The organism is Caldalkalibacillus mannanilyticus JCM 10596, assembly GCF_000615945.1.
Taxonomy (GTDB): Bacteria; Bacillota; Bacilli; order Caldalkalibacillales; family JCM-10596; genus Bacillus_AT; species Bacillus_AT mannanilyticus.
Genome location: NZ_BAMO01000037.1, coordinates 1 through 53,931, shown reverse-complemented (window position 1 = coordinate 53,931; position 53,931 = coordinate 1). Strand labels below are relative to the sequence as shown.

At 41.9% G+C, this 53,931-nt stretch carries 45 protein-coding genes, 4 pseudogenes and 1 riboswitch; of the genes and pseudogenes, 15 read left to right on the top strand and 34 right to left on the bottom strand.

Annotation, left to right across the window (positions count from 1 at the left end; translation table 11 throughout):
• Positions 1–79 precede the first annotated feature (79 nt).
• The gene (locus JCM10596_RS18275; RefSeq protein ID WP_025028369.1) at positions 80–589 is read right to left on the bottom strand and encodes a Crp/Fnr family transcriptional regulator; all 510 of its coding nucleotides are present in this window, start codon (positions 587–589) and stop codon (positions 80–82) included.
• Positions 590–740: 151 nt separating this feature from the next.
• Between JCM10596_RS18275 and ric the strand changes: the two genes are divergently transcribed.
• The 8 genes from ric (at position 741) to JCM10596_RS31490 (ending at position 7,121) form a co-directional block, all read left to right on the top strand.
• The gene (gene ric / locus JCM10596_RS18270; protein ID WP_025028368.1) at positions 741–1,457 is read left to right on the top strand and encodes an iron-sulfur cluster repair di-iron protein; all 717 of its coding nucleotides are present in this window, start codon (positions 741–743) and stop codon (positions 1,455–1,457) included.
• A complete protein-coding gene (locus JCM10596_RS18265; RefSeq protein ID WP_025028367.1) occupies positions 1,447–2,745 on the top strand; it encodes a hypothetical protein in 1,299 nt (432 codons plus the stop codon). Before ric ends, JCM10596_RS18265 begins: the two co-directional genes overlap by 11 nt.
• A gap of 49 nt (positions 2,746–2,794) precedes the next feature.
• Positions 2,795–3,100, top strand: a complete 306-nt coding sequence (locus JCM10596_RS18260) for a metal-sulfur cluster assembly factor (protein ID WP_025028366.1) — start codon at positions 2,795–2,797, stop codon at positions 3,098–3,100.
• Positions 3,101–3,154: 54 nt separating this feature from the next.
• A complete protein-coding gene (locus JCM10596_RS28895; RefSeq protein ID WP_025028365.1) occupies positions 3,155–3,736 on the top strand; it encodes a DUF2249 domain-containing protein in 582 nt (193 codons plus the stop codon).
• A 136-nt stretch (positions 3,737–3,872) separates the two neighbouring features.
• Complete coding sequence (locus JCM10596_RS18250; RefSeq protein ID WP_025028364.1) at positions 3,873–4,649, top strand: thiazole synthase; 777 nt, start codon at positions 3,873–3,875, stop codon at positions 4,647–4,649.
• Positions 4,650–4,672: 23 nt separating this feature from the next.
• A complete protein-coding gene (gene thiH / locus JCM10596_RS18245; RefSeq protein WP_025028363.1) occupies positions 4,673–5,809 on the top strand; it encodes a 2-iminoacetate synthase ThiH in 1,137 nt (378 codons plus the stop codon).
• A 5-nt stretch (positions 5,810–5,814) separates the two neighbouring features.
• The gene (locus JCM10596_RS26355) at positions 5,815–6,765 is read left to right on the top strand and encodes a radical SAM protein (RefSeq protein ID WP_369345668.1); all 951 of its coding nucleotides are present in this window, start codon (positions 5,815–5,817) and stop codon (positions 6,763–6,765) included.
• Positions 6,744–7,121 carry an SPASM domain-containing protein gene (locus JCM10596_RS31490; RefSeq protein ID WP_369345667.1) on the top strand — a complete coding sequence of 126 codons (378 nt, stop codon included), beginning with the start codon at positions 6,744–6,746 and terminating at the stop codon, positions 7,119–7,121. Before JCM10596_RS26355 ends, JCM10596_RS31490 begins: the two co-directional genes overlap by 22 nt.
• 185 nt (positions 7,122–7,306) lie before the next feature.
• On the opposite strand, the gene JCM10596_RS18235 is transcribed toward JCM10596_RS31490, so the two are convergent.
• The 7 genes and pseudogenes from JCM10596_RS18235 to nagZ all read right to left on the bottom strand — a co-directional run bounded on the left by JCM10596_RS18235 (position 7,307) and on the right by nagZ (position 15,750).
• The gene (locus JCM10596_RS18235; RefSeq protein WP_025028362.1) at positions 7,307–7,834 is read right to left on the bottom strand and encodes an Imm42 family immunity protein; all 528 of its coding nucleotides are present in this window, start codon (positions 7,832–7,834) and stop codon (positions 7,307–7,309) included.
• A gap of 133 nt (positions 7,835–7,967) precedes the next feature.
• On the bottom strand, positions 7,968–8,237 hold the full coding sequence (locus JCM10596_RS18230) for a hypothetical protein (RefSeq protein WP_148302642.1): 270 nt from the start codon (positions 8,235–8,237) through the stop codon (positions 7,968–7,970).
• A gap of 6 nt (positions 8,238–8,243) precedes the next feature.
• Positions 8,244–8,669, bottom strand: coding sequence for a hypothetical protein (locus JCM10596_RS18225; protein WP_148302641.1), 426 nt, complete (start codon positions 8,667–8,669; stop codon positions 8,244–8,246).
• A 12-nt stretch (positions 8,670–8,681) separates the two neighbouring features.
• Positions 8,682–8,906, bottom strand: a complete 225-nt coding sequence (locus JCM10596_RS18220; RefSeq protein WP_025028359.1) for a hypothetical protein — start codon at positions 8,904–8,906, stop codon at positions 8,682–8,684.
• Positions 8,907–9,132: 226 nt separating this feature from the next.
• A pseudogene (uvrA, locus tag JCM10596_RS26350) lies at positions 9,133–11,995 on the bottom strand (excinuclease ABC subunit UvrA).
• A gap of 5 nt (positions 11,996–12,000) precedes the next feature.
• A complete protein-coding gene (gene uvrB / locus JCM10596_RS18210; RefSeq protein ID WP_025028358.1) occupies positions 12,001–13,980 on the bottom strand; it encodes an excinuclease ABC subunit UvrB in 1,980 nt (659 codons plus the stop codon).
• Positions 13,981–14,172: 192 nt separating this feature from the next.
• Complete coding sequence (gene nagZ, locus JCM10596_RS18205) at positions 14,173–15,750, bottom strand: beta-N-acetylhexosaminidase (RefSeq protein WP_234410555.1); 1,578 nt, start codon at positions 15,748–15,750, stop codon at positions 14,173–14,175.
• Positions 15,751–15,963: 213 nt separating this feature from the next.
• Between nagZ and JCM10596_RS18200 the strand changes: the two genes are divergently transcribed.
• Complete coding sequence (locus JCM10596_RS18200) at positions 15,964–17,121, top strand: iron-containing alcohol dehydrogenase (protein ID WP_025028356.1); 1,158 nt, start codon at positions 15,964–15,966, stop codon at positions 17,119–17,121.
• Between the two features lie 186 nt (positions 17,122–17,307).
• On the opposite strand, the gene JCM10596_RS28175 is transcribed toward JCM10596_RS18200, so the two are convergent.
• The 6 genes from JCM10596_RS28175 to ftsE form a co-directional block, all read right to left on the bottom strand.
• Positions 17,308–17,763 (bottom strand): PDZ domain-containing protein, encoded by a 456-nt coding sequence (locus tag JCM10596_RS28175; RefSeq protein ID WP_051541375.1) that lies wholly within the window; start codon positions 17,761–17,763, stop codon positions 17,308–17,310.
• A gap of 8 nt (positions 17,764–17,771) precedes the next feature.
• Positions 17,772–18,611 carry a hypothetical protein gene (locus JCM10596_RS26345; RefSeq protein WP_051541374.1) on the bottom strand — a complete coding sequence of 280 codons (840 nt, stop codon included), beginning with the start codon at positions 18,609–18,611 and terminating at the stop codon, positions 17,772–17,774.
• A gap of 66 nt (positions 18,612–18,677) precedes the next feature.
• Positions 18,678–20,153 (bottom strand): S41 family peptidase, encoded by a 1,476-nt coding sequence (locus JCM10596_RS18190; protein ID WP_025028355.1) that lies wholly within the window; start codon positions 20,151–20,153, stop codon positions 18,678–18,680.
• Between the two features lie 157 nt (positions 20,154–20,310).
• Entirely contained in the window at positions 20,311–21,522 is a 1,212-nt protein-coding gene (locus JCM10596_RS18185; protein ID WP_025028354.1) for a murein hydrolase activator EnvC family protein, read from the bottom strand.
• 36 nt (positions 21,523–21,558) lie between these two features.
• Positions 21,559–22,455 carry a permease-like cell division protein FtsX gene (ftsX, locus tag JCM10596_RS18180; protein WP_025028353.1) on the bottom strand — a complete coding sequence of 299 codons (897 nt, stop codon included), beginning with the start codon at positions 22,453–22,455 and terminating at the stop codon, positions 21,559–21,561.
• Positions 22,445–23,131, bottom strand: coding sequence for a cell division ATP-binding protein FtsE (ftsE, locus tag JCM10596_RS18175; RefSeq protein ID WP_025028352.1), 687 nt, complete (start codon positions 23,129–23,131; stop codon positions 22,445–22,447). Before ftsE ends, ftsX begins: the two co-directional genes overlap by 11 nt.
• 289 nt (positions 23,132–23,420) lie before the next feature.
• Positions 23,421–23,535, top strand: a riboswitch (SAM riboswitch).
• 128 nt (positions 23,536–23,663) lie between these two features.
• Here ftsE and JCM10596_RS18170 point away from each other — a divergent pair.
• The 5 genes and pseudogenes from JCM10596_RS18170 (at position 23,664) to JCM10596_RS28170 (ending at position 33,444) form a co-directional block, all read left to right on the top strand.
• Positions 23,664–24,776 (top strand): methionine biosynthesis PLP-dependent protein, encoded by a 1,113-nt coding sequence (locus tag JCM10596_RS18170; protein WP_025028351.1) that lies wholly within the window; start codon positions 23,664–23,666, stop codon positions 24,774–24,776.
• Between the two features lie 2 nt (positions 24,777–24,778).
• The gene (gene metC, locus JCM10596_RS18165) at positions 24,779–25,954 is read left to right on the top strand and encodes a cystathionine beta-lyase (protein ID WP_025028350.1); all 1,176 of its coding nucleotides are present in this window, start codon (positions 24,779–24,781) and stop codon (positions 25,952–25,954) included.
• A 19-nt stretch (positions 25,955–25,973) separates the two neighbouring features.
• Positions 25,974–27,832: pseudogene (locus tag JCM10596_RS26340) on the top strand (bifunctional homocysteine S-methyltransferase/methylenetetrahydrofolate reductase).
• Positions 27,813–31,262, top strand: coding sequence for a methionine synthase (metH, locus tag JCM10596_RS18155; RefSeq protein WP_025028349.1), 3,450 nt, complete (start codon positions 27,813–27,815; stop codon positions 31,260–31,262). The pseudogene JCM10596_RS26340 and the gene metH overlap by 20 nt, the downstream one beginning before the upstream one ends.
• 235 nt (positions 31,263–31,497) lie before the next feature.
• Positions 31,498–33,444 carry a serine hydrolase domain-containing protein gene (locus JCM10596_RS28170; protein WP_159102374.1) on the top strand — a complete coding sequence of 649 codons (1,947 nt, stop codon included), beginning with the start codon at positions 31,498–31,500 and terminating at the stop codon, positions 33,442–33,444.
• 53 nt (positions 33,445–33,497) lie between these two features.
• Here JCM10596_RS28170 and JCM10596_RS26330 read toward each other — a convergent pair.
• The 3 genes and pseudogenes from JCM10596_RS26330 to secA all read right to left on the bottom strand — a co-directional run bounded on the left by JCM10596_RS26330 (position 33,498) and on the right by secA (position 38,002).
• Positions 33,498–34,363, bottom strand: a pseudogene (locus JCM10596_RS26330) (YitT family protein).
• Positions 34,364–34,381: 18 nt separating this feature from the next.
• Positions 34,382–35,489 (bottom strand): peptide chain release factor 2 gene (gene prfB / locus JCM10596_RS26325; protein WP_148302640.1). Its coding sequence is split into 2 segments (ribosomal slippage): positions 34,382–35,416 and positions 35,418–35,489, totalling 1,107 coding nucleotides; the frame shifts between segments, so codons are not numbered across the junction.
• Positions 35,490–38,002: pseudogene (secA, locus tag JCM10596_RS26320) on the bottom strand (preprotein translocase subunit SecA). It lies immediately after the preceding gene.
• 195 nt (positions 38,003–38,197) lie between these two features.
• Between secA and JCM10596_RS18130 the strand changes: the two are divergent.
• Positions 38,198–39,286: an HD domain-containing phosphohydrolase gene (locus JCM10596_RS18130; RefSeq protein ID WP_025028347.1), complete on the top strand. Its 1,089-nt coding sequence runs from the start codon at positions 38,198–38,200 to the stop codon at positions 39,284–39,286.
• 92 nt (positions 39,287–39,378) lie between these two features.
• Here JCM10596_RS18130 and hpf read toward each other — a convergent pair whose 3' ends face one another.
• The 17 genes from hpf to JCM10596_RS18050 all read right to left on the bottom strand — a co-directional run bounded on the left by hpf (position 39,379) and on the right by JCM10596_RS18050 (position 53,668).
• The gene (gene hpf / locus JCM10596_RS18125) at positions 39,379–39,921 is read right to left on the bottom strand and encodes a ribosome hibernation-promoting factor, HPF/YfiA family (RefSeq protein WP_025028346.1); all 543 of its coding nucleotides are present in this window, start codon (positions 39,919–39,921) and stop codon (positions 39,379–39,381) included.
• A 341-nt stretch (positions 39,922–40,262) separates the two neighbouring features.
• Positions 40,263–40,658, bottom strand: coding sequence for a flagellar export chaperone FliS (fliS, locus tag JCM10596_RS18120; protein WP_025028345.1), 396 nt, complete (start codon positions 40,656–40,658; stop codon positions 40,263–40,265).
• A gap of 64 nt (positions 40,659–40,722) precedes the next feature.
• Entirely contained in the window at positions 40,723–41,112 is a 390-nt protein-coding gene (locus JCM10596_RS18115; protein WP_025028344.1) for a hypothetical protein, read from the bottom strand.
• A 2-nt stretch (positions 41,113–41,114) separates the two neighbouring features.
• Positions 41,115–42,608, bottom strand: a complete 1,494-nt coding sequence (locus JCM10596_RS18110; protein ID WP_025028343.1) for a flagellar hook-associated protein 2 — start codon at positions 42,606–42,608, stop codon at positions 41,115–41,117.
• A 21-nt stretch (positions 42,609–42,629) separates the two neighbouring features.
• Positions 42,630–42,971 carry a flagellar protein FlaG gene (locus tag JCM10596_RS18105; protein WP_025028342.1) on the bottom strand — a complete coding sequence of 114 codons (342 nt, stop codon included), beginning with the start codon at positions 42,969–42,971 and terminating at the stop codon, positions 42,630–42,632.
• A gap of 177 nt (positions 42,972–43,148) precedes the next feature.
• Entirely contained in the window at positions 43,149–43,976 is an 828-nt protein-coding gene (locus tag JCM10596_RS18100; RefSeq protein WP_025028341.1) for an SDR family oxidoreductase, read from the bottom strand.
• 51 nt (positions 43,977–44,027) lie between these two features.
• A complete protein-coding gene (locus JCM10596_RS18095) occupies positions 44,028–44,954 on the bottom strand; it encodes a Gfo/Idh/MocA family protein (RefSeq protein WP_025028340.1) in 927 nt (308 codons plus the stop codon).
• The gene (locus JCM10596_RS30900; protein ID WP_267879714.1) at positions 44,948–45,067 is read right to left on the bottom strand and encodes an SDR family oxidoreductase; all 120 of its coding nucleotides are present in this window, start codon (positions 45,065–45,067) and stop codon (positions 44,948–44,950) included. The genes JCM10596_RS18095 and JCM10596_RS30900 overlap by 7 nt, the downstream gene beginning before the upstream one ends.
• Positions 45,064–45,744: an SDR family NAD(P)-dependent oxidoreductase gene (locus tag JCM10596_RS26315; RefSeq protein ID WP_267879713.1), complete on the bottom strand. Its 681-nt coding sequence runs from the start codon at positions 45,742–45,744 to the stop codon at positions 45,064–45,066. Before JCM10596_RS26315 ends, JCM10596_RS30900 begins: the two co-directional genes overlap by 4 nt.
• Positions 45,728–46,450, bottom strand: a complete 723-nt coding sequence (locus JCM10596_RS18085) for an acylneuraminate cytidylyltransferase family protein (RefSeq protein WP_025028339.1) — start codon at positions 46,448–46,450, stop codon at positions 45,728–45,730. The genes JCM10596_RS26315 and JCM10596_RS18085 overlap by 17 nt, the downstream gene beginning before the upstream one ends.
• 17 nt (positions 46,451–46,467) lie before the next feature.
• Complete coding sequence (locus JCM10596_RS18080; RefSeq protein WP_025028338.1) at positions 46,468–47,517, bottom strand: nucleotidyltransferase family protein; 1,050 nt, start codon at positions 47,515–47,517, stop codon at positions 46,468–46,470.
• A gap of 2 nt (positions 47,518–47,519) precedes the next feature.
• Positions 47,520–48,152: an acetyltransferase gene (locus tag JCM10596_RS18075; RefSeq protein ID WP_025028337.1), complete on the bottom strand. Its 633-nt coding sequence runs from the start codon at positions 48,150–48,152 to the stop codon at positions 47,520–47,522.
• Positions 48,146–49,228 (bottom strand): N-acetylneuraminate synthase, encoded by a 1,083-nt coding sequence (gene neuB / locus JCM10596_RS18070; RefSeq protein WP_148302639.1) that lies wholly within the window; start codon positions 49,226–49,228, stop codon positions 48,146–48,148. Before neuB ends, JCM10596_RS18075 begins: the two co-directional genes overlap by 7 nt.
• A gap of 34 nt (positions 49,229–49,262) precedes the next feature.
• Positions 49,263–50,429, bottom strand: a complete 1,167-nt coding sequence (gene neuC, locus JCM10596_RS18065) for a UDP-N-acetylglucosamine 2-epimerase (RefSeq protein ID WP_025028335.1) — start codon at positions 50,427–50,429, stop codon at positions 49,263–49,265.
• A complete protein-coding gene (locus JCM10596_RS18060; protein ID WP_025028334.1) occupies positions 50,426–51,436 on the bottom strand; it encodes an NAD-dependent 4,6-dehydratase LegB in 1,011 nt (336 codons plus the stop codon). The genes neuC and JCM10596_RS18060 overlap by 4 nt, the downstream gene beginning before the upstream one ends.
• Positions 51,437–51,446: 10 nt before the next feature.
• On the bottom strand, positions 51,447–53,150 hold the full coding sequence (locus tag JCM10596_RS18055) for a motility associated factor glycosyltransferase family protein (protein WP_025028333.1): 1,704 nt from the start codon (positions 53,148–53,150) through the stop codon (positions 51,447–51,449).
• Complete coding sequence (locus tag JCM10596_RS18050) at positions 53,150–53,668, bottom strand: DUF8042 domain-containing protein (protein ID WP_025028332.1); 519 nt, start codon at positions 53,666–53,668, stop codon at positions 53,150–53,152. The genes JCM10596_RS18055 and JCM10596_RS18050 overlap by 1 nt, the downstream gene beginning before the upstream one ends.
• Positions 53,669–53,931 lie beyond the last annotated feature (263 nt).

Sequence of the window (53,931 nt, the reverse complement as noted above, 5' to 3'; positions counted from 1 at the left end):
CAACTTTTTTATCCTCCTATTACAGTTTATGCTTCTTCTTTAGAATCTTCCTTTGGAGTTCTTCGTTACTTGAGGCTGATCACTTTCCATCCCCTCGCAACTTCTTCAACAAACGATTAACCGTTTCCCTGCGAAGTCCAATAAATTGACCAATCTCCTCCTGATTAAGCACATCCTCCAGAAATAGATCTGGAAAATAGCGCTTAAACCATTTTTCCGCTAATTCAAACCGTTCCACTGGTTTTACAGTTGTTAACTGATCAATTCGTTGCTGCATCATACGAAGTTTTTCCTGTAAAACCAATGCAATTTCTTTTAAGCGTTCTGGATTGCTCTCCAGTTCATGGTACCAAATATCACTAGGAATCATTTCCACCTTGCATGGTATGACCACAATCGCTGTTCCAAAATATTCATTGCGATTCATCAAGGAATGATGCGGAAAGATTTCTCCCGGTAATATGAGATTGACCAATGTCGTGGTGCCATCCTCTTTAATCCGTATGATCTTGATCAACCCTTCTTTCAGTTGGTATAAGGCTCCTGTTTCACCCTGATGAAATAAAACATCTCCCCGATTTAACTTCATAACCAACGACTCCTTATCTTCTTATCTTCTTATCTTCTTATCTTCTCCCAAGTATAAATGAAAATAATTCTCAACAATGTGATTATGGTCACTGTGGATAGTACAGGATTGGTTTACATTTAAAGCAAGCTCAAACACAAAAGGAGGATACATCATGCAAGTATTTGATCATACATCTAAAGTTGGAGATATTGTTACTCAATTCCCTCAAGCAAGTGACTTATTCAAAGCATATCGCATTGATTTTTGTTGTGGAGGTAACCGTCCGCTCGGCGAAGTGATCAGTGAAAAAAATCTAAATGAAGAAGAAATATTAAAGCAATTAAATGAAGGCTACGAACAAAAGATTAGCGAAGGACAAAAGCAGCATAACTGGACACAAGCTCCTTATTCTGAGATCATTCGTCACATTATTCATAAACATCATGCCTATCTCTATCAGGAGCTTCCTCAGCTAAGTCCGTATGTAACCAAGGTATTTCGTGTCCATGGAATAAGTCATCCTGAATTGGTTGAGATTCATCGACTCTTCCATGAGCTAAAAACAGAATTAGAGCAGCATTCCATGAAGGAAGAGGAAGTTGTCTTTCCACTAATTCTAGCTTATGAGCACAATCCTGGTGCTGAATCACTACAAAATTTAAAAAATGGAATTGATGAATTACAGAACGAGCACGATCATGCGGGAGATATTCTCAAGCGCATGCGTGAGGTAACAGAAGATTATAAGCTACCTGAGGGTGCCTGCATGACCTACCAAATGACTTTCAAACGTCTACAGGAAATCGAGTCAGACTTGTTTGAACATATTCATCTAGAGAATAACATTTTATTCAAACGAGTGCTAGCCGACATTCATGAACAGTAATCTTACTCACAGTTTAGGTGTAAGCTTTTCTCCAACAACCTCCCAAGCTCCTGGAGTCAAGCTTCCCTTCCTGTTTATTCTAGCTGGGGTGAGCATGTATTTGCTCACTCAGCTTTTCCTTCTTATTTATGGAAGTCAATTGGTAGAAGGGCTTTATCGCACCCCCGCTATTTGGGCTATTGCTCACTTGCTGATCATCGGTTGGGCGACCATGGTATCCATGGGAGCGATGTATCAAATGGTTCCTGTAGCTTTTCAAATTAAAATTTTCTCTGAACGCTTAGGATTTATTCAGTTTGGAGTCATGCTTATAGGAATTGTTGGAATCACAGTCGGTTTCTTTACCTTCTCCAAGCTATGGTTAACGATAGCTGGACCTATCCTAGTCTTAGGTTTCCTTCTTTTTTTACTAAATATGTTTTTATCTCTACGCCAGATTCAGAACTGGAACATCATGACGGCGATGGTCTCTCTATCCCTAGCTTGTCTAGCCTTAACCATCCTTCTTGGACTCTTATTAATGTGGCAGCTGGTTTGGGGAGGTTTGCTTTCGCAGTATCATCTTGCCCTACTCTACTCCCATATCACCTTAGGTCTTGTTGGTTGGTTTAGCCTCTTGATTTTTGGATTTTCGTACAAAATGGTTCCTATGTTTGCTCTGGCACATGGCTACTCTATGGAGTTGGGTGTACCTGTCTTGCTCACATTCTTAAGTGGCATGTTGGGGATCACGACGGCTTATTTTATTTCCTCACCTGTTTTATTACTATGCGGGGCTTTATTACTCCATCTCGCCTTTCTGCTCTTTGCCTACCATATCTGGATCATTATGCGTAAAAGAATGAAAAGATATCCTGATCTAGGATTTAAGTATGCACTAGCTGCCATCCTAGCTGTTGTCCTTGCTTCTTTGCTTTTTATCATCATTCTGGGTAAATATGCTACCTATGGAACCCTCGTCACCACAGAGATGATTGCCTTGGTTTATTTCTTTTTATTAGGCTGGGTCTCCTTAAGTATTCTGGGCTACCTATTTAAAATTGTTCCCTTTTTATGGTGGACAGCTAAATATAGCAAGGAAATTGGCAGATCAGATGTCCCTACGCTAAAAGATATGATCAATGAGCGCGCAGGCTCTTGGTTTTTCCCAGGATTTATTCTTGCCACTCTGCTTGTCGCCGCTGGCATATGGTTCCAATCTGCCGTCCTTTTTCAAACAGGTCAAGGATTGCACACCCTGGGAGCTATTTTCTATTCTTGGCTTATTTTCTCCGTGTTCTATAAATAACCTAGAAAAAATAACACTCTGCTTACATGATTGGAGGGAGGCAAGTCACATGAACAAAAACCTGGAACAAAAAATCATTCAGCAATTAAAGCAAGTCCTAGATCCCGAATTAGGCATCAATGTCTATGATCTAGGGTTAATTTATAGCATTTCCAAGCAGGACGACGCGGTCACCATTAAAATGACGTTAACCACTCCCGGTTGCCCACTACACGATAGCATCACTTCAGGTGTACAACACGCCGTTGCTAAACTAGAGGAAGTCCATGAAGTGAAGATTGATCTGGTGTGGACTCCAGCTTGGAATCCAACGCTCATGTCCCCCATCGCCAAAACTCTGTTGGGGTGGGGTTAATCCCTTGGAATCATACCTAGCGCATAACAAACCTAACACAAGGAGGTGGTCCACGTGCAGAAAAGCAAAATCGTGGAGTTAGATGTACGTGAAGCCTTAAAAAAAAAAGAAGATCCTTTCAAAAAAATTATGGATGCTGTAGCAACCTTGGAGGAAGGAGATCAGTTCATTTTACATGCCATCTTCAAACCTCGTCCCCTGCTATTTGTCCTTGGATCGAAGGGGTTTACTCATGAGATCGAGAAGCGAGCCGAGGATCATTGGGTGGTTACCTTCAGCAAAAAGAAACGAAAGTTTTCATTTTCCAAGCTATTTCAATCCAAGAAGAAAGAGCTTCCCGAGACTCCGCCTGTCTATCATATGGCTGATGAGCAGGATGACATTAGCCAATCGTTAGAGAAAGATCTCGTGCAGGAAGGGAAGGTCTATCACCTAGATAATCGTGGATTAGAACCCCCTAAGCCAATGATGCGAACCCTTCTTCAGCTTTCACGAATGAAATCAGGTGAACAGTTAAAGATCATCAACGAACGAGTGCCTGTTTATTTATTCGAAGAGCTTCAACAGCTTGGCTATGATTACAGCTATGATCAAAAAGAAGAAAACATCGTTCATATTACCATTACCAAGAGGTAGGAGTTGGCTCCTGCTTCTTTTTTTTGTGATCTATCTCATAGCACAGTTCGGTTGACTCCCCTATAATCTTGATGAAACAAGAGTCGAATCTGCACAGATGATGTGACAAAAAACATAGATATAGGAGGGAAAAGAGATGAATGATCTTTTACGCATAGATAACAAGCAGTTAACAAGCCGCTTGTTTTTAGGCAGTGGAAAATTTACAAGCTATGCTCAAATGACCAATGCCATTATCTCTTCTGGCACTCAAGTAGTGACTGTAGCGTTACGCAGAGTCGATTTACAGAGCCAAGCAGATAACATTTTAAGCCATATTCCTGAGGATATTATTCTACTTCCTAACACCTCGGGAGCAAGAAACAGTGAGGAAGCCATACGCATTGCCAGAATGGCTCGTGCCTGCGGGATGGGGGATTGGATCAAAATCGAAGTGATTGCAGATCAAAAGTACCTCCTACCAGACAACGCTGAAACCATTAAGGCAACAGAAGCCTTGGTTAAGGAAGGATTTGTCGTCTTGCCTTACATGAACCCTGACTTAATGGTAGCCAAGCATTTAGAGGAGGTTGGGGCGGCGGCTGTGATGCCTCTCGGTGCTCCTATTGGTACCAACCGTGGATTAGAAACCCTTGAAATGATAAAAATCATGATCGAAGAAGCTAATGTCCCCATTATTGTCGATGCAGGGATCGGTAAGCCTTCTCAGGCTGCACAAGCTATGGAGCTAGGTGCAGCTGCTGTCTTGGTTAATACAGCCATTGCCACCGCAGATAGTCCTATCCTTATGGCAAAAGCTTTTGCCCATGCCGTTCAAGCAGGAAGAAAGGGCTATATAGCAGGGCTTGGACCTATCTCATCTTCTGCACATGCCTCTTCTCCTCTAACCGGCTTCTTGACAGAAACTTCTTGAGTGAAGATGAAAGGAGATCATTCATGACATTTTATTCGATCTATGAACGCTTAAAAACGATAGATTTTGAAGCGTTTTTTGCATCTACAACCACAGCCCAAGTGCAGAGAGTACTAGAAAAGGAGGTTTTAGAGGAAACAGATTTTCTTCTTCTTCTATCTCCAGCTGCTGAACCTCTGCTAGAGGAAATGGCTCGTAAAGCCCAGCGCTTAACTGTACAGCATTTTGGACGAGTTATTCTACTCTATACACCACTCTATGTTGCAGACTATTGTGTAAATCACTGCGTCTATTGCAGCTTTAGCGTGATTCATCCCTTTGAACGCCAAAAGCTAACCATGGCACAAATTGAACAAGAAGCCATCAAGCTGCGTGAAACGGGGATTCAGCATGTCTTGATCTTGACGGGGGAATCTCCACAGCATACACCTGTTTCTTATCTGATCCAATGTGTGGAGGTATTAAAAAACTATTTCCCCTCCATTTCCATTGAGGTACAGCCCTTAGAAACAAATGAATACAAACAGCTTGTTGACAGTGGAGTCGATGGGCTTGTGGTCTACCAAGAGGTGTACAACGAAGAAACCTATAAATCTCTACACCTCAAAGGACCGAAACGCCTCTATCTCTATCGGTTGGATACGGCTGAACGTGCCTGTCAGGCAGGGATGCGCCAGGTCAACATTGGAGCATTGCTAGGCTTAGATGATTGGCGGAAGGAAGCTTTTTTCTCAGGAATGCACGCGCATTATTTACAGCACAACTATTTTGGAACAGATATCTGTCTCTCCCTGCCGCGTATTCGCCCTAATTTGGGTTGCTTTAACCCGCATTCAGAAGTACAAGACAAGCATCTGGTACAAATTCTGTTGGCTACTCGACTCTTTCTGCCACGAGTGGGAATTTCTTTATCTACCCGAGAACGAGCAGAGCTACGTGATCAACTGATTCCTCTAGGAGTCACACGGATGTCATCTGGTTCATCTACTACTGTCGGAGGCTATGCTTCCTCTAATGATACAGCCCATTCTCAGTTCCAGACATCTGATGAACGTTCAACACAAGAAGTCTATCATCAAATTATAGCCCAGGGATACCAACCTATCTTCAAGGACTGGGGAAGCCCTCTGGATGTTACTCTTAGACATGAAAGGAAGTAGACAGGATGTCAAATCATTGGGTTCCCTCCCGCTATACCTTTAGTGCAAAATTATTAGATAAAGGTAGAATCCTCTATAATTCATATACGGGTGCGATCAGCCTTGCTTCCCCTGAAGAAGAAGAAAAGGTTCAATTTATTTTAGCAGCTGGAATCGATCATGACGGGCGATGTGATCTAGCAAAAGATATGTGTGAATCCGGATTCCTTGTTCCGTCTGGGACAAAAGAATTTGAGAGAGCAGAGGAGTTACACCAAGCGCTCAAAGCAGAAAAATCCTCCCATCTCGTCCTCCTAACCACAGAGGCCTGTAATTTCCGCTGTAGCTATTGCTATCAGACATTTGCCCAAGGCATGATGACCGAAGAAACGATACAGGGGCTAAAAGCGCATGTTGCTCAGTCCGTCCAGCACTTGGAGCATTTGTCGATCAGCTGGTTCGGAGGAGAACCTCTTCTCGCTTATGAATCCATTATCGAGCTATCCGATTCCTTCTTAAAAAGCTGTGCCGAAAACCATGTAAGCTACTCAGCAGATATGTCCACCAATGGCTATTTTCTGACCAAAGAAAGATGTAAAGAGCTACTAAAACGCAATGTTCGGCGCTATATGATCACACTGGATGGAGTAGGAGAAGTGCATGATCGAAGAAGAACGTTAGTTGGCGGAAGCGGCACCTACGAAAAAATTATTCATCAGCTAAAAGAAATCCAAGAGCTTGATGATTCCTTTGTGATTGATCTTCGAGTGAATTTTGATGAAGAAAATGTAGAAGACATCCCAGAACTCTTAAGAACACTTGCCGACTTGTTCGGAGATGATCCTCGTTTTCAGCTCCTACTCCGACCCGTTGGACGTTGGGGAGGAACCAAGGATCAGCATATCCCAGTCTGTGACAGAACAGCATCAGATAAGCATCTCTGGAGCTTAACCGAATGCGGTGTACAACAAGGCTGAAGCTAAGTGATACCATTGCCGACACACTCATGCCTTCTGGAGCCGTGTGCTATGCAGCGAAGCCCAACTCATTTATCGTGGGGGCTGACGGACAACTCTATAAATGCTCCGTGGCATTTGAGGAGGAAATGAATCAGGTAGGAAAGCTCCAGCACGATGGGACAATGGAGCTTGATCTGGACAAAATGGCTCTCTGGACAATCGGTGGAGAAGAGCAAGATGTTGGTTGTCAGAACTGTTATTTTCGCCCCGCCTGTCAGGGGAATCACTGTCCCTTATATCGTATGCGTACCAAAAAACGTCCCTGTCCGCATGAAAAAAGGAAACTGAAACAGGTGTTGAATCTGTTGTGCTAGGAGCTAACTGAATGAAAGCGAGGTGATATCTATGAAGAAGATTCGTCAAGGTGTATCCCCTACTCAAGCACTTAAAAAAGGGACACTGTTAAAGTCTGTGCCTGGGAATTTGAAGTAGGAATACAAAGAAAAGAAACCATGAAAGGCGGTTTATTGCCAATCTCGGTTTCTTTTTTGTTTCTTGACTACTTTCGTGTTATTGAGGTTTCCTTTTCGTACAACTCATCAAGTAATTTAAAAGCCTTTGATATCACACTATCAAACTTTCCGGATTCAATACTAACTTCATGTAAAAATTCATTTTCAGTTGAACCTAGTTTTTGAATAATAAAACGTGATTTATTTTCATATTCAATAAGGAATATTTTCCACTCATTAAAAATATCTATAGGTAATCCTATATCAAAACGAGCCCAGGATTCATCAATTGCTAAACTATCATATTTTGGGTCACCACTATATAAACCTCCATTTAAACGATTAAATAGCTCTAGAAGTGATAATTTAAACAAAATTTCGTGATTTCGATTTCCGTTGTCTCTAATAAGTTGTTGTAATAAAAACAATATATCACGTAAGGATGTTCCCAGATCATAGTCACCAACACGTTTTCCATCAATCCAATAACAAAATCTACCGAATAACCACTCCCCTCCATACTCTTTATTAAGCTCATATTCAATTCCAAATTCCGATTTATTCCCTATTAACATGATGCTTCCCCTTTATTAATATTTAATTCCAAGTTGCTTTCGAACATCATTCGGTAATTTCTCTATGCTTATTTCTCCTGCAAAATGCACTCCTCCAGCGTTATCACTAAAATATTGATATATTTTACCATCCTTATTTACACCATACCAAGTCCCCATTCCACCACGAAGGATGATACGGACTATTTTTCAAAGTTGGTGATGGAGTAGAACTTCCCTTTCCAGTCAACTTCTTCACTTTAGAAATTTTTGCAGGATTAAACAAATCTGCTCCATAATAACCAATCATCTCTGCTTTTCGATCTGCATCAGCACAATCAAATATGACACCAACCATAAGTAAATGATTGGTGTCGAAGATTTTTCCTTTTTTCCGCTGTCTACTTGACTGGGGGCAATTCACTTAAATCTAGGTGCAGTATATTTTGAATGCCAGCTTTAATCTATTTGCAACATTAAATTCTTGCACATAAACTTCAAAATAAGTTGTGTCAAAAGCACGAATTTCTATAAGTGCTTCTTCATGTTGAAGTCCCTTATCTTCTTCTGTTTTCGGAAGTTTTTCCATATCCCATTGGATATTATCATGTTTGGTCGCAATAAAAACACAAGATAAAAATTGCTCAACTTTTTTTGACGCATTGATCAAATCTTCAGTACAATCAAATCTACTAATGGGGGATTTGAAAATTTCCTCTGAATGATTATAATAGTCCACATCAAACACATACCAATACAATGTCCTTGATTCCGTATTAATTACTGAAAGAATATCTGCCATTTGCTCTCCTAGACATGAAAACTCCTGAGACTCTTTTGTTTTTACAATCTTCAATATATCCATATATCACCTCGAGATCGGTCCTCCACGTTTTTTCGTTCCACCTGTTGAATTATTTTCATAATAATGGTCATGGGGATTTGTATGGTCTTTCCTGCCATGATCAGTCCAGTCCGTATCCTTGATATAATCACCATTTTCTCCCCACTCTCTTGTCTGACGATAGTTTCCTTTTCGTCCTTCTTTTTCTTCGATCTGCATCAGCAAAATCAAATTATGTATCGAGTCCATCTAATTTTATGCGATTGAACCTACATCACTATCCCTACTTAACCCAAATGGGTTCTCATATAGTATAGCCCATTGCTATCAGTCATGACATCCTATCCCACATTACATTGAAAAAGGTGTTTAGAGTTATTATATGAATTCTTCTGATATCTTTAAGTTTTTCTAGTCGATTAGTAGCATAGAAAAAAGCCCCAACCCACAAAGGTCAGAGCTTTATTCCTTATTCCTATCCCGTCTGAACAGAATATTTCTCTTCCATTCTCTTACGATCTCTTTCCAGAACAGGCTTAAGGAAATATCCTGTATAGGATTCCTCTACCTGACAAATCTCTTCAGGAGTTCCTGTAGCGATAATAGTTCCTCCTCTTACTCCTCCTTCAGGTCCTAGGTCGAGAACATAATCGGCTGTCTTGATCACGTCAAGGTTATGCTCAATCACTAGGACACTGTCGCCATTTTCGACAAGCCTTTGGAGAACTTCGAGCAAGCGATCAATGTCAGCAATGTGTAAGCCTGTTGTCGGTTCATCCAGAATATATAAGGTTCTTCCCGTACTGCGACGATGTAATTCGGAGGCAAGCTTGACACGCTGAGCTTCTCCTCCAGATAAGGTCGTTGCGGGCTGACCTAGACGCATGTAGCCTAAGCCTACATCGACAAGCGTATCAATTTTTCGCTTGATTTTGGGGATGTTCTTGAAGAACTCAGAGGCATCCTCAATAGTCATGTCCAGAATGTCTGAGATATTTTTCCCCTTGTACTTCACATCCAGCGTTTCACGATTATATCTTTTTCCTTTACACACTTCACAAGGAACATAGACGTCTGGAAGGAAGTGCATCTCGATTTTAATAATTCCATCTCCACGGCAGGCTTCGCAACGCCCGCCTTTGACGTTAAAGCTAAAGCGCCCTTTCTTGTAGCCTCTCATCTTGGCTTCATTGGTGGCAGCAAATACATCACGAATGTCGTCAAAGACCCCAGTATAGGTTGCTGGATTGGAGCGTGGTGTACGTCCAATCGGAGACTGGTCAATATTAACCACCTTATCCAGATGTTCGGTCCCTGTGATCGTCTTATGCTGACCTGGCTTTGCCTTGGAACGGTAGTATTCTTTCATTAAGCTTTTTAATAAAATCTCGTTAATTAAAGTACTTTTACCCGATCCAGATACACCGGTCACACAGGTGAACACTCCAAGAGGAATCTTGGCATTGACGTTTTTCAGGTTATTTTCCTTAGCCCCTTTGACCTCCAGCCATTTGCCATTCGGCTGACGACGTTCGGCAGGAAGGGAGATAAATTTTTCACCACTAAGGTATTGCCCTGTGATAGAAGCATTGTTCTTCATTACTTCGGCAGGCGTTCCTTCAGCAATGATGGTTCCTCCATTCACACCCGCTCCCGGACCAATATCAATGATGTAGTCCGAAGCAAGCATGGTGTCCTCATCATGCTCCACGACGATCAAGGTATTCCCTAGGTTTCTCATATGCTCAAGTGTTTGAATCAGTCGGGCATTATCTCGCTGATGTAGACCAATGGAAGGCTCATCCAAGATGTAGAGAACGCCCATCAAGCGTGAACCTATTTGAGTAGCCAGACGAATCCGTTGAGCTTCTCCCCCGCTAAGGGTTCCTGCCGCTCTTTGCAGGGTGAGATAATCTAGTCCCACATTGACTAAGAAGCCGAGGCGCTCCTCAATTTCTCGAAGGATCAGATGGGCAATCATTTTCTCTTTTTCATTTAATTCAAGAGTGGAGAAGAACTCCTTCGCTTCTCCCACTGAAAGTCTTGTAATATAGGAGATGTTTTTCTCATGAACAGTTACAGAGAGAGATTCCTTCTTCAAGCGATCTCCTTTACAAGTAGGGCAGGACTTCTGACTCATATAGGCTTCTAGCTGTTCCCGAACATAATCTGAACCTGTTTCCTTGTATCTTCGTTCAACCTGATTCACCACTCCCTCGAAGCTCACCTGTCTCTCACGAACCTGTCCAAATTCATTCTCATAACGGAAAAAGAATTTTTCCCCTTTGCTGCCATACAAAAGAATCTCTTGATGCTCTTTCGAGAGTTGTTCAAAAGGAACTTCTTGTTCGATCCCGTAGTGGTCACAGATGGCTTGCAGAAGCTGACCATAATAATTGGAGGAAGACCCCTCCACGTGGTAATGGCATCCTCCTTTAAGCTCTTCGAAACATCAGGAATGACAAGGTCGGAATCTACCTCCAGCTTATTTCCTAATCCATCACAGGTAGGACAAGCTCCAAATGGACTGTTAAAGGAAAACATACGAGGCTCTAGTTCATCAATACTAAATCCACATTCTGGGCAAGCAAGGTTGGAGCTGAAGAGGAGCTCTTCTTCTCCTATTACATCTACTAGAACCTTCCCATCAGAAATCTTTAATGCTGTTTCAATTGAATCTGCTAGGCGAGAATGGATATCCTCTTTGATCACAATTCGATCGATCACTACTTCAATAGAATGTTTTTTGTTTTTCTCCAGAGAGATGTCCTCAGACAAATCTCTCACTTCCCCATCCACACGAACACGAACAAAGCCCTGCTTACGGATCTCATCCAAGACCTTGACATGCTCGCCCTTGCGCCCTTGGATGACAGGAGCTAGAATTTGCAGCTTTGTTTTTTCAGGGTACTCCATAATTCGGTCCACCATTTGTTCCACTGTCTGTGAAGTAATTTCAATTCCATGCTCAGGACAATGAGGACGACCAATACGGGCAAATAACAATCGCAGGTAATCATAGATTTCCGTCACCGTTCCGACTGTCGAGCGTGGATTACGACTCGTGGTTTTTTGATCAATCGAAATGGCTGGAGATAATCCGTCAATCGAATCTACATCAGGTTTATCCATTTGACCTAGGAATTGTCTGGCATACGCGAGAGGGATTCCACATAACGGCGTTGTCCCTCGGCATAGATCGTATCGAAGGCTAAGGATGATTTCCCTGATCCAGATAATCCTGTTAAGACAACCAGCTTATTTCTAGGTATCGTCACATCAATATTTTTTAGATTATGAGCCCTAGCTCCTTTAATCACAATATTCTCCATACTCACATTACTCATCCTTCCGCTTTCAACTCTAATATGAGGTCTCGCAACTCAGCCGCTCTTTCAAATTGAAGATTCTTCGCTGCATCCTTCATCTCTTTTTCTAGTCTTTCAATCATTCCGGCACGATCCTTCTTCGACATTTTGCTAAGATTAGGAACCGCTTCATACTCTGCCGGTGATTCCGCTACCTTCGTCGCTTCGATTACGTTATAGACAGGCTTCACAATGGTTTGCGGGGTAATTCCATGCTCTTTATTGTAGGCCATTTGTGTTTCTCTACGGCGCTGTGTTTCATCCAGCGCTATTTGCATGGAGTTTGTGATGCGATCGGCATACATAATCACATGTCCATTGGCATTTCTAGCCGCACGTCCAATGGTTTGGATCAGAGAGCGTTCCGAACGTAGGAACCCTTCCTTATCCGCATCTAGAATAGTGACAAGAGACACTTCAGGAATATCTAATCCTTCTCTTAACAGGTTAATTCCGATCAGGACATCAAAAACACCTAGTCGCAATTCCCGAATTATATGGAGTCGTTCAAGGGTTTTGATTTCCGAATGAAGGTATCTGACTTTGATTCCTATTTCCTTCAGATAATCAGTTAGATCTTCACTCATCTTTTTCGTTAGAGTGGTTACTAAGACTCTTTCATTAACCGCCACTCTCTCTTGAATTTCTCCTATTAAATCATCTATTTGCCCTTTGATCGGTCGAACATCAATCACTGGATCAATTAACCCTGTTGGTCGAATAATTTGCTCAATGACCTTCGGATTTTTCTCTAATTCATAAGGACCAGGGGTCGCAGAAACATAAATAATCTGCTTAATATGCTTCTCAAATTCTTCAAAGCGCAGAGGGCGGTTATCTGCGGCTGACGGCAGACGGAAGCCATGTTCAATTAGAATTTGCTTTCTGGCTTGGTCCCCATTATACATCCCTCTAATTTGGGGAATGGTTACATGTGACTCATCGATGACGATCATGAAATCCTCGGGAAAATAATCAAGTAGGGTATACGGCGTAGAGCCTGCTGGGCGATTGGTCAGGTGTCTAGAGTAGTTTTCAATCCCTGAGCAGAAACCCATCTCCTGCATCATCTCTAGATCATAACGAGTACGCTGTTCTAGGCGCTGTGCCTCCAACAGCTTGCCATTCTCTCGCTGTTCTTGCAGCCGTAGCTCTAGTTCTGCTTCTATGCTTTGAATCGCAATCTTCATCTTTTCTTCTCTGGTTACGAAGTGAGAGGCTGGAAAGATGGCTACATGCTCACGTTCACCCAAAATCTCACCTGTGAGGACATCAATCTCTGTCATCCTTTCGATCTCATCACCAAAAAACTCGACTCGAATCGCTTGCTCATCCTTAGAAGCTGGAAAAATCTCAACCACATCTCCACGTACTCGAAAGGTTCCGCGATGGAAGTTAATATCGTTTCTTTCGTACTGAATGTCGATTAGTTTCCTCAAGACATCATCTCGGCTTCGCTCTACTCCTGTTCTGAGCGAAAGAACCAGCTCCCGATACTCTTCGGGAGATCCTAAACCATAGATACAAGAAACACTGGCAACGATGATCACATCTCTACGCTCAAATAAGGAGCTTGTTGCCGAGTGGCGCAGCTTGTCAATTTCATCATTAATGCTGGCATCTTTTTCGATATATGTATCTGAATGGGCGATGTAGGCTTCTGGCTGATAGTAATCATAATAGCTGACAAAATATTCAACCGCATTATGGGGAAATAGCTCCTTCAACTCACTATGTAGCTGAGCCGCTAGGGTTTTGTTATGGGCAATGACGAGCGTGGGGCGGTTGACCTTAGAAATGACTTGAGCCATCGTAAACGTTTTTCCCGTTCCCGTAGCTCCTAGTAAGGTTTGGTGCTTCACATTGGCTTGAAGCCCTTGAATGATTTGTTCAATCGCCCTTGGCTGGTCCCCCTGTGGAGAATATTTCGATACTAATTGAAAGGATTGTTCCATAATGAAAACTCCTATCTTCATGAACTTTAACTAGCTTCCTCTATCCTGAACTGTCTGTGTACTTATCATACTGTAGATTATAGCACAGAAAAGGAGCAAAATGACAACTTTTAACGAATATATGTTCTATCTTTTTTTATTAGCTAGACCTTTGCTCCTCTCTTCTTCTCTTCTCAACTATCCTTATTCCACTCAGAGCGGGAGCGTAAACGGAAGAGTGCCTCTCGCTTCTGCTTCTCCTACTAAGACTTTGGCTAAGGAATGCAAAGCAAGAGGTCTGCTCTCATAGGTCGTCAGATAGGTTTGTACCTGAGGGAAATGAAGAAGATCGGTTGGATTGCGTAATGCAACCACGATCAATGAATCTCCTTTTCGTGTAGAAAGCTCCTTAATCAGTTGGATCTGTTCAGGGTAGTCTCCTGCATTAAAGCTTGTTAGGATAATCTGCTCATACGACTCACACTCAGCAAGAATGGTTTGAATCCCCTCTTCACTCGGAGAGAGCGAAACGATTCTTTCTCTTACCTTCGCTTGAAGAGAAGCTAATACCTGAGCCAGCCGCTCCTGCGGATGAACCATCTCATCTACCTCTGTTGTCACCTCCTGCTGGACCCAAATCACAAGCGTTTCTTGATTTCTAGTAAGCGGAAGCGAACCCTTTCCTTTCACCAGCGTGATACTTTGTTCGCTCAGCCTCTGGGCAATCACCAGCGCTTCTCTCGTCTGAAGAAGTGCCTCACATTCTGCCCAAGCTGGGGTGATCTGCCCCATGCTTCTTCTTTCCTTCAAAGCGAAAATCCGCCTGACAGATTGATCGATTCTTTCTTCAGCTATTCTCCCATTTTGCACTGCCTGAACAAGCGCTTCGATCGCTCCTTTTTGCCGATCAGCACGATGACTGTAGAGCAGGAGATCAACACCTGCCTCAACCGCTCGAATAGCAGCTTCATCTGACCCATAGTAGCTGGCAATAGCTTTCATCTCTAGACAATCGGTAATAATGACTCCATCATATTGAAGCTCATTTCTCAGTAATCTTCCAATCGCTTGAGGTGATAGAGTAGCAGGAAGCTCTGGTTCTAATGCAGGGAAAACAATATGAGCTGTCATCACCGCATCCACTCCTTGCTGAATCACCTGACGGAAAGGGAGAAGCTCTACTTCTAGCAAATGCTGCACATCATGAGCTATAGTAGGTAAATCGAGATGTGAATCAATCTGCGTATCTCCATGTCCAGGAAAATGCTTAATTGTAGCTGCAACCCCTGACTCCTGATAGCCCTTTACTGCCGCACAGCCCATTTCTCCCACTAGCTTCGGATCTTCTCCATACGCCCGAACACCAATCACTGGATTTAAGGGATTATTAAATAGATCCAAGCAAGGGGCAAAATTCAGATTGATCCCTAGACAGCGCAGCTCTTGACCTGTGATTTTTGCCGCTTCATACACTCCTCTTCGATCTCCCGTTGCTCCAAGTGCCATATTCCCAGGCATTAAGGTGATATTATCTATGATTCTCGAAACCACTCCTCCCTCTTGATCAATGGAAATAAATAAGGGAGGCATCTTATTTTCCCTTGCTGTTTGCTGTAGTTGACGGGAAAGGGAATGGATTTGTTCCGTCCGCTCTATATTTCTACTAAAATAAATGACACCGCCTATATAATTCTCTGTGATAAATTGAATGATTTCCTGTGATGGACTTGTTCCTTCGAAGCCGCAAATCAGCATTTGTCCTATTTTTTGCCGTAAACTAAGCTCTTCCATCTTCATTCTCCTATTAACACCTCCAACAATAATGTCCCTATTTTAACCGCTCCTTCACCCATATAAACTTGTTGCTCATAAAATGCTCTTATTTCTATTTGCTAAAAGCATTTGATACAATGATAGGAGATTCACCTCTCTTCGCTTGTGTTCCTTTTTCACCTTATCTTTACTTCAAAACTTCTAATTGACTTCATAAAGGAGGAAAATACCATGCTTACATTTAACTACTACAATCCAACTGAAATTTTATTTGGCAAGGGACAGCTTGAACAGCTTTCTAAAAAAGTATCTGAGTTTGGTAAAAAGGTTTTATTAGTCTATGGTGGAGGAAGTATTAAGCGCTTTGGCTTATACGATGAGGTGCTGCGTAAGCTTGATGAGGCAGGTGCCGATGTATTTGAATTGGGAGGCGTGGAGCCTAATCCAAGGTTAAGCACAGTACATAAAGGAATAGATATTTGTCAACGTGAAGGCATCGACCTGATCCTGGCAGTAGGGGGAGGCAGTGTTGTCGACGCGGCTAAAGCCATGGCTGTAGGTGCTAAGTATGAGGGGGATGTCTGGGATTTCTATGACCGAAAAGCCGTCGCTAAGGACGCTCTCCCGCTTGGCGTTATTCTGACTCTTTCAGCGACTGGATCAGAGATGAATAGAGGAAGTGTTGTGACTCATTGGGAGCTTCAAGAAAAAAGAGGGGCTAGTACGACCTTCCCTTCCTTTTCGATCTTAGACCCAACCTATACCTTTACGGTTCCGCAGGATCAGACTATTTATGGCATTGTGGATATGATGTCCCATGTTTTTGAGCAATATTTTAGTCATACCTCTGATGTTCCTCTGCAAAGCAGATTTTGTGAATCGGTACTGAAAACCATCATTGAAAACGCCCCTCTGGCTCTCGAAAATCCTGAGAACTATGAGGCACGTGCCAACCTGATGTATTGCGGCACGATGGCATTAAATGGACAAATCTCTCATGGCATGTTAGGGGATTGGGCAAGTCATGGAATCGAGCATGCGGTAAGTGCAATCTATGATATTCCCCATGCTGGTGGACTCGCCATCCTCTTCCCCAATTGGATGAAATATGTCTTCACAGAAAACCTTGAACGCTTTGCTCAATTTGCTGTAGAAGTCTGGGGAATTGAAGCTGCTAACAAAACAACGGAAGAGCTTGCACTAGCAGGAATTGAAGCGACTCGAAGCTTCTTTACCAAGATTGGGGCTCCTGAACGCTTAGCTGATTACCAGATTGGTGAGGAACACCTAATGACGATCGCAGAAAAAGCAACGGTATTCGGACCGATCGGAAACTTCAAAAAACTAAGCACAGAAGATGTCTATCATATCTTAAAAATGAGCGTATAGTTTTCAAGAAAAACGGCGCTAAAAAACTCGGCTTTTGCCGAGTCCTTTTTGTTTTGGTGTTTTTATGAAGCTTACTCCCTCCAACTGACGGCAGGGGAATACCTATCCTCCATTCCAACGCTCATCGCTTAACTTCCATTTCGGACAGGTATTCCCCTGCCTAGCTTGTCCTTTTAACCTTTTAGATCATAGCGCTTTACTTTGATCCTGATTAAGCTCTTGATGATTTTTATTTTTCCGAATCAGCCTCTGACGTAGAAGCTGAAGAAGATTCTGCCTCTTCTGTGCCATATAATAAGGGATTTCATCATCTGGTGCAAGGATCACGCCTAGCTGATGATGGTCCGTTTCATACAGTGAGCTTTTAGCAAATTTAAGATGACCCTCTAAATTAATAACCTCCAGCTTACAAAAAGCCAGATTACATGTTAATGCCTGATACAGCTCTTTTCTCTCCTTGACAGCCATTCCATTGACCTTAACAATCACTTCTCCTGCCCGTAGCCCCATCTTTTCAGCAGGGCTATAAGGGATCACTGCCAATATTTTCACTCCATCTCTAGGATGCACATAATACGGTGGGTGCTTCCCTTCTTTCCATCTGCTGTATACGGCTAGAGCTTCATGACCTCCAATCGCCACAAGAAGAGTTAATACACTAAGCTAGGTGCATATTGAGTAGCAACTGCCATTCCCAGTAATAGAAGACTATAGGCAGCTAAGCCTTGTGCCATAAATTTCGCCTTCTGTTCTGGTCTGGATGAAGTGACCTGTTCTGAAAAAACCAACACGGCTGGCACAAGAAGCAGAGAATACACAGCAGTAGAGGAAGTCGTAAAGAACGGCCACCCTTGGTACAATACGGGAAGTGTAGCTTGTCCACCTTCAACCAGTACAAAGACCGGTACAAGCCAAAAATGCTGTAGCTGATAACCGCCGACAAGCTTTCCTCTTTTCCCCTCCAGATAAATAGGTGTACCTCGTTTGCTTCCTGCTAGGAAAATAAGGAGGGCTTCGATCAGATGAAGAAGCGCAACAAAAGCAAAAAGAGAAGGTAAAGAAATGCTATTGAGCTGACCCCAAACCTCACTTAGCCAGACAATGTCAGCCCCCTGTGGAAACCAACGGGCAACTAAGACAGCTCCTCCAAGGATGGCTCCAGAATAGGCAAAACATAAATAACGCACATGAAAAAGCATCAGGACGAAAGCAATTCCCCATAAATAGAGCAAAGGAACTGTAGAAAAGACCACACCCGAGCCCAAGATAAGGATGGAAACGAGTAGTCCTCCCAAAAGTCCATAAAAGACAGAGTGAAGTATGCCCTCTGCCACTGTATGCAGACGTGCGCTAAAGAGCTTACGTTCTAGATCAATCTGCCTTTGCCATTGAAGCGCAATGATGCCCAGCATGACATAAGGAAAAGGGGACAGAAAAAAGGATGGAATAGCATGAATCAACGCTTCTAGCCATTGTAGCAAACCATTCATCACTTCTGTCCCCTTTCCATTTCACCTTCTATTTTTAAACGATTCGATTCAAACTCCCTGCTATTATTATCGGATTTCCTTGACTAAAACTTCAAGTGCTTTTTGAAGCTGTAAATCATTTTGAGGATTTTTGATGACCTCAATAAGTTGCTCCTGTAAAAGAGAAGCTGTCTTTTCATCAACCTGTCCTGTTGCTTTCAGATTGTTTTTTGCTTGGAAGGATTTCACAGCCACTTCTGTTTCAGGGCTATAGAAGCCATCCCCTCGACCTGGATCATAGCCTAGCCCGCGTAAAATCACTTGCAGGTTCTTCACCTGTTCACTGTTCATATCTCGTGTTAATGGCTGCTCTGCTTGGATTGGTACAGCCTTAAAGTAATCTGGCTGCTCCACTTCGATATCTGGCTGAACCCCTTTTTGATGAATCCAATTTTCTTTCGGTGTTAACCATTTGGCTATGGTAATCTTTATTTCACTTGAATCCTTTAATTCGACAGTGCTTTGGACAGTTCCTTTACCAAAGGTGGTTTTTCCGACGACTTTATAATTTCCTGCCTCCTGCAAGGCAGCAGCAAGAATTTCTGAGGCACTTGCGCTTCCATTGTCGACAAGAATGGTAATGGGATATTCTTTCTTCCCTTTAAAAGTAGATCGGTACACTGCCTTCTGTCCTGTACGGCTTTGAATCTCTGTAATAATGCTTTCATTTGGAACAATTAATTTCCCAATCTCTCTTACTGCGTCTAGGTACCCTCCTGGATTCCCTCTCACATCAATAACCAGGCCAGCCATTCCTGCCTTTTCTAAGCTGGTTAAGGCAGTCGCAAAATCCTGAGCTGTACTCGCAGCAAAAGAAGTAATTTGAATTTTTCCGAAGGTTTTTCCATTGACCTTCATTGTCTCACTATAGACGGTTTCTAGTGGAATCTCATCACGGATGACGGTGATCGTGATCGGGTCTGTAACTCCTGGTCTAGCAATTTCTAGTACCGCTTCTGTATTCTTTGGTCCTCTAATTTTTAAGACCGCTTTATACAAGTCCAGCCCTTCAATGTTTTCTCCATTGACGCTAAGGATCTGGTCATTAGGACGTAAGCCTGCCTTTTCTGCTGGTGCATTGCGAATAGGAGCAACGATCGTCACACGCCCGTTCTGAATCATGACTTCCGCTCCGATCCCTTCAAAAGAAGATTGCAAGGAGGATTTAAACTGCTCGGCAGCTTCGGGGTCCATATACACAGAATAAGGATCCTCCAAGGTATTCAGCATTCCTTCGATGGCTCCTTCTAATAGCTTTTCTTCATCAACTTCTAAGACGTAGTTTTCACTGATCACTTTATAAGCCTCAGCGATTTTATTAAATTTTTCCTCTACGTTTCCAGTCGATTTTTTGCCATCTGATTTCGTGATGTCCTCTGCCTGACTAAGCTGTGGAAGGCCTTCTTGGTTGGGATTCATTCCTATGACGATATAGGTTGCTATACTGCTTAGGATAATAGATAGACCGACTAATAAAAAGACCGTTCTAGCTTGAAATTTCACATCTCCACCACCTTATCTATGATTGCGTCAAGAAGGCTTCTCACAAGGAGAAGATACTTGATTCTGCCTGTGTGAAGCCTCCTGTTTAGTTTATGTGAAGCCTGTACATACTATGATTCTTTTTTGTACTTCCTAGAGCCTGTCCTCTTATTGTACACTACTTTTTCAAATATTTCATCGGATCTACCTGAGTACCATTCTCATGAACTTCAAAGTGCAGGTGAGGTCCGGTAGAACGACCTGTCGATCCTACCTCGGCAATCTTATCTCCCTTGGCTACCTTGTCCCCTACTTTGACCTTAATTCCGCCATTTCGAATATGGGCATAGAGCGTTCTAATATTATCTCCATGCTCAATGATCACTGTATTTCCGTAACCTCTTAAATACTCAGCAACAATCACGATTCCACCAGATGCCGCGACAATTTTTGTCCCTTCTGGTGCTCCGATATCCGTTCCACGATGACCTTTTCTCGCACCCGTAAAAGGATCAGAACGAAAGCCGAAATTTGAGGTGATGCGCTTGCTATCCGGTACTGGCCATAGGAATTTCCCATCGAATTGTAAGTTTTCAATTTCCTTGTTTTTGGCAGCGATTTGATTGGCGAATTGGATGGCTAATTGAGCCTCTTCTTCCTCCTGTGCCGCTAAATCCTCTTGTACCTTATTGATTTCAGCAATTCGCAGGCTTTTCTTCTTTTCTTGCTCTCTCAGATTCTCTTGCATTTGGTTTAACTCGACAAGCTGTCCTTCGAGCTTGACCAAAAGCTCTTCAATTTGCAATTTTTTCTCTTCTATCACTTCTTTGTTCGCCACATATTGATTAATGATCTTTTGGTCTTGTTGCCTGACCAAGGTTAGAAACTCAATTCGATTTAATAGATCACTAAAATTGGTTGCTCCAAATAGAACATCTAAATAATTCGTAGCATCACCAAATTCATACATAGAACGAACTCTCGTCTTTAAAAGATCGTCCTGTACATCTATTTTTTCCTCGGCTTCTTTTAGTTCTAAGGCTGCCTGATAGGCTCGCTCCTCTGTTTCGCTTACCTCATTTTCCTTCTTGGTCACCTTTAACTCTGTTTCAGTAAGCTGTAAATCAATGGTTTCAATTTCTTGATATAGCTTAGACTCTTCGTTCTCGAGCCGTTGCTTCTCTTGATTGATCTTTTGAATATTTTGCTTCGCTTCTTGCTGCTTTTTCTTCAGCTCTGCAATTTGACTCTCTAGTTGCTTTACCTTGGTTGAATTGGCAGACCCTTTTGAAGCTTCTCCCCAATTGATAAATAGACTGCCTGTAACAAGAATAGCAACAAGCAAGCTACTATATATCGTTTTTCTGATAGACAAGACTCTCCTTTGCATCGGCTTCCCTCTCAATCTATTAGATTCCAAACTTGATTAGATTCGTAAAAATCGGCGAACAGACATCAAACTTCCCCATACGCCAATAAAGGCACCTATTCCAAGCAATAACGCACTCAATTGATAGGCCAAAGGCAGGATGGGAAGTAATTCGAAGAAGTTCAGGCTTAAATACTCTCCTACCGCTTCTAGCAGTTTATGGTAGCCTGCAATAAGCACAACGATAGGAATTAAGGCTCCGATCACTCCTAATAAAAGCCCCTCAATAATAAAAGGCCAGCGGATAAACCAATTCTTAGCTCCTACTAATCTCATAATTTCAATTTCTCTTCTTCTGGCCACGATGGTGATTTTGATCGTGTTAGAGATTAAAAGCATCGCTGTGAAGGCTAATCCAACAACGAAAATTAAGCCTAAGTTTCGTACAGCATTGGTCACCGTAAATAGTTTTTCTACTACACTAGCGCCATAATTCACTTTATAAACATGGGCAAACGTCGTTATTTTTTCGGCTACTTTGGGTGTATCTTGTGGGGTGGAGGTACGTACAATAAAGATATCGGGTAAAGGGTTATTCTCTCCCTTAAAGTCCTGAAAATGCCTACCTTGTTCTCCCATGCTGTCAATAAAACGTTCAATTCCATCTTCTTTCGCGACAAATTCAATGCTTTCTAGCTCTCGAATTTCTTGAAGCTTACGCTCTACCTGCTTGATTTCAGCTTCTGCAGCAGTCAGCTCTAGGAATACTGTAATTTCCACCTGGTTTTCTAATTCCCCAGCAATAAAATTAATGTTTTGTGCCAATAATAAGAATACACCTAGGATCATCAGAGTAATGGTTACCGAGAGAACTGAAGCAAATGTCATCCACGTATTACGGCGTAAATTTTTGACTCCTTCACGCATATGTCGGACAAGAGTTCTAATTTTCATATCCGTAATCTCCTCTAAGCTGATCTCGAACAATGAGTCCGCCTTCAATGGCAATGACTCGCTTCTTCATGCCATTTACAATATCTCTATTATGAGTCGCCATTACAATCGTCGTTCCTGAGTAATTAATATCTTCAAAAAGCTTCATAATATCCCACGAGGTGTCTGGATCTAAATTCCCTGTAGGCTCGTCCGCAATGAGGAGACCTGGGTTATTAACCAAGGCACGAGCAACGGCTACTCTCTGCTGCTCCCCACCTGAAAGTTCAACAGGCTTAAACCTCGCCTTATGCTTTAATTTAACTAAATCCAACACTTCCATCACTCTTTTTTTAATTTCTTTTCGAGGACGTTCAATCACTTCCATAGCGAAAGCAACATTCTCATAGACAGTCAAGGTGGGTAAAAGTTTAAAATCCTGGAAAACAACTCCCAGGGATCTTCGCAGTTTTGGTGTATGCCTATTTTTCAAATGAGTGACATTCGTCCCATTAATAAAAATCTCACCTTTTGTTGGCTTTTCTTCTCTATACATTAATTTAATAAAAGTGGATTTTCCTGCTCCACTTGGACCCACTACATAAACGAACTCACTTTTATTTATTTGTACGGATATCCCGTTTAAGGCATGGACACCATTTGGGTATGTCTTCCAAACATCTTGCATTTCAATCATTTTGATCACATCCAGTTTTGAATTGTTGTCAGCGTTTCGTGATTTTCAGAAATGCACTAGAAATGCATTATTTCCAATGTAAACACTTCGACACAATCGAATAAATTCCTCTTACAAATGACGAAAATCAACACTTTTTATTATACTTTAAAAACAGAGTAAAAAATTTAACAAATGTTGACATTTTATTAAATCATACTATTTTTATGCGTTTTTCTCAAATTTCTACTTGCCAAAATCTCTTTTTTCATGTAAGTTAATTATTAAATATTTAAAAAAATGAATTATTTTCTTATCCAGAGAGGTGGAGGGACTGGCCCTGTGAAACCTCAGCAACCAGCCAAACAAGCGTGATTGGTCAGGTGCTAATTCCTGCAAGTTGTACTCAACTTGATCGATAAGAAGAAGCTAACTTAATTTCTAGCCTTCTTCTTATGGAAGAGGGCTTTTCTTATAGATTCGACACCTTGACACAGCCCATCAGGAAAGCTCTCGCCTCAAGATTTTTTGATGAAATGGAGGACATTAAAACATGTCAAAAAAGAAGGTAGAAACCACTTTAGTTCAAATTGGAAACCGCAGCGAAGAAACAACTGGAACTGTTAACCCACCCGTTTATTTCTCCACAGCCTTTCGCCATGCAGGAATTGGGCAAAGCACAGGATTTGATTATACAAGAACAGGCAATCCAACAAGAGCCATTCTAGAAAAAGCCATTGCTGATCTTGAAGCAGGAGATCAGGGCTATGCCTGTGCCTCTGGCATGGCGGCTATCCAAACACTGATGGGCTTGTTTAAACAAGGGGATGAATTATTGGTTTCTCAAGATTTATATGGAGGAACATATCGTTTGTTTGAACAGGGCTGGACCCATTGGGGCATCTCAGCCTCTTATGCAGACAGCCGTGATATCGAAGCATTTGAAGCCAAAATTACAGATAAAACAAAAGCCTTGTTTATCGAAACTCCGACCAACCCTTTAATGCAGGAAACGGATATCAAAGCCATCAGTCAGCTTGCTCAGAAGCACCACCTACTTCTCATTGTTGATAACACCTTCTATACCCCTTTTATCCAACGACCGATTGAGGATGGAGCAGATATTGTCATCCATAGTGCAACCAAATACTTAGGTGGACACAATGATGTCTTAGCTGGGCTTATTGTAGCCAAAGGAGAAGAGCTGTGCGCCAAACTGGCTATGTATCATAATGCGATTGGTGCTACACTTGGTCCTCTTGACAGCTGGCTCCTGATTCGCGGAATGAAGACCTTGGCTCTGCGCATGCGCCAGCACGAAGCAAATGCCAAGCGCTTAGTGGAGTACTTAGAGCAACACGATTGTGTCACGGATGTACTCTATCCAGGTCGAGGTGGAATGCTCTCCTTCCGTCTACAAAAATCAGAGTGGATTAATCCCTTCTTACAGCAGCTGCAAATGATTAGCTTTGCAGAAAGCCTTGGCGGAGTAGAAAGCTTCATTACTTATCCCGCTACACAGACTCACATGGATATCCCCGAAGAGATTCGAACAGCTTACGGTGTCTGTAATCGCCTCCTTCGATTTTCTGTAGGAGTAGAACACGAGGACGATATTATTGCCGATATTGAGCAAGCCTTACAAAAAGCGAAGGAGAGTGTTTAGAAATGAAGAATGATCAACTCAGCCTTCAAACAAAGCTGTTGCACAACAAGCATAAATTTGATTCTCTGACCGGAGCTGTCAGTGTTCCCATTCAGCATGCCTCGACCTATCATCAGCCTAGTGTAGATGAGTTTGGACCCTATGAATACAGCCGAGGGAGTAACCCGACACGCGACGCCTTAGATGAAGCGATCGCCGAGCTGGAAGGAGGCTGTCGAGGGTTTTCCTTTGGTTCTGGAATGGCGGCAATCTCCACCTGCTTCATGCTTCTGTCTAAAGGGGATCATGTGGTCATTACTGATGATGTCTACGGAGGAACCTACCGCGTCATTACTCAAGTATTAAATCGCTACGGGATTGAACATACCTTTGTCGATATGACCAATTTGACAGAAGTAGAGAAAGCGATCCGACCAGAAACCAAAGTTGTCTATCTAGAAACCCCCTCTAATCCATTAATGAAAGTTACGGATATTGCTGCTGTAGCCAAGATCGCCAAGAAGCATGGCTGTCTCACTTATGTCGACAACACGTTCATGACTCCTGTGTTACAAAGACCTTTGGAATTAGGAGCAGATGTTGTTTTGCATAGTGCGACTAAATTTATCGGGGGGCACAGTGATGTGGTAGCAGGGCTTGCTGTGGTCAAGGATGAAGCTCTGGCAAAAGAAATTGCCTTTCTGCACAATGCCTTCGGTGCCATTCTTGGTGTACAGGATGCTTGGCTGATCCTGAGAGGCTTGAAGACCCTTCATGTCCGTCTAAAACAGTCTTCAGAAGCCGCTCTAGCCATTGCTCAAAGCCTTTTGGAGATACCTGCTGTAGAAGAGGTCTATTATCCAGGACTTCCTAGTCACTCGGGATATGCTATTCACCAAGCGCAAGCATCAGGCGCAGGAGCTGTTTTATCTTTCCGCTTAAAAGACCGTGATGCAGTTCGAAGCTTTGTCGAGCATGTGCAAATCCCTGTATTTGCTGTTAGCTTAGGCGCAGTGGAATCCATTCTTTCCTACCCGGCAACCATGTCACATGGCTCGATGCCACCTGAGGAAAGAGCAAAAAGAGGGATTCATGATGGTCTCCTCCGCTTTTCCGTTGGTTTAGAAGACCCGCAAGATATTATTCAGGATTTTACCCAAGCCTTTGCCAAGGGAAGCACCTTAGATAAGGTAAAATGACACAGAAGGAAGTGAACCAATGCCATTCTTAGATGATTTAAAACAGAAAATCCTTGTTGCTGATGGTGCCATTGGCACCCTTCTCTATTCTTACGGAATTGGGCACTGCTTTGAAGAGCTTAATATCTCGCATCCAGATCAAGTGGAACAGGTCCACCGTGCCTATCTTCAGGCAGGAGCACAGGTTCTCCAAACCAACACTTACGGAGCCAACTATGAGAAGCTATTACGCTATGGTTTAGAAGATCAAGTGAAAGAAATAAATAGACGTGCTGTTCAGATCGTTAAAAGTGTCGTTCAAGATGAAGCTTATATTTTGGGAACCATTGGGGGCATTCGCGGAGTCAAGAAAAAGGCAACCTCACTCAGTGACATTAAAGCTTACTTTATGGAGCAAGTAGACGCCTTATTAACGGAGGGCGTAGATGGAATTCTCTTAGAAACCTATTATGATTTAGAAGAATTAAAAACGGTTCTTAGCCTCGCCCGCAGCATCACTCCTCTGCCCATTGTCGCTCAGGTTTCCTTGCATGAAATAGGGATTCTACAGGACGGGATTCCCATTGCCCAAGCCTTTCAAGAGCTAGAAGAGCTGGGAGCCAATGTCGTAGGCTTAAATTGTCGTCAGGGTCCCTACCATATGATTCGTTCTTTTGAAGAAGCTCCCTTACCGTCCAAAGCCCTTTTGTCTGCTTATCCCAATGCCAGCCTACCTGATTTAGTTGATGGAAAGCTTACGTATTCCTCTTCCCCAGCTTATTTTGAAGAGAGTGCCCTCGCATTACGTGAGCAGGGAGTACGCTTAATCGGTGGTTGCTGCGGTACGACACCTGAGCATATCAAAGGAATTGCCCAAGCGGTTCGCGGGCTTGAGCCTGTAACGGAAAAAGAAACGAAAACACACCAGCAGCGAATCGAGGTTCACTATGCAGACAACAAACGGGAACAGCATCTACATGAAATTGTTCAGCAACGCCCCTCCATTATTGTGGAGTTAGATCCTCCTAAACAATTGAGTACAGAGAAATTTTTTGCAGGAGCCTTAGCCTTAAAAGAGGCGGGAATTGACGCTGTGACTATGGCAGATAATTCGCTCGCTTCTCCTCGAATCAGCAATTTAGCTATGGGCTCGATCTTAAAAAATCAGTATAACATTCGCCCGCTTTGTCATATAACCTGCCGTGATCGCAATCTCATTGGCTTACAATCTCACATCATGGGCTTGCATACAGTAGGGATTAACCAGTTGCTTGCTGTAACAGGAGATCCAACAAAAGTAGGCGACTTTCCCGGTGCAAGCTCTGTCTATGACCTTTCTTCATTTGAACTTATCCATTTAATTAAACAGTTTAATGAAGGAATCTCTTTCTCTGGTAAGCCTTTAGGACAAAAAACCTCCTTTTCTGTTGCAGGCGCCTTTAATCCCAATGTTCGACATTTAGATAAAGCCGTCAAACGTTTAGAAAAGAAGATCGAGCAGGGGCAGATTATTTCATTAGCCAGCCAATCTATTGTCATGAACAATTGTTTGATGTATATGAAGCAACGAAGCACCTAGCCGCTCCCATCTATATCGGAATTATGCCCTTGACCAATACTCGCAACGCAGAATTCCTGCATAATGAGGTTCCTGGGATTAAGCTTACGGATGATATTCGCAGAAGAATGGCAGCACACGGACAAGATAAGGAAAAAGCTCAAGTGGAAGGGGTCAAGATTGCCAAGTCACTGATTGATACAGCCCTCCCATTGTTTAAAGGAATTTATCTCATTACTCCGTTCATGCGTTATGAGATGACGGTCGAGTTAACAAACTATATCCATCAACAGATATCCTCAGAAGAAAGGAAACAACAACATGGCAGAAACGTTATTTGAAAAACAATTAAAACAGAAAATATTAGTCTTAGACGGTGCCATGGGAACCATGATCCAACAGGCTAACCTTACGCCAGAGGACTTCGGAGGAGAAGAATACGAGGGGTGTAATGAATATTTGGTATTAACTGCTCCTAAGGTGATCGAAGAGATTCATCGAGCGTATCTCCTAGCAGGCTCAGATATTATTGAAACCAACACCTTTGGCGGAACAAGCCTTGTCTTAGATGAATACGATCTAGGTCATCTCGCTTTAGAGATCAATCGAGTAGCAGCTCAAATTGCCCGAAAGGCGGCTGATGAGCTCTCTACCCCTGAATGGCCTCGTTTTGTCGCTGGTTCTATGGGACCAACCACCAAAACCCTTTCTGTCACAGGAGGAACCACCTTCGAAACCTTGATCGAAGACTATGCCGAGCAAGCCATCGGGTTAATCGAAGGTGGTGTAGACCTTCTTTTGCTGGAAACAAGTCAGGATATGCTGAACGTTAAAGCAGGTTTTATCGGCATTGAAAAAGCGTTTGAACAATGTGGAAAAAAACTTCCCTTGATTGTTTCAGGAACCATTGAGCCTATGGGAACAACGCTGGCTGGGCAAAACATCGAGGCTTTCTATCTTTCCTTAGAGCATATGAAGCCTAGCTGTGTGGGACTTAATTGTGCCACAGGACCCGAGTTTATGACCGATCATCTGCGCTCCTTATCTGAATTAGCCACAACCGCAACCATCTGTTATCCAAATGCGGGATTACCTGATGAGGAGGGACATTATCATGAATCCCCTCAGTCTCTTGCCAAGAAACTTGAAGGCTTTGCAGAGAAAGGGTGGCTCAACATTGTGGGAGGTTGCTGCGGAACCACGCCTGATCATATCAGAGCGATTGTCGAGGTTGTTTCGAAATATTCACCACGAGTCCAAGTAAGTGAGCATCCTCATGCTGTCGCAGGAATCGAACCACTGATCTACGATGAGAGCATGCGTCCCTTATTTGTCGGTGAGAGAACCAACGTCATAGGTTCGCGCAAGTTTAAGCGCCTGATCGCAGAAGGCTCCTATGAAGAAGCTTCTGAAATTGCCCGTGCTCAAGTAAAAGGCGGTGCTCATGTGATCGATATCTGCTTAGCCGATCCAGATCGAGATGAGCTTGAAGATACGAAAAATTTCTTGAAATATGTGGTCAACAAGGTGAAAGTCCCTCTGATGATTGATTCTACAGACGAAGAGGTCATCGAAAAGGCCCTTTCCTTCTCTCAGGGAAAAGCCATCATTAATTCTATTAATCTTGAAGATGGCGAGGAACGTTTTGAAAAAGTTCTGCCACTTATCCATCGCTATGGGGCTGCCGTTGTTGTCGGAACGATTGATGAAACAGGGATGGCAGTCACTGCAGAGAAGAAGCTTGAAGTGGCGCTACGCTCCTACGATTTACTCGTCAATAAATATGGCTTGCATCCAACAGATATTATTTTTGATCCGCTTGTTTTTCCAGTTGGTACAGGCGATCAACAATATATTGGATCAGCGAAAGCAACGGTTGATGGGATTCGTCTGATCAAGGAAAAGCTTCCCAAGTGCTTGACCATTCTAGGAGTGAGTAATGTTTCGTTCGGTCTCCCTCCTGTGGGACGTGAGGTCTTAAATGCGGTGTTTCTCTATCACTGTACTCAGGCTGGATTGGATTATGCCATCGTGAATACGGAGAAGCTGGAGCGCTTTGCCTCCATTCCTGAGGAAGAGCGAAAAATGGCGGAGGATCTACTCTTTGAAACTACGGATCAAACCTTGGCAGACTTTACTGCCTTCTATCGTGGCAAGAAAGAAACGAAAAAAACGGTTGATCTTAATCTTTCCTTAGAAGAACGCCTAGCAAACTACATTATTGAAGGAACAAAAGAAGGGCTTCTGCCTGATTTAGAAAAAGCGCTGCAAAAATATCCTGCTCCTCTGGATATTATCAATGGACCCTTAATGGCTGGAATGGCAGAGGTAGGCCGCTTGTTCAACGATAACCAATTGATTGTTGCCGAGGTTCTGCAAAGTGCAGAGGTGATGAAAGCCTCTGTTGCCTTCTTAGAGCCTCATATGGAAAAATCGGAAAATAACGATAGCGGAAAAGGCAAAATCATCTTAGCCACTGTCAAAGGCGATGTACATGATATCGGTAAAAACCTTGTAGAGATTATTCTCAGTAATAATGGGTTTAAAGTGGTTGACTTAGGAATCAAGGTGACGCCTAATGAGCTGATCGAAGCAGTCCGAAAGGAGCAACCAGATGCCATCGGGCTCTCTGGACTCCTAGTCAAATCTGCACAGCAAATGGTCCTCACCGCCCATGATTTAAAGCAAGCCGATATTTCAATTCCTATTCTTGTTGGTGGCGCGGCACTAAGCAGACAGTTTACTGATAACAAAATTTCTGCGGAATATGACGGTCTAGTCGTCTATGCCAAGGATGCCATGGATGGCTTGGATTTAGCCAATCGCATTCAAAATGAAGAAGAACGAGAAAAGATCATCCTAGAGAAGAAACGGAAAAAAGAAGAACAGGCTTCTCTCAGCCGAAAGCAAGGAAACGAAGCCGTCCACACACCTGTTCCAGCAAGGTCCGATGTCTCTACAGATGTCCCGATCTACCTTCCTGCCGACCTGGAGCGACATGTTTTACGAGATTATTCCTTAGCCTATATTGAGCCATATATTAACTGGCAAATGCTACTGGGGCATCATCTCGGGTTAAAAGGAAAGGTAAGTCGACTCTTAGAGGAGAAGGATGAAAAAACACTACAGCTCAAGGATACGGTGGAATCCCTTCTAGCAGAGGCAAAACAGGAAAAATTAATTACCACTCATGCGATGTATCGGTTTTTCCCAGCTCAGTCCGAAGGGAATGATGTGATCATTTATGACCCAGCAGATCGTTCTAAGGTTTTGGAACGTTTCTCCTTTCCAAGACAAAACAAAGCTCCTTTTCTCTGCCTAGCGGATTATCTCCGTTCAGTCGAGAGTGGAGAGATGGATTACGTCGGATTTTTTACCGTAACAGCAGGCTCCGGTATCCGTGAAAAGTCGCAGGAATGGAAGGAAAAGGGGGATTATTTACGCAGTCATGCCCTGCAAGCTCTCGCCTTAGAGCTGGCAGAAGGCTTTGCTGAGCGAATCCATCAGGTTATCCGAGATAAATGGGGCTTCTCTGACCCGACCGATTTCACCATGCTGGATCGCTTCCAAGCCAAATACCAAGGGCAAAGATACTCGTTCGGTTATCCAGCCTGTCCCAACCTAGAGGATCAGGAAAAACTATTCCGACTTCTTCAGCCAGAGGATATTGGCATTCATTTAACCGAAGGATTTATGATGGAGCCAGAGGCTTCTGTTTCTGCCATGGTCTTTGCACATCCAGAAGCTAGATATTTTAATGTTCAAATGTAGAAAAACAAGTAACAAATGAGAACCAAAATTTTAAGCTTTCCATATCGATTTTGTTAAAAGACAAAATGATATGGAAAGCTTTTTTTGTTCTTGCCTTTGCTACTTGAAAAATAAGCCCTCAGACGTAGGAATATTCCGCCTTCTTCACCCTATTTATTTATCTTTTCTTGATATATCATAGGATGGAGAACAATATATTAGAAAAGAATAGACCTACATGAAAGGGGAATATCTCTTGAAAAAAAATATTGCTATGCTACTATGTTTCTTTCTGCTTTTGATACCCATACATAGCTATGCCGCTAACCATCCACCGAAAAATGAGCCTCTCTCCATAACAACAGAAAATGTTACCGCCTTTGCAGACGATTACTTTTCTGAAGCCATGGAGAAAAATCATGTTCCTGGCGCTGTTATCATCGTGGTGAAGGACAATGAAGTAATCTATGAAAAAGGATTTGGTTATGCCAACCTAGAGTCCAACACAGAAGTAGATCCTAAGCAGTCCTTGTTTAGAATTGGATCAGTTACTAAGCTGTTTACAGCTACTGCCATTATGCAGCTCGTCGAACAAGGATTGGTCGATGTAGAGCAAGATGTGAATAGCTATCTAACTAATTTCCAAGTGGATACAGGCGCTTATTCTACGATTAAGATCAAACATCTTTTGACCCATACCCCAGGCTTTGATGAGCGCATTGTCGGAATGGCTGCTCGGGATTATCAAGAGAGAGGTTCACTAGAAGAATATCTCAAAAATAATCAGCCTCAAGTGCTTCGCGAACCAGGAAAATATGTTCAATACAGCAATTACGGGATGGGACTCTTAGGGCTTGTCATTGAAGAAGTATCTGGCTTGAGTTACGAGGACTATATTCAACAGAATATACTAGGACCACTCGGTATGAACAACACACATGTCCTGATGAACGTGGCAGCAGAAGAGCAGCTTGCTCATGAATATGCCTTTCTGGGTGATCAATACCATCCTTTACCACTCTATGATTTTTATTTCCCTCCTGCTGGATCTATGATTTCTACTGCTGAGGATATGGCTGCCTTTCTGCTCTTCCACCTTAACAATGGAACATGGAATAACACCACAGTACTACAGCCACAGACAATCGCTATCATGCACGAACGGCAGTTTTCACAACATCCACAGGTACAGGGCTTTGGTTATGGATTTTTCGAACGATTATCCCACTCTCATCGTTTTCTAGAACACGGTGGAAATACAGGTGGAACCAATAGCTTCTTTATGTTAGATAAGGAGCAAAATGTCGGCGTATTTATCTCCAATAACAGTACAAGTGGAGCTTTAATGACCTATTCCTTCATCCCAGAATTTATTGATAACTTCTATCCCACTACCTCTTCTGTTGCCCAGCTAGAGGCTAATGATCATAAGGTAAGCAGCAAAGAAGAAAGCTTAGAACGTTATACGGGAACCTATTATACCAATCGCAATAGTCAAGAGGATATTTCCAAATTGCCTGTGTTATTAATGGCAAATATCCATATTCAGAACCAGGATAATCAAGCTCTCCTGCTGAATTCCTTCGGTGAAGAATATACCTATGTGCAGAAGGAGCCGCTTGTCTTTGTTCATCCAGAAACCAGTCAAACGCTTGCCTTCGAAGAAGATGAGAAAGGAAACATTACACATTTGTTCTTCTCTGATAGTTTCGTTTACGAAAAGAAAGCCTGGTATCAGGAACCGTTATTCCATTTGATTCTGCTTGTCCTTTTAGCTCTAATAGCTATTCTGACTGGCATAGTGCATCTCTTTCAATTGAGCAGAAGAATCTTAGCCAGAAAGAAAAACGAGAACAGGATAGAACAAAAGGTCGAGCCTGCTTTACCTTGGTATAGTGATCCGCGTCAAATACATCAACTGTTATGTTGGAGTGTTATTCTATACCTCATTGTCTTCCTTATTGGCGTATCACAAATACAGCAAACAGTTGATATCTTCTTCGTTCTGCCTACCCTGATGAAAATCGCCCTACTTATGCCGTTTCTACCAGCCTTCATTGTTTTACTGCAAGGAATTTCATTAGTAAGAGCGTGGATTTCTGGGAGTGAAAGTCTAATGATACGCTTCTACTATACTGGAGTATGTGCCTTGAGCCTATGCGTGATCCTGATTCTTCGTTATTACAATTTCACGGGGCTCTAAAGAGAAAAAGCGATGAGAAAGCCTTAGCCTTCTCATCGCTCTTTTTGACTGATCTATTTATAATTAAACCCTTGTCCCAGCACTTCGTTGGTATCGGTCACAATGACAAAAGCATTAGGATCATTGGTATGAACAATATCCTTTAGCTTGGAAACCTCTGTCTGATTGACGACGCAAAGCAATACTGGACGTTCTTGCTCTGTGTATCCACCCGTAGCAGCTAATTTGGTCACTCCTCGGTCAAGGTCATTTAGAATCGCTGAACGCAGCTTTTCCTGCTGTTCTGTGACGATAAATGCCACTTTGGCATAGCCTAGACCCACTTGAACCATATCAATGGTTTTCCCTGTCACAAATAAACTGATCAAGGCATACAAAGCTAGCTCGATATTAAAGGCAAACGCTGAGGCAAGAACAATCAGACCATCAATCATCAGCACACAAACCCCTAATGTTAAACCCGTATACTTATGTATAATCTGGCTGCCAAATCGGTTCCACCTGTGGAGGCTTTCCCTTTGAAGACAAAGCCAATTCCAACTCCCACACCAATTCCGCCAAATAAAGCGGCTAAAAAAGGCTCATGCGTGATTGGCTCCAAATCCTTGGTCAGAATCACCACGAAAGGTAAGTAAAGGGTTCCTACCAATGTTTTTAAACCAAATTGCCTTCCAAGTAATATGACACCCGCTATAAATAAAGGAATATTCAAGCCCCACTGGACAAATCCAGGCTCTATCCCAAAGAGATGCCCAGTAATAATACTGATCCCGCTCACACCGCCTGAAGCAATCTTATTAGGGAATAAAAGCAAATTAAAAGTAAGAGCCACAATGGTGGCTCCGAATAAAAGGTACAAATAATCTAAAATGAGAGTAGCTGTTTTGGACCTCGGTTGTCTGTTTCTCTTTTTTTTCATCTGTCTTGGTTCTCTCCATTACTTAGTAATCTGTGTGCGAAGGTACGCATCAATTAAGGGATCAAGATCTCCATCCATCACTCCCTGAACATTCCCGACCTCCATATTGGTTCGATGATCCTTGACTAAACTATAAGGATGAAAGACATAGGAGCGGATTTGACTTCCCCATCCAATCTCCTTTTGCTCTCCTTTGATTTCAGCTAGCTCTTTTTGTTGTTGTTCGATCTGCTTCTCATACAAGCGGGCTTGTAAAACCTTCATCGCTTTTTCACGATTTTTAATCTGTGAACGCTCTGACTGACATGTGACAACCACTCCTGATGGAAGGTGCGTAATTCTAACGGCGGAATCTGTCGTGTTGACATGCTGTCCACCTGCCCCACTGGAACGATAGGTATCTATTTTCAGATCTTCTGTCCGAATATCGATATCCACATCATCAGATAGCTCAGGCATAACGTCACAGGAAACAAAGGAAGTATGGCGCCGACCTGATGCATCGAAAGGAGAGATTCGCACAAGGCGATGGACTCCTTTTTCTGCCTTTAAGTAGCCATAGGCATTATGTCCTTTGATAAGAAGTGTCACACTCTTAACTCCAGCTTCATCCCCTGGAAGATAATCTAAGGTTTCTACTTTGAAATCCTTAGAGTCTGCCCAGCGTTGATACATCCGTAACAGCATTTCTGCCCAATCCTGTGACTCCGTACCACCCGCACCAGGATGAAGCTCTAAAATCGCGTTATTTTTATCATAAGGCTCGCTTAGAAGAAGCTCTAGTTCAAAGTCATTCATTTGCTGCTTTAAGATCTTCACATTCTGTAGAGCCTCTTGCACAAGCTCTTCATCCTCTTCTTCTTCCTTGGCTAGCTCTAAGATCACTTGTACATCCTCATAGCCTGCTGTTAATTCAGCCATTTTTTGCACACTGGACTTTAGCGCATTTGTTTCACTTATGATCGTCTGAGCCTTCTCCTGATCATTCCAAAACTCTGGCTGAGCCATTACCTCATCTAATTCCTCAATTCGTCTTTCCTTCGCCTCTAAGTCAAAGAGACCCCCTAAATTCACTTAGTCGTTTTTCAATGATACTCATTTCTTGCTTTATTTCTGTTAATGCCATTTAGTTCACTCCACAACAATTTTTATACTTTTTGCCACTGCCACAAGGACATACGTCATTTCTTCCTACCTTAACCTCACGACGGACAGGCTTCTTTTTAGGTTTTTCTCCATTACTATTTGGGATGACAGCTTCTCCTTCTGCCACTTTTTCACGTTGAACTCCTGGCGTGATTTGTGCCTTCATACTATAGGTTGCCACTTCTTCTTCAATCGCTTCAATCATACCATGGAACATCTCAAAGCCTTCAAATTGGTAGGCTTGAAGAGGGTTAGTCTGAGCATAGGCACGTAAATGAATCCCCTGACGTAATTGATCCATCGCATCAATGTGATCCATCCACTTGCTATCTACAGCACGAAGAACAACCACCTTTTCAAATTCGCGCATGATTTCTGAACCCACTTCTTCTTCACGACGATCGTAGATGCTTTTCACTTGATCTAAAATCAGTTCGATCATTTCTTCAGGTTCTTTTCCTTTTAGCTCCTGCTCTGTTAATGTACCCTCATAGAAGAAGGTTCCATTGGCATAATCAACAATCGCCTGCAAATCCCAATCTTCTGGAATTTCTGACTCAGGGGTATGCATATTCACCGCACGTTCGACCACACTTTGAACCATCTTTAAAACAACTTCGCGTAGACTATCCAGCTCTAAAACCTCTTTACGCTGCTTATAGATAATCTCCCTCTGTTGATTCATCACGTCATCATACTGTAAAACCCAGCTACGAGCATCGAAGTTTTGACCTTCAACTCTCTTTTGCGCTTGTTCAACAGCTCGAGTAATCATCTTACTCTCAATCGGTTGATCATCGTCCATTCCCAAACGTTCCATCATACCCATAATATTTTCAGAACCAAAGCGACGCATCAATTCATCTTCCATAGAAAGATAAAATTGGCTTGAGCCCGGGTCCCCTTGACGTCCAGCACGTCCTCGCAGCTGGTTATCAATTCGGCGAGATTCATGTCTTTCTGTTCCTAGAATATGTAACCCGCCTAACTCGGCTACTCCTTCACCCAACACAATGTCTGTACCACGTCCTGCCATGTTTGTGGCAATGGTAACAGCACCACGCTGACCTGCTAGAGAAATGATTTCAGCTTCCTGGGCATGATGCTTGGCATTTAATACTTTATGTGGAATGCCATTCTTCTTCAATTGGTCAGATAAGCCTCTGAGTTTTCTATAGAGATCGTCCCTACAAGTACAGGCTGTCCTGTTTTATGGCGGTTGACAATCTCCTCTACTACAGCCCTGTATTTCCCTTCCTCTGACTTGTAGACGACATCAGGTAAGTCCTGACGCTGCATCGGGCGATTGGTAGGAATCACATAGACGTCCAAGCCATAAATCTTTCTAAGCTCTTCTTCTTCTGTTTTGGCTGTTCCCGTCATCCCTGCTAATTTCTTATACATTCTAAAATAATTTTGGAAGGTGATAGTGGCTAGAGTCATGCTCTCTCTCTGAACCTCTAGTCCTTCTTTGGCTTCAATCGCTTGGTGTAATCCATCACTATATCTGCGCCCATGCATGAGACGACCTGTAAATTCATCAACGATGACCACTTCGTCATTCTCCACGACATAGTCAACATCTCTCTTCATAATAACTTTCGCTTTTAAAGCTTGAGTAATATGATGATTTAAGGTCACATTGGCATGATCAAATAAATTTTCAATATGAAAAGCCTTCTCAGCTTTTGCTACACCTTCGTCGGTAAGCATGACATTCTTCGCTTTTTCATCTAAGGTATAGTCTGTTTCTTCACGCAATGTTTGGACAAAGCGTGCCGCCGCTCCATAATGCTGTGTGGACTTCTGTGCTTGCCCTGAAATAATTAAAGGAGTTCGTGCTTCATCGATTAAGATACTATCCACCTCATCGACAATGGCAAAATTCAATGGTCTTTGAACCATTTGCTCCTTGTAGATGACCATGTTATCTCGTAAATAGTCGAAGCCAAACTCATTATTGGTTCCATAGGTAATGTCGGCTGCATAAGCCTCTCTTTTTTCATCGGTGGTTAAGCCATGGACATTCAGACCCACTGAAAGACCTAAAAAGGAATATAATTGTCCCATGACCTCACTATCTCTACGGGCTAGATAGTCGTTCACAGTGATAACATGAACTCCCTTGCCGGCAAGAGCATTCAGATAGACTGGCAGAGTAGCCACGAGTGTTTTCCCTTCTCCTGTCTTCATTTCCGCAATCTCACCCTTATGTAGGACCATCCCACCTAACAACTGGACATCGAAATGACGCATTTGCAATACACGCTTAGATGCCTCTCGACACACAGTAAATGCTTCTGGTAATAACTGATCTAACGTTTCACCGTCAGCTAATCTAGATCTAAATTCTGTAGTTTTATGTTGAAGTTGGGCATCTGTTAGTGGGCTTATGTTACTCTCTAGCTGATTTATCTGCTCAACGACCTTCTCTAGTTTTTTTAATTCCTTTTCGCTTGGATCACCAAACATCCTTTTTAGTAAACCGATCATGGTACTCTCTCCTTTGGTCTGTACCTCTAATTTTTCATCTTGTTTGTGGATATCATGTAAATTTTATCAGTTTATGAGGGAAGAAACAAGAAACTATAAAGGTTATTTAACTATTGTACAATTTTTACCGATACTTAAAGTAAAGGCTCCTCATACGTAATCGTTCACAAATACAAAAAAGGGGGATCAACCTCAATGTTTGTTCAATTATCAGAGGAAATACAAGGATATATATTAGACTGTGATGTATTCAATGATCGTGGAATGTTACTCTTACCCAAAGGGCATCTTTTAGTCAAAAGTGATATTCAATTTTTACTTAAAAATCATATTTTTGAAGTAGAAGCTACGGCTCCTCAAGCAGAAAATGAAGAGAACCCTTCACCTGATTCTCCTAACGAGGATTCTCAGCCTTCATCTCCAGATTTACCCCCTTCTTCTACATATCAGCTACGGATTCTTGATGCACACAATCACTTTGCTAAAGCTGTAGAAGATATGGAAGGATTATTCAATAAAACACAAAAGGAATGCAGGATAGATACGGAGGAATTCAGTTCCATCTTTCACCCTCTTGTTGATATTAGCTTACAACAAAGAAACCTTTTTCTATCTTTATCTCTTTCTCCATCTGAACAGCAGAGACTTTATCACCATTCTCTTCAAGTAGGGATTATTTCTACCGTCATGGCTAAATTGTTAAAGCTACCTGAAGACCAGTGCAGAAGAATTGGGATGGCTGGACTTATTCATGATATCGGCAAAGTATTATTAGAGGACCCTAGCGAATACAAAAAGCATCCCACTCATGGCTATCATCTGTTATTAAATTCAAAAAATGCAACTCAGGAGATGCTGGATGCTGTTCAATTCCATCATGAATCACCTAATGGGAAGGGTTATCCAAATGGCAAGATGAAAGAAGAGATTCCCTTAGCAGCTCAAATTATTGCCGCAGCCAATTTATTTGAGCATATGAGTCATGATCAACATTCTTCTACACATCCATCACCTTATATGGCATTATCAGGACTTGTTGAATCCGCTTACAACGGAGAGATAGATTTGGAAATCGTTACTCCTTTCGTATCGTTTCTAACCCCTTCATTTATTGGACAAAAAGTAGTTTTAACGGGAGAATTAATAGGGGAGATTGTAAGTATCGATAACGATGAACCCAATCGTCCAACCGTTCGCTTAAGTACCGGACAATTTATGAACCTGAAGGTTCATCGCTATTTTAAAATTCAAAGAGTGCTTGAAAAATCACCTACTATTGTCTAGAAATATAAATTAGTAAAGGGAGCCACTGGGGCTCCCCTTTATTTTTTCTATGAAGTTGCTATTTTAACGTTATTGGCTCTGCCTGTCCTTCTTTATTCAGGCTGGATAAGCCCGTACTTTCCATCCCTACGTCTGTATACAACACTCACTCGATCGTCCTCAGCATCACTAAAGACAAAGAAGTTATGTCCTAAGAGATCCATTTGAAGAACTGCTTCTTCTGGATCCATTGGCTTTAAGTTAAAGCGCTTCGTACGAACGATTTCAAGAGCATCCTCTTCATGAGCTGCATCATCCTCAAGAGGCTCAAAATACATCCCTTTGGTTACATTATCATTTCTCATTTTACGATTGACTTTCGTCTTATGTTTGCGAATTTGACGCTCAAGCTTCTCCACCACAAGGTCGATAGAAGCATACATATCTGCATTTTTTTCTTCTGCACGTAGCAATAAGCCCGTCATTGGGATGGTAACCTCAACGCCGTGTTGATCACGGATGACTTTTAAAGTTACATACACATCGGAGGTAATTTCTGAAGAAAAGTATCGGTCAAGTCGACCCACCTTTTTTTCTACATAATCTCTTAGGGCTGGAGTTATTTCTAGGTTCTCTCCACGAATGTTAAATTTCATCTATAGCTCCTCCTTTCGTATATATAACATATTCCCTATTTAGAGATAAATTCCTGCTAAATAGCTATAAATTTTAGTCGTTTTTGATCATTTAGACATGATCTAGTCACAAATGTACTGCTTATATTTTTCAGTTTTTTTCTGTTATCTACATCATTCCTCAAAAGTAATGAAAGAAAACATACTATTGATTTCCAAAGCAAAAAACTGCACTCCAATTGTGAGATAAGAAAATACAATTGGAGTACAGTTCGTTTTCTAGATTTCTACTATATTTTGCACAGAAATCTTTCTATATTAAGATCATCATTAAGATCATCCCATTAAAAATCAAATCGTTCTTATTGTCCCTGTCCATGCTGCATTCGGCGGTTGATCTGAAGTGCCTCTTTCCATGTATCACGAAATTCTGTGACAAATCCTTCAACCTCTTTTAAGATATCGATATTATTTCTTAAGTTAGCTTCAATAAGACGGTTCAGTAAATAGTCATACATCTGCATCAGCTGTTCAGAGATCTCCACATCCATATTAAGGGTTACCATAAGTTCACGGATAATGTTTTGCGCCTTAATGATGTTGGTATTCTTCGCCTCTATATTCTTCTTCTCGATATCTAGCTTGGCTTGTTTGATGAACTTAAGACACCCATTATACAACATGAGAGTCAATTCCCCAGGTGATGCTGTATTCATTGCATTCTGTTGATAAGCTTGGTATGGATTATTGACTGACAATGTTATTTCCTCCTTCACCCGAATCCTGAATTCTGGTAACTCTTATAGGCTCCATGCCTGATCTCTATTTTCTTTTGTCAATATATGCGCCATCTGTGTACACGTCACCATAGCCAGCATATCGATTTGCCATATGCTTGCCCTGTTGTAATTTACTAAGTTGTAATGCAAAGGCTTGATAAAGCTGAGCAATTTTATCTGTAATAACATGCTCCCATATTTTCAATTGTTCAATCATTGCTTTTTCATCGGCAGACCATGTAACTCCGCCCTCTTTATACAGAGTCTTCATCTCCTGAAGAGTTCCTTCTCTTTCAATCAATAGTCGATCGATTTGTTCCACGTACTCAGGCTCATTTTGATCCATGTTTTCATTTACTTGCTCTAGATGCTGCATTAACTGTCTTGATTGCTCACATAACTTAGAAATCACTCGTTCTTGTGCGATCATCATAATTAATTACCTCCAAACATGTTTTGCATCATCCACATACTTTGTTGATTAGCATTATTCAATGCTTTTTCCATCGCTCCAAATTGTCGCCAGTAGCGATTTTCTACCCGAGCGAGGCGATCTTCAAATTTAAAAATTTGATTATTAAGCTGTCTTATGCTTTTCCCCAACGTACTTTGATCTGCACTTGTTGTTCCTGGAAGTCCCGCACGTTTTCTTAACTGATCAACCATTTTATTCGCATCATCATAGATTCGACGTGATATTCCCTTTTCTGCAGCAGAATCACTTGCTTTAGTAAACAGCGCCATCACTTCATCAGGTTTCTCAGTCAATGCTTTTCTTAATTTATTTTCATCAATAACGAGCTTTCCACCTGACAAGTAATTTCCCGTCGTAATTCCAAGCTCAGATAGATGTTTCATTTGCCCACCCGGAATACCACTGACAGGGTCTGAGAATGAACGGCGCATGCTGCTCATTACCTCACGAAGAATGGGATCATTTCTTAATAATCCACTCTTAGCTCGTTCATCCCAAAGTTCAACTTCTCGATCTGACATCGCTCTTCGTTGTTCATCAGTAAGCGGAGGGAAATCGCGAAATCTAGGTTCATTCAGTTTCCCTTGTAATTCATCAATTAAATTGTTGTAGTTCGTCACAAAATCTTTGATCGAATTAAACACTGCATCTGTATTACTTCTGACAGATAAAGTAATGGTCGTTGCAGGATCTGCACGAACCAAGGAGATATTCATTCCATTCACTGTGGTTGAATTGGTTTTTAAATTGTCTATTTCAATTCCATCAAAGGTGATTCGACCATCTGCTCCTGAAGCTGAGAAGGTGCTACCTCCTCCTAGAATTTGATTTTGAACAAACGTTGTGTTTTCAAATTGAATTCCTTGATCAGAACCCATATCTTTCGTTGAGAAAAAGAAACGGGAAGTGGTGTTGTCAAAAGAAGCTCTGATCCCTAGTGATTTCCCATCACTATCAACCGCATCGTTTATTTTTTTCGCTAGAGAAGAATACGTATCTTCATCCGTAACGGTGATTGTTGCCGTCTTTCCTGCTCCATTCGTCAGCGTAAAGGTTTCAGTTCCTCCTGCTGCTAAGACCCTATCTGCCGCTTTAGCAGGGCTTCCTCCCGTATTGGTGATCTCATTCTCTGATCTTAGCTTAGCCACTTCCGCTAAGCTATGTACCACCACTTGATGTGTACCTGGAGATGCATTTGCCGTAGCCGTTGCTGTTGCGTTCGCTTGATGTGAGGAATTCACCCCATAGGCAATAAATGTTGACTGTAGTCTCAAGTTAGACATGCTATCTCTAAATTTAGAAAGAGATAGATTCACATCTCGATAGGCATCACGCTGCCAATCGACCCATTGTTTTTTCTGAAATAACTTATCTAAAGGCATTCTTTCTGCCCGCATCAAGTCCTGGACTAACTGATTTATATCCATCCCTGATGCTAATCCACCAATTCTCATAATAAGCTCCTTTCTTTCTCTCTATATTTTTTCATCTACAAGTAATCCAGCTAATTCCTGAAATTTATGGATCATATCTAGAAATTTTTTACTTGGAACTTCCTTAATAATTTCATCTGTTTCTGTATTTTTGACTTGAACATAATATTTGTTTGTTGCCTCATGTAATTGGAAATGCAAATGAGTCTGTGTCATTTCAAAAAATTGATTAGCACCTTGAATGGCATCTTTTAATTCTTGCTCATCTACCTGACCCTTGGATGCAACAACCATCTCTTTTTTCTCTTGTATTGGCTCAACAGCTGGTCTGATTTCTTTTGAAGGGGTTATTGGTGATTTCTTGATTATCGGCCTGACCTCCATAATTCCGTACCTCCATATCTGTTCTTACTTACTATATCGGTTATGAAAGAAATAAGTTTAAGTAGCAGGAAATAAAAAAAGACTGATCAGTGAAACATGAATATGCTCCCCATCTAGTCTTTTGTCCTTCATTGTTCTTCATTGTTCTTCAATGCCCTTTTTGTTCTTCGTTTATGATTACCAAGCATGTAAACCGCCATCAACAATAAGATTATGTCCTGTAATATAGCTTGAAGCATCCGAGGCAAGGAATAAAATAGCACCGACTAATTCGTCAGGCTGTGCCATCCTTCCTAGAGGAATTCGGGCTGAGTATTTCTTTTTAAATTGTTCGTTCTGTCCACTTTCTACTCCACCTGGGGTAATGGTATTCACTCTTATGTTCTGTTCCGCCCAGTACGTTGCTAAGTAGTTGGTTAATCCTACAACAGCCGCTTTGGAGGCTGAGTAGACGGCGGGACTATTAATTTCTCGCTCTAAGTAATAAGAGCCCTCATAAATTCGCTGATCTGGACCCATAATGCCATAAATAGATGAGGTTTGAATAATCGAACCGCCCTTGCCCTGTTGCACCATCTGTTTCCCTATCGCTTGAGCAACTAAAAACATCCCATCAACATTGACAGACATAATCTGTTTCCATTGATCCAGAGTATAGTCTTCGAATGGCGCAAAGAAAGCATCTAAATCGTTGGATTTTCCGGCAGCATTGTTCAATAGAATATGAATCTCGTGAAATTGTTTCACGACCTGATCAACCATCTTCTGCACAGAAGATGGATCAGTAATATCACAAGAGATGCCCAGCGTCTGAATACCGTACTCCTTAGCTAATTCTTGGGCAAATGCTCCTGAGCGCTCTTGATCCAGATCGACAACCACGACATGAGCACCACACTCTGCTAGCCCGCGGCAAAAGTGTTGTCCTAATATACCCAATCCACCAGTCACAACCGCTGTTTTTCCACTTAAATCATATTGTTTTAAATAGAGTTTCCCGTTCATATGATCCTCTCCTTTCTCAAAAAATACGCTAGCTTCATCTGGTACTAACGGCTATATGTCAATTTCATCTATCTGTACCCTTCTGTCTTCTTTTTTGGAGATCTGCCCCGCAATCAGTATACGCATGAGTGTTAATGTTTCATTCGCTGGAATCTCGGGCTTGTGGGTTTGTACAGAATGAATAAAATGCCATAAGGCTCGACGAAACATGGAAAAGTTATCTGAGATGTGGAAAGTACCGTGCTGCTTCGTCCCAACACAGTCTAGTTGAAAAATTTTTGTGGCACGTTCAATGGAGTTGATTTGAAGCAAGGTCCCATTTTCTAGTCGAATCGAGATAGAAGATACACTTTCTGTTCCACTATACTGAACAGAGATTGGCTGTAGTGGGGTAACAGATTGGAAGGCTTCAAGCAAGTGAATCCCATATTTCTCCCAAGAATTTAATACCGTTCCTTGAAGAGATAGAAGCTCACCATATGAGTCAATCTCTTTCCTCAAACCATCCAACTCACGAGCATACCTCATCGCGGAGCAAGACATCAGCTGCCCTGACTCAAGATACGGCTTCAAGAGAGCAAGTTCATGGATATCGAGAGACAGAGGTTTATCAATAAAAACTGGAATACCTGCTTTTAAGAGAGGTAATGCCATTTTCGCATGTTGTTCATAATCATCTCTTGCCAAAATGACCGCATCTACCTTACCGATCAGCTCTTCGATCTCCGAAACCTGATGCGGAATAAAGCAAGCCTCTGATAAGCTCTGTGTCAAGGAAGGTGACTGTGTCCAAGCATGTGTGACCTGAACACCAGGAAAGCCAAATTCAGAAGGATCTCGCGCCTCCAGGTAGTTGCATATTACATCCCAACCAGCCTCCCGTAAAGCCTCCGGCGAATAACCGTTGATAATAGCTGAAAAAGAGAAGGGATGTCCATTCCCTTCACTTAATCCAATCATCCCTATGTTCATTACCATACCGACCATCCACCGTCCACACAGATATTTTGTCCTGTCATGTAGCTTGAGGCATCGGAGCAAAGAAGAGCCACAGCTCCCTTGATTTCATGTGGCTGACCAATTCGATTCAAAGGATTTTTTCCAGCGAGTTGCTGCATAAACTCGGTATTTTTCTGTGTTTCAGGATGAGGAAACGGACCTGGCTTAAGCAGTTGACTCTAATTTCATGAGGAGATAAGAAGCTAGCCAAGTATTTTGTAAATTGGATGACACCTGCTTTTGCCGCTCCATAGCTTGGTGGATTGGTAAACTTAATCCCATCATAAATTCGATAGTCGGGTGCTACATGACCATACATTGAGGTAATGTTTAAAATAACACCTTTCTTTTTCTTCAATCCTGGGAGAGCTTTTTTGACACAGCGAAAAACAGAGTGCAAGCTCATTTCAATATCGTATTCCCAATCTTCATCTGAGATGGACTCAAATGAATTTTTATTCCCTGACCAAGCATTGTTGACAAGAATGTCGATTCCGCCGAACTCTGCATCGATATATTGAAAGGCTTGAGCAATCGATTCTTTATCCATTAAATCCAACTGCAAAGGCTTTGCCCATATTTGATCGCCATATTTCTCCTCTAGTTCTGCGCATTTTTGCTTACATTTCTCTAAATCACGGCTGGCAACAATGACATTGGCTCCTAGCTCCGCTAAGGTTTCACTAATCTCCGAACCCAAATACCCCGCTCCACCCGTCACTAAGGCAATTTTATTTTTTAAAGAAAGCAAATCATAAATCTGAGTCATTTTTCATCCTCTTTTCCATAATTGATTGAGCAATAATGAAATCAAGCTCATCATCAATATCTATTGAGTTTTCTCTTGGAATAAGAACAGCCCCTAATTTCCCTGGTAGAAGGTGGGGCGAATCAGGTTTTATCATGTCCATCTGGAAAGCATAAACGGCTCCATTGAGCTGAATTGCCTCTGGAAGCTGTTGTCTAGGTAACCACGGATTGGCACCTTCAATAAACGGCTCAGGACTGCCATTCACTAATTTCCATGAGCGATGGGGATTTAATTCCGCTTGAGAAAAAGTGGCTACAGAGTCGTATCCTTGTTCAGAGTCCTCAAGCAAGGTCAAACATTGTTGGATATCTTGCTTTGTTCTCATGGGGCAGGTCGGCTCAAGATAAAGCATATAGGTTGCTTCTTCTTTTTCCTGTCTTAGCTGTTGAATGTGATAACGAATTAAATCGATCGCCAAAGAATGATCTCTGGCAAGCTCCTCAGGCCTCATGACAACTTCTGCTCCATATTCAAGTGCAACCGCAGCAATTCTTTCATCATCAGTTGATACGATCACTCTATCCACTTCTTCCATCCGCTGTGCTAATAAGATAGTATACGCAATAAGTGGCTTGCCTGCTATTGGTTTAATGTTTTTTAATGGAACTGTCTTACTTCCACCTCTAGCAGGGATTAGTGCAATGACTCTTTTCCCCTGTATCATCTGCTCTCCTATCCCCTCTATCCGAATATTTCTGAGTAATCTCCATTTGCTTTATGAAAATCATCTACACGCCCAATGTCTAACCAGTATTCCCGAATCGGAAAGACAGACGTTTCTTCCCCTTCTTTAATCAGTTCCTCGTATAATGTCGGCATATCAAAAAATTCTCCCACAGGAATACGCTGAATCACGGATGGATCTAGTAGATAGATACCCGCACTCACGAAATAGCTTTGAATGGGTTTCTCTTCGATTCCCCTAAGCCTGTGTTGATCAACATGCACTACTCCATAAGGGATCTGTACATTGTACTCTCGCACACACATGGTCGCTTTAGACTGATTTTCAGTATGGAATTGTAGCATTTGGGCAAAATTGACCTTGGTTAATAGATCACCATTCATCACTAAGATAGGCTTGTTTGGCGTTTCAGGCAACAAGCTCAAAGGTCCTGCTGTACCAAGACGTTGATTCTCTCGTAAATACCTGATATTAACCCCCCATTGCGAGCCATCTTTAAAATAATCCTCGATCATTTCTGCCTTATAATTGACGGAAATATAAAAATTATAAAATCCATGTTCAATAAAGCTCTCTAGAATGGTTTCTAGTATAGGCTTGTCCCCAATCTTTAGTAACGGTTTAGGTGTATCCTCAGTTAAAGGTCTTAGTCTAGAACCAAGTCCCCCCGCCATTAAAACCACCCAATTATCCTTAGTCTGGAACTCGAGTAAATCTTCATAATACTTTAAATCAACAATCTGGTTCTCCTTATTCACAATGGGAATATGTCGGAGATGCATACGCTTCATGTTGACCAAAACTTTTAAGTTATCTAGCCCTTCTTCTAGTTTAAAAGGCTCTGGATTCATAATGTCTACGACTGAATGATGAAGTGGAATTCCTTTCAGAATGCCTCGACGTACATCACCATCTGTAACCGTCCCCACTAAACGCTCTTGTTCATCAATAACTAAAGCGATTTGTAAGCTGCTATCATCAATTTTTTGGATCGTATCATGGATTGTATCAGACATTTTTACAATGGCTTTTTTCCAGTTGTGCATGACTATACCTCCTTAGCCGGAACTCCTATCACTTTCGTGTTGTTTGGTACATCATGAATAACGACTGCTCCCGCGCCTATGACACAGTTCTTTCCGATCTGAATCCCTTGAATGATCGTCGCTCCTACCCCTATATGAGAGCCTTCATCAATCCTTACTCCTCCAGAAAGGGTTACACCCGGGGCTATGTGGACATGCGGACCAATGGTGCAATCATGATCTATACTTGCCTTCGTATTGATAATGGTGTTTTCTAGAACCCTGCTTCCTGCTTGGATAATAGCACCAGCCATCACTTGGACTCCTTCTCCCAGTACAGTATCACGACTAACGATACTTCTAGGATGAATCGTCTGTGTAAAGTGATAGTGCTGTTTTTTAAATTGAAGATATATTTTTTTTCTAAGCTCAAGGGAACCAATGGAGCCAATTCCATTCACCAAAACAATTGAATCAGGTGAGAATTGTTCCAGTAATTCTTGATCGCTGACAATGGGAACCTGAGCCCAAGAAAGCTCTAGATTATTGTTCTTTTTGTCAGCAATGGCTACGACAGAAAGCCCATTTAGCGTAACTACATCATGTACAACTCGAGCATGTCCCCCTGCTCCTAATAGAACAACAGAAGTTACCATTGAATCGCCTCATCCATCTGATAGTCACTTTCTGCTTGCCTTCCAATGAGATCATAATAATAAAGGGCTGATATGCCAGCGCTTGAACGTTTTACTGTCAGGTTTTGTTCAGTGAACGTTTCTCCCTTTTTGATTTCTTGCCCTGCCACTATCACCTTGCGTACCACCGACAGGTTTTTTTGTTCGGAGAGAGTAGGGACTTTTCTCCAGGCACCTAGGGCTTGCTCTACGTTTCGAATCGCTGATACCATTTCTCTCAATTCTGAAGGTTCAAGTGAAGCCATGTGGTCGGGACCAGGCATGGTTTTATCCAACGTAAAGTGCTTTTCGATCATCACAGCTCCTCTCGCCACCGCAGCCACAGGGATCGAGATCCCACTTGTGTGATCAGAATATCCCACTGGAACTTGAAAAGCACTATGCAGGGTATCCATGTTCCGCAGGTTAATTTCTTGAAAAGGGGCAGGATATTCTGTTGTACAATGTAAGAGCGTCACATATTCTTGTATGGCTTGTTGGCCTTCAGCTGTATAATAGACCTTCTTACACTCTTCTAATGAGGAAGGAACGCTCTGTGTGACCCAACCATGAGCCAGAACTGAAAGCGCATCTTCTACATCTCCCAATGAGGCCATTCCTGTTGATACAATCACTTGTTTTTTATACTGCGTAATATGGTGCAGTAATAAAGAATTGGTGAGTTCACCAGAAGGAACCTTAATGTACGGGAGAGAATAATGTTGCATTAAAAAATGTAAGCTTTCCAAATCAAAAGGAGTTGATAGAAAGTCAATGTCTACCTCCCGACAATAGTCATATAGCTCATGATGCATTTGTTCTGTTAGTTCTAACTGCTTTAGCATGTCATATTGCGAATCTTGATTTCCTGTATTACTCACTTGATAGGCTGCTTTCCTAACTTCCTTACTTACTATTTTATCGGCTTTAAAGGACTGAAATTTAACAGCATCTGCTCCGGCTTCTTTCGCTGCATCGACCAACTGTTTGGCTAATGTAAGGGAACCATTATGATTCACACCTGCTTCTGCTATGATATACGTCTTCTCTCTACCCATGTGCATACACTTCCTTTGAGCCATTCCCATAACGTTATCCTTCAAGATCATAGAAGGTTTTGGTGATGATCTGGGTTAGGTCCATTTTTTTTAAGGTTTCCTTGATTTGTTCCGATACATTTCCTTCTCCATAAGGTGATTTTACCTGCCCAACACTCTTCACAAATTCAGCCGACAAGGCACGTCTAATTCCTGCTATAATCTGATCCTTCGAATCGTCAGTATTGATAATCGAGCTTGCTTGCAGCCTTCCTTTTTGCCTGTTACCAATATTCACTGTTGGCTTTTTATAAAAAGGAGCCTCGATAATGCCGCTTGATGAGTTACCAATAACAACATGACAGAGCTGTAGCGTACTTAAATATCGCACCTGACCAAGCGATGAATACGCTTTGGTTCTCTCGGGATGACTAGCACAGTACTCATCAATCTTTTGATTAATAATACGCCCATCTGTGTCCGAGTTTGCTTTGGTGAAAAGAATCGTTGCCTCGGGAAAAGAGTCTAATGCCTCCAATAAATTTGTAATGGCTGTTTCAGAATACTGATCGAGTAAGGTTTCAGGGTGGTATGTCACAAGAAACAAAGGATAGGAAAGGGAGATCCCTAGTGAAGCTTCTAGCTCGTCCTGCTGTAGAAGCTTGAGCTTTCGAATATTATCGATTCCTATAGCCCCATAGTTGAAGACACGTTCAGGACTCTCCCCTAGTTGAATCACTCTCTTAGCATAGGAAGCAGAAGCCACAAAATGAAGATGAGACATTTTGGTTACAGCATGTCTGATGGCTTCATCTATCGCTCCTTCTGTCGTCTCCCCCCCATGAATATGGGCAATGGCCATTCTGGCAACAAGAGCAGCTTGAGCCGCAGCGAGAATTTCATAGCGATCACCAAGCAAGACAATAAGATCTGGTTGTAATCGAGCGAAAGCATCGGCAAAACCAATCGTTCCTAAGCCCATTGATTTAGCAATAGCAACGGCAGAATCAGCTGATAAGAGCATGTCAATTTTTTCGTGGATGGGGAAACCATCCTGCTCGATTTGCTTATAGGTTAAACCAAATTCAGGAGATAAGTGCATCCCTGTTACGACAACCTGCAACTCCAATTCAGGATCGTCTTGAATCTCTTTCATCAACCAATAGAAAAGCCCATATTCGGCTCTAGTTCCTGTGACAATACATATCTTGCGGCGAATCATATCGTATATATTCCTGTTTTGTACTTCTTCAAATTTTCTTCTTTCGTAAACCAAGCAATAGTTTCTTGAAGTCCCTTAGAAAATCCTGGTTTTCCTGCATAGTGTGGCTCCCAGTTTAGCAGCTCTTTGGCCTTTTTGTTACAAGCCCATAAACGTTCTACTTCACTTTTTTCGGGTCTTAATCTCTGTTCCTCTGTTTCGATTTCGATTTCTTTGTTCATTAGTTCTGCAATCAATTGAACGGTTTCTCCGATGGATATTTCATAGTTACTTCCAATGTTAATCACTTCACCATTGGAGCGATCAGATTCAGCCAGTGCCAGAAAACCAGATACCGTGTCTTGAACATAATTAAAATCACGAGTAGGATGAATCGCTCCTAGCTTAATCTTCTGCTGACCGCTAGCAATTTGGGTAATAATGGTTGGAATTACTGCCCTCGCTGATTGTCTAGGTCCGTATGTATTGAATGGGCGAGCAATAGCAACAGGCGTCTGAAAGGAAGCATAATAAGAATAAGCAATTTGATCTGCGCCTATTTTTGAAGCAGAATAAGGCGATTGCCCCTGCAAAGGATGGGCTTCCGTGATAGGGACAAATTGGGCTGTCCCATAAACCTCACTCGTGGAGGTATGAATCACCTTTTCGACTTGGCATTCCCTAGCCGCCTGTACAATATTTAGGGTTCCTTTAATATTGGTATCGACATAGGTATCCGGGGAATGATACGAATAGGGGATCGCAATAAGGGCTGCCAGATGAAAAACAACATCACAGCCCTTCATCGCCTGCTTCACTCCGTGCGGATCGCGAATATCCCCTTGAAAGATTTCCAATTGTTCACGGATATCCAGAGGACTCTCATCTAACCACCCCCAAGAATTAAAGGAGTTATAGTAAACAAACGCTCTGACATCATATCCTAGACGAACTAAGGCTTCCGTCAGATGAGAACCGATAAAGCCGTCTGCCCCAGTAACTAGTATCTTTTTTCCTTTTAAATTCATAAGTTTCTCCTCATTTATTCACGTAGTATTTTTCTTTTAATTCCTCATATCTCTGATCCTTTAACAATTCCTCCACAAAATTTGCCGAATCCATAATTAACGCTTTGATTTCCTGAATCATGCGCACCCGATCTTGATTCGAATATTCTTCCTTGTCGAAACCATATTGGAATATATTACTTAAACGTAAGACTCTAAAGGAAAATTGTTGCAGAATCACATTTTCATACAAGGGTAATTTACGCACATTTTTCAAATGCTTTAACATTTTTTTCAGATCCTCTTCAGAGGCAACGTCCTCTTTGAAGTAGCTGACTTTTTTTCTTGCTTTCTGTAGTTCCTCATGTAACTCCTCTAAGTCGCCCATAAAGGATTGAATGGAATCTCTTCCTGTTTCAGTAGAATGCTTATGCGGAATCTTGAGTTCAATCTCTTTGCGCTTATGAGCTAGATCTTCAGGAGATAGTTCGACATAAGGTGCTCCTGCTATTTTGGCTCCATGCTTAGATAAATTAAATACTTTTACTTGATAAGGCTCTATCAAACGTATCATACTCACGAACGTTTCTAGGAAAGCATACAATTGGTGATTGGTCGGCACTTTTCCACCCATGTTATTTTCTACTTCTAGTGTTGCCTCGACATGCACGCTTTCCGCATGATTATGAACCCCATCAGAGTAGTACTTGCCATCTACAAGAGCTAGGTCTTGCCCGATTAAATAAATTTCACTAAATCCAAGGTATTGAAGAACTTGTAGCGTCATATTGGCTACAGAAGGTACAGGTTTAAAAAGAAGTAACTCAGGAAGGTAATATCTTGATATCCAATCAATCTCTGCTCCAATTAAAACGACAGGTCCGTCATGATGAGCCAATATATGATGGTTAATCACACTTTCGATGATTAACGGTCCAGAGTACTGAACATCTTTAAAGTGAGTTTCATAGTTTACTAAACCTGAATCGTAGGTACAGACAAAGTCAGGGGTAATGCCATTGTTAAGTAGTCCATTAATCGCTGAACCCGCGGCAAAAATATAGGATGATTGTTGAAGCTGCTTCACCAATTCAATATTGTGCTTCAGGGATGGACCTGCCGCGGCAAGGACAGCTCTCTCTCCTTTAAAGGCACCCTTTAAGTGAGTGATTTGAAGCATTTCCATTGTGTATTCCAAATTAAAGAGTGGCTCAAACACCCAATCCTTTCTAAACTTCCGCTGAGTATTTACATTTAATTGAATTAATTCCGTTCCATTTCTCAGCTTCGTGATAACGTCCTTTAAATAAACTGAGTCTGTTTTCACATAATGCGGATGAAAATGAAATTCCACATCCACTCCACTATATTTCTCCATCACCGCTCGATATTGCAGAGAAGAACCCTCTAGCCCTTCTTTGAAATATTCAAAGCTCATGCGAGTGGTATCGCTAAGATGAGGGGTTAGCTCTTCTACAAGAGGAATTTCAGTATACGGTTCAACAACATAGAGGTAGAGTAAGTCGTCCTGCTTTAGCCACTCCTTGACGATCGCTCCATTCCCCATCCCTATTAAGACAAAGACTTTATTTTTGACATGATGCTGTTTGACAAATTTTTGTGCCTCTTTTTCTGGTGAATAAAGGGAGTTAAGAGGAATGTTCTTCTGTTCATCTCTATAGACAAATACTTGTTCACCATTATCCGCGCTTCCCTGTTCAATCTTATAGTTCATTAATTTACGTTCCTTTCAGCAAGTTGATCTCGAAGTTCCTCTAATATAGGCAGACACTCATACTCTAAGAGATCTAATAAATAACTCTCATTTTGATTCTCCATTTGAGCTAATCCCTTTTTGGACAACTCCTTAATCTTCTCTTCAGATGGAAACGCCACATCAAAATATTCTGTAAGTGATTGTAGCTCAACAAAGGTTTCGACAATGTCAGAAAATGCTTGGAATATTTTAGCTTTATTATTCTCATCAGCTAGCTCTTTTATGTTCTTTTCAGCTTGATCGATAAATTCGATGACAGATTGGATCGTTTCGCTCTCCACTTCCTGTATAGAACGAGTGATAAATTGTGGACTCTCTTCTGCTGCAAGCTTCTGAATAATAACCTCTTCCATCAAAGGAATATGATCCTCATCAACAATAAGAAGGTGGTTTTCTTTTAAGTACTGAAATACGGCTTCCACGTTCTCTTCTAATGACTTCTTCTTTTCCATTCTTTCTGATCCTAGTACGATCATATCGTCACCTCTTCGCTTCCTCTAGATATGCCTAAGTATAGGCTATCTAATTTAATATTTCATTATTCTGCTTTCTTCAAAGTCAGATGGTTAATAATCTCTATATTCTAAGTCTATATTGTATATATCGCCCAAACCATTGTTTATTTTAACCTTTTTAAGAATAAAAAGGGATTGCCCCTGAAGAACACTTCTTGGCGTTCTTCCGGAACAATCCCTTATTTAATAAATAAAGCTAACGTACTTGTGAAAATTAACGTAAC

What these genes read in the sequence shown, in the direction of transcription:
- JCM10596_RS18275 (WP_025028369.1), bottom strand. Translation starts at nt 589, where the DNA reads ATGAAGTTAAATCGGGGAGATGTTTTATTTCATCAGGGTGAAACAGGA.
- JCM10596_RS18265 (WP_025028367.1), top strand. Translation starts at nt 1,447, where the DNA reads ATGAACAGTAATCTTACTCACAGTTTAGGTGTAAGCTTTTCTCCAACA.
- JCM10596_RS18260 (WP_025028366.1), top strand. Translation starts at nt 2,795, where the DNA reads ATGAACAAAAACCTGGAACAAAAAATCATTCAGCAATTAAAGCAAGTC.
- JCM10596_RS18250 (WP_025028364.1), top strand. Translation starts at nt 3,873, where the DNA reads ATGAATGATCTTTTACGCATAGATAACAAGCAGTTAACAAGCCGCTTG.
- thiH (WP_025028363.1), top strand. Translation starts at nt 4,673, where the DNA reads ATGACATTTTATTCGATCTATGAACGCTTAAAAACGATAGATTTTGAA.
- JCM10596_RS26355 (WP_369345668.1), top strand. Translation starts at nt 5,815, where the DNA reads ATGTCAAATCATTGGGTTCCCTCCCGCTATACCTTTAGTGCAAAATTA.
- JCM10596_RS31490 (WP_369345667.1), top strand. Translation starts at nt 6,744, where the DNA reads ATGCGGTGTACAACAAGGCTGAAGCTAAGTGATACCATTGCCGACACA.
- JCM10596_RS18235 (WP_025028362.1), bottom strand. Translation starts at nt 7,834, where the DNA reads ATGTTAATAGGGAATAAATCGGAATTTGGAATTGAATATGAGCTTAAT.
- JCM10596_RS18220 (WP_025028359.1), bottom strand. Translation starts at nt 8,906, where the DNA reads ATGGACTCGATACATAATTTGATTTTGCTGATGCAGATCGAAGAAAAA.
- uvrB (WP_025028358.1), bottom strand. Translation starts at nt 13,980, where the DNA reads ATGGAACAATCCTTTCAATTAGTATCGAAATATTCTCCACAGGGGGAC.
- nagZ (WP_234410555.1), bottom strand. Translation starts at nt 15,750, where the DNA reads ATGGAAGAGCTTAGTTTACGGCAAAAAATAGGACAAATGCTGATTTGC.
- JCM10596_RS18200 (WP_025028356.1), top strand. Translation starts at nt 15,964, where the DNA reads ATGCTTACATTTAACTACTACAATCCAACTGAAATTTTATTTGGCAAG.
- JCM10596_RS26345 (WP_051541374.1), bottom strand. Translation starts at nt 18,611, where the DNA reads ATGAATGGTTTGCTACAATGGCTAGAAGCGTTGATTCATGCTATTCCA.
- JCM10596_RS18185 (WP_025028354.1), bottom strand. Translation starts at nt 21,522, where the DNA reads ATGCAAAGGAGAGTCTTGTCTATCAGAAAAACGATATATAGTAGCTTG.
- ftsX (WP_025028353.1), bottom strand. Translation starts at nt 22,455, where the DNA reads ATGAAAATTAGAACTCTTGTCCGACATATGCGTGAAGGAGTCAAAAAT.
- ftsE (WP_025028352.1), bottom strand. Translation starts at nt 23,131, where the DNA reads ATGATTGAAATGCAAGATGTTTGGAAGACATACCCAAATGGTGTCCAT.
- JCM10596_RS18170 (WP_025028351.1), top strand. Translation starts at nt 23,664, where the DNA reads ATGTCAAAAAAGAAGGTAGAAACCACTTTAGTTCAAATTGGAAACCGC.
- metC (WP_025028350.1), top strand. Translation starts at nt 24,779, where the DNA reads ATGAAGAATGATCAACTCAGCCTTCAAACAAAGCTGTTGCACAACAAG.
- metH (WP_025028349.1), top strand. Translation starts at nt 27,813, where the DNA reads ATGGCAGAAACGTTATTTGAAAAACAATTAAAACAGAAAATATTAGTC.
- JCM10596_RS18130 (WP_025028347.1), top strand. Translation starts at nt 38,198, where the DNA reads ATGTTTGTTCAATTATCAGAGGAAATACAAGGATATATATTAGACTGT.
- hpf (WP_025028346.1), bottom strand. Translation starts at nt 39,921, where the DNA reads ATGAAATTTAACATTCGTGGAGAGAACCTAGAAATAACTCCAGCCCTA.
- JCM10596_RS18115 (WP_025028344.1), bottom strand. Translation starts at nt 41,112, where the DNA reads ATGATGATCGCACAAGAACGAGTGATTTCTAAGTTATGTGAGCAATCA.
- JCM10596_RS18110 (WP_025028343.1), bottom strand. Translation starts at nt 42,608, where the DNA reads ATGAGAATTGGTGGATTAGCATCAGGGATGGATATAAATCAGTTAGTC.
- JCM10596_RS18105 (WP_025028342.1), bottom strand. Translation starts at nt 42,971, where the DNA reads ATGGAGGTCAGGCCGATAATCAAGAAATCACCAATAACCCCTTCAAAA.
- JCM10596_RS18100 (WP_025028341.1), bottom strand. Translation starts at nt 43,976, where the DNA reads ATGAACGGGAAACTCTATTTAAAACAATATGATTTAAGTGGAAAAACA.
- JCM10596_RS18095 (WP_025028340.1), bottom strand. Translation starts at nt 44,954, where the DNA reads ATGGTAATGAACATAGGGATGATTGGATTAAGTGAAGGGAATGGACAT.
- JCM10596_RS26315 (WP_267879713.1), bottom strand. Translation starts at nt 45,744, where the DNA reads ATGACTCAGATTTATGATTTGCTTTCTTTAAAAAATAAAATTGCCTTA.
- JCM10596_RS18085 (WP_025028339.1), bottom strand. Translation starts at nt 46,450, where the DNA reads ATGATACAGGGGAAAAGAGTCATTGCACTAATCCCTGCTAGAGGTGGA.
- JCM10596_RS18080 (WP_025028338.1), bottom strand. Translation starts at nt 47,517, where the DNA reads ATGCACAACTGGAAAAAAGCCATTGTAAAAATGTCTGATACAATCCAT.
- JCM10596_RS18075 (WP_025028337.1), bottom strand. Translation starts at nt 48,152, where the DNA reads ATGGTAACTTCTGTTGTTCTATTAGGAGCAGGGGGACATGCTCGAGTT.
- neuB (WP_148302639.1), bottom strand. Translation starts at nt 49,228, where the DNA reads ATGGGTAGAGAGAAGACGTATATCATAGCAGAAGCAGGTGTGAATCAT.
- neuC (WP_025028335.1), bottom strand. Translation starts at nt 50,429, where the DNA reads ATGATTCGCCGCAAGATATGTATTGTCACAGGAACTAGAGCCGAATAT.
- JCM10596_RS18060 (WP_025028334.1), bottom strand. Translation starts at nt 51,436, where the DNA reads ATGAATTTAAAAGGAAAAAAGATACTAGTTACTGGGGCAGACGGCTTT.
- JCM10596_RS18055 (WP_025028333.1), bottom strand. Translation starts at nt 53,150, where the DNA reads ATGAACTATAAGATTGAACAGGGAAGCGCGGATAATGGTGAACAAGTA.
- JCM10596_RS18050 (WP_025028332.1), bottom strand. Translation starts at nt 53,668, where the DNA reads ATGATCGTACTAGGATCAGAAAGAATGGAAAAGAAGAAGTCATTAGAA.